Below are 53,857 nucleotides of genomic sequence, written 5' to 3'. Positions count from 1 at the left end.
CATCGCTGCGCAGATGGCCGTAATCGATGATCAGCGCCGCGCCGTCCTGGTCGCGCACGCGGCTGGCGAGCTTCATAATCTCGGCATCGGGCCGCCACTCGAACACGGCCCCGACGGGCGCGGCGCGCACCAGAGGCGGCAGCAGCACCTCGAAGCGTGGGGTCGGCTCGGCCGCCGCGCCGAATTGAAGTTTTCCGTTGGCGTCCACCTCGATCACGCGCTCGTGCCAGCCGTTCTCGTGACGGACCATCTGGTGGATCGGCAGCACGTCGAAATATTCGTTGGCGAGGATGATGCTCGGTCCGTCCGGCACGTCGTCGATGCTGTCGTGCCAGGCAATGTTGCGCACGCCCGACAGCGTCGCACTCTGCCGCTCGCGCAGGACCGGATTGACCTCGACCATGTGGATGTGGAGCGCCTGGTAGAGCGGCGGCAGCACGCGGAGCGCACGCAGCGCATCGGCCATCATGGTGCCGCGGCCAGGACCGAGCTCGATCAGCCGCAGGAATTGCGGCGAGCCCATCTGCTTCCACACCGAGGCGGTCCATAGGCCCAACAGCTCGCCGAACATCTGGCTGACCTCGGGCGCGGTGGTGAAGTCGCCTTCTCGTCCCAACGGATCGCGCGAGACGTAATAGCCATAGCGCGGATGCATCAGGCACAGTTCCATGTACCGCCAGACCGGCATGGGGCCTGAGGATTTGATCAGCGCCTTGATCTCGTCGAGTAACGGCTGGTCGGTCACGGCCTATCTTCTCAAAAGGAATTAACGAATAGCCCCTGCGGGCTCGGGCGCACCGCGCCTCACTGCCAATACAATAAGTATGCCGCCCACAATAAGCATCGGAATCGACAACAGCATGCCCATGGTTAATCCGCCCCAGAGGAAGCCGAGCTGGACGTCCGGTTCACGGAAATGCTCGCCGGCGATCCGGCTCAGACCATAGATCAGGATGAACGCGCCGAGGATCATGCCCGGCCGCTTCAGGGCGCCGAAGCGGATCATGATCGCGAGCACCGTGAACAGCAAAATGCCCTCCATGCCGGCCTCGTAGAGCTGGCTCGGATGACGCGGCAGTTGGGTGGGATCGTTGGGGAAGATCATCGCCCAGGGCAGCTCCGGCCCGGCGGTGCGGCCCCACAATTCGCCATTGATGAAATTGGCGATGCGGCCGAGCAGCAGCCCGACCGGGGCGACGGCGGTGGTGATGTCGCCGAGCGACAGGATCGAGATGCGGTTGCGATAGGCGAACCACATCACCGCGACGACGCAGCCGAGGAAGCCGCCGTGGAAGGACATGCCGCCTTCCCACAGCCTGAAGATCGCGGCGGGATGGTCGATGAAGAAGGGCAGATTGTAGAACAGCACATAGCCGGTGCGGCCGCCGAGGATGATGCCGAGCGTGACCCACAGAATGAAGTCGTCGATCTGCACCAACGACATCGGCGCCGGGCCGCCCCACAGCCGCTCTTTCTTCAGGAGCGAGCGCGCATAGAGCCAACCGAACACGATGCCGCAGATATAAGCCAGCGCATACCAGCGGATCGCGAACGGACCGATCTCGATCGCGATCGGCTTGAAGGCGGGAAAGTCGATGAGCAGAAAGGGCATCGCGCCTTCTATGTCTAGACGAGATTGCGGCGATAGAGCGCCAGCAGACGCTCCCAATGCCGCTCGGCGGCGTCGCGGTGATAGACCGGACGCTTGGGGAAGGCGAAGCCGTGATGGGTGTCGGGATAGATCTCGACTTCGGCTTTGGCGCCGCTCATGCCCTGCTTCACCTGCTCGATGATCTCGGCCGGTGCGTAGATGTCGGTCTCGGCGCAGGCGAAGTAGAGTTCGGCCTTGGTCTTGGCGGCCGCGAGATGCGGGCTGTCGTCCTGGTCGGTTGCGAGTTGCGTGCCGTAGACCGAGGCAGCGGCTTTGACGCGATCGGGAAAATGCGTGGCGGCGTTGATCGCGTAGCGGCCGCTCATGCAGTAACCGACAGTGCCGATCAGTTTGGTGTTCGCGGCCGCCTGGCCCTCGGCATAGGTGAGCAGCGCCCGCGTGTCGTCCATGATCATGGGGATCGTGAGCGATCCCATCAGCGCAAACATGCGCTTGCGTTCCGGAGCGTTCGGATCGGCCGGCAGCGCGCCGAGCTCCATCACGCCGGAACGGTAATAGAGGTTCGGCAGCATCACGTAATAACCCGATGTCGCGAGCCGGCGTGCCATGTCGCGCAGCTCCTCGCGGATCGCCGGCGCGTCCATGTAGAACAGGACGACCGGAAACGGCCCGCCGCGTTCGGGATGGCTGATGAAGGTTGCGGTGTGACCGTCCTTGGTGGGGATCGCGATCTGCTGGTCGATCATCTCGAGCGCCTTTTGTGATTCTTCTTATGCAGGGACGTTGAATACGATTGCAAGGAAACCGGGGCATGACAAGGATACCGCCATCGGCCCTTGAACCGGCCCAATCGGATTGCCATTGTCTCCCCGCGCGTTCGCGCAGAGTTCATCGAAAGCCGCCAGGAGACCGACATGACCCAGACCAACAACCGGTTTTTCGACGAGATCGGCCGCCTGATGAACGATGCCGCCGGTGCCGCGCAGGGCGTCAAGCGCGAGTTCGACACGGTGATGCGCACCCAGGCCGAAAAATTCCTGCGCGACATGGACCTCGTCAAGCGCGAGGAGTTTGAGGCGGTCAAGGACATGGCGCGCCTGGCGCGTGAGGAGAACGAGGCTCTGAAGGCGCGCATCGCGGCGCTGGAGGCCAAGCTCGGCGGCTAACTCCGCCGGCTCCATCCGGGCGATCCGGTTCCGCCCACCAGCCCATTCTCCTTGTCATTTCCGCGTCTTCCGGGTAAAAGCCCGCCACGTCCGCAGCCCCCGCACCCCTGGAGGCTTGCTGCGGCGTATGCCATGGGCCGCGTTGCGGCCCATTAACTTTTGCAAAAACAAGGACTTAACGTTATGGCGACCGTCAAGGAATTGAAGGCGACCGCACGTCCGAAGAGCGGCAAGGGGGCCGCCCGGGCTGAGCGTCGCGCCGGGAGAGTGCCCGGAGTGATCTATGGCAACAACCAGCCCCCGCTGACCATCTCGGTTGACGATCGCGAACTGCGCTCGCGCATCCTCGCCGGCCGGTTCCTGACCACGCTGGTCGACATCGACCTCGAAGGCAACAAGCACCGCGTGATTCCGCGCGACTACCACCTCGATCCGGTCAAGGACTTCCCGATCCACGTCGACTTCATGCGGCTCGGCGAAGGCGCCACCATCCGCATCAGCGTTCCCTTGCACGTGGTGAAGGCTGAAGGTTCGCCCGGCGTGAAGCGCGGCGGCGCCGTGAACATCGTTGCGCACGCGATCGAGCTCGAGTGCGGCGTGGAGAACATCCCGCAGTTCATCGAGGCCGACGTCGGTTCGCTCGAGATCGGCCACTCGCTGCATCTCTCCGACATCAAGCTGCCGGCCGGCGTGAAGGCGCTGACCTCCGAGGACGCGACCCTCGTCACCATCGTGCCGCCGTCCGGCTACGCCGAAGAGCAGAAGGCTGCGGCTGCTGCTCCGGCTGCGGGTGCTGCTGCTCCGGCGGCTGGTGCTGCTCCGGCTGCGGGTGCTGCTGCTCCGGCAGCGGCTGCCAAGGCCCCGGCTGCCAAGGCCCCCGCCGGCGGCGACAAGAAGAAGTAATCTCTCAAAGCTGGCGCGCGGTCCCTGACCGCGCGCCGAGCGAGGGGCGCGCCGCGTCATGCGACTGTTTGTTGGGCTCGGCAATCCCGGCCCGAAATTCGCACGTAACCGGCACAATGTCGGCTTCATGGCCGTCGACGAGATCGCGCGGCGTCATGGGTTCGCACCCTGGCGCCGCAGGTTTCAGGGCGAGACCTCGGAAGGCACGCTCGGCACCGAGCGCGTGATCCTGCTCAAGCCGATGACCTACATGAACGAGTCCGGCCGCAGCGTTCAAGAAGCGGCAAGCTTCTTCAAGATCGCGCCGGGCGACGTCACCGTATTCCATGACGAACTCGAACTGCCGCCGGGCAAGGTGCGGGTGAAGATCGGCGGCGGCATCGCCGGCCACAATGGCCTGCGCTCGATCTCCGCCCATATCGGCAACGACTACCGCCGGGTGCGGCTCGGCATCGGTCATCCCGGCGTGAAGGAATTGGTGCACGGCCACGTGCTGTCGGACTTCGCCAAAGCGGACAACGACTGGGTGGCGACGCTCTGCGACGCGGTGGCCGAGCACGCGGCACTGGTTGCCAAGGGCACGGACGCGACTTTCGCCAACAGGGTGCACCTCGCCATGCAGGCGAAGGGATTTTTGACCAAGGACGACAACGGCAAGGATTAACGCTCGTGGGATTTAAATGCGGGATCGTCGGATTGCCCAATGTCGGCAAATCGACCTTGTTCAACGCGCTGACCGAGACGGCCGCGGCGCAGGCGGCGAACTATCCGTTCTGCACGATCGAGCCGAATGTCGGCGAGGTCGCTGTGCCGGATCCGCGGCTCGATAAGCTCGCAGCGATCGCCAAGTCGGGCCAGATCATCCCGACCCGGCTGACCTTCGTGGACATCGCCGGCCTCGTGCGCGGCGCGTCCAAGGGTGAAGGCCTCGGCAACCAGTTCCTCGCCAACATCCGCGAGGTCGACGCCATCGCGCATGTCGTGCGCTGCTTCGAGGATTCCGACATCACCCATGTCGAGGGCAAGATCGCCCCGCTCGCCGACATCGAGACCATCGAGACCGAACTGATGCTCGCCGATCTCGACAGCCTCGAAAAGCGCGTCGACAATTTGGCCAAGAAGGCCAAGGGCAACGACAAAGACGCCAAGGAGCAGCTCGACCTCGTCAATCGCACCCTGGTGCTGCTGCGCGAGGGCAAGCCCGCGCGTCTCGTCGAGCGCAAGGCCGAGGAGGAGCGCGCCTTCGGCATGCTGGGCCTGCTGTCGTCCAAGCCCGTGCTCTACGTCTGCAACGTCGAGGAAGGCTCGGCCGCATCAGGCAATTCGTTCTCGAAGGCGGTGCAGGACCAAGCCGCCAAGGAAGGCGCCATCGCCGTCGTCATCTCGGCAAAAATCGAATCCGAGATCGCCACCATCTCACGTGACGAACGCGCCGACTTCCTGGAGACGCTGGGTCTCGAAGAGGCCGGCCTCGATCGCCTGATCCGCGCCGGCTACACGCTGCTCGACCTCATCACCTATTTCACGGTGGGCCCGAAGGAAGCGCGCGCCTGGACCATCTATCGCGGCACCAAGGCGCCGGGCGCGGCCGGTGTGATCCACACCGACTTCGAGAAGGGGTTTATCCGCGCCGAGACCATTGCGTATGAAGACTACGTCGCGCTCGGCGGCGAAGCCGGCGCCCGCGATGCCGGCAAGCTCCGCCTCGAAGGCAAGGAATACGTCGTCGCCGACGGCGACGTGATGCATTTCAGGTTCAATACGTAAGATCTGGATAGGTTCGTAGGGTGCGTTAGCGCAGCGTACCCCACCATGCTTCCTCGTTTGCGGAACGAAGTTGGTGGGTTATGCCTTCGGCTAACCCACCCTACGGCACCTGCGCTTGCCTCACCGCACCCCGCCGCCCTGATCCCTGATCGCGCCGAGGTGCTCGTTGATGCGGAAGATGATCAGGATCAGCTCCGCGATGATGCGCGAGAACACGATCCCGACGACAACGCTCGCGATCGACGACAGCAGCATCAGGAAGCCGCCGAACGGGCTGATCGCCATCATCGCGAGGCCGGAGAAGATGCCGGAGAGGCCGAACAGGCAGATCAGCGCGATCACCAGCCAGTAGAAGGTCTTGATGATCGTCGGCGTGATAAAGCGGTCCCATTGAAACAGATCGCTGAATGAAAACATTGCTCTCCCCAGGGCAATTCGGGTGTTGTCGGGCCTTGCAAATGGATCGTGGCCCCTGATCGATCCGACTCAAGACCGACGCCGGCGCGCCGAATGTAGCACGAGCCATGCGGGCCGGCGGGTTGAGATTGCCGCAAAGTGCGGCCACAATCTGTCATTTCCTCAAACCTTTCCCAAGATGACCCTGACCTTCGAAGATTTCCCGCCCGGCCGGTTCGGAACATTCGGCCCGCGCCATGTCACGCGCGACGAGATCGTGGCCTTTGCCGCCGAGTTCGATCCGCAGCCGATGCACCTCGACGAGGAGGCCGCCAGCAAGAGCATGCTGCGGGGCCTGTCCGGCTCGGGCTGGCATCTCTGTTCGCTGATGATGCGGATGATGGCCGACGGTTTCATTACCCGCGCCGCTTCGCTGGGATCTCCCGGCGTCGACGAAGTGCGGTGGTTGTCGCCCTTGAGGCCTGGCGACGACCTCATGCTCGATGTCGACGTCGTGGAGGCCCGCATCTCGAAGAGCCGCCCGGAGCTCGGCATCGTCAAGTTCAAATGCACCGTGCGTAACGCCAGGGGTGATGCGCTGTGCGAGATGACGTCGCCGATCCTGATCAAGCGGCGCGAGGGGGCGGTCTGATGCCGTTTTTCGAGGAGATCGAGATTGGGCATCGCCGCGAGATCGGCGCCTATACGTTCACGGCGGAGTCGATCAAGGCATTCGCCGCAAAGTTCGATCCGCAGCGTTTTCACCTCGACGAGGAGGAGGGCAAGAACTCGCTGTTTGGCGGGCTCGCGGCCTCGGGCTGGCATGTCGGCTCGGCCTGCATGAGCCTGCTTGTCGCCGACGGCCAGCGTCTGGCGCGGGAAGCCGCTTCGCGCGGCGAGGAGGTCGCGGTGTGGGGCCCGTCGCCGGGCTTTCGCGACCTGCGCTGGATCAGGCCGGTGCTCGCCGGCGACATCGTCACCTACGTCAACGTCGTCATCGACAAACGCAGCTCCGCCTCGCGACCCGGCTGGGGCATCCTGACCGCGCGCACCACCGGCACCAACCAGCGAGGCGAGGACGTCTACGCCATCACCGCAACGGCCTTCGTGCCGATGCGTGCGAACGGCGGTTAGATTCGTTCCAGGATGAACGGCGAAAACAGCGTGCGAGTGTTGCTTCCGCGCTATGGACGCGATTCCGGGGGGCTGCCATAAGCCTGCGCAACATGGTTTTCCCGCGAAGCAGTGTGCGGAACCATCGAGTTGCTAACCAATTATGAACCTGTCGCTGTCTATTTGAACGAACTGGGCAGAGTACAGGGGACGAGGACCATGGCAGACCGCGGCGCACTCAAGCTGGTCGGATTCATCTTTGCTACCGCCACGCTGGCCGTGATGCTGGTCGCCGGCATGGTGGTGAAGGGCTATGCCGATGGTGCCTACACCCTGGAAGCTTCGACCGTGGAAGCCGCCCGGTAAGACTTCGTTAACTCTGCGGGGCCGCAACGCGGCCTCCGCCCTCAGCGGCTATAGACGAACGCCAATATCGCGATCGCAATCGCCAGCAATCCGACAAAACGCAGCATGATCGTGCCGAACTGGTTCGGCGCGGGCCGCAGCGGTATCGGGTCGGTGGTGTCGGGCCGAATGCTTTCCATGACATGTCCCCGGGCCCGCCGCGATGGCAGGAGCGCTTGGCGTTAGTCGTCGGGTGGCGGTGGGGCGTTCAAAACCCTCCGCTGTCATGCCCCGCGAAAGCGGGGGCATCCAGTACGCCGCGGCGTCTCGGTAGCACATCACCGCCTCTGGAATACTGGATCATCCGCCTTCGCGGATGATGACGTTACATTGAGGGTGCCCCCCAGAATCAAAACCGCCGCGCCCCTTTCGGAACGCGGCGGCCGGTGATGCGTGATGTCAGCGATCAGCTGTTGCGCAGGCCGTCGGCGGCGCGCTTCCACTGCGAGACGTTGTCGGCGATCATGCGGGTCGACTTCATCGCGGCCTGGCTGAGCTGGGCGTAGCCGGAGATCTCGCGCTGGACGCGCTGGCCTTCGGCGTGGAGCAGGTCGCGCAGGCTCTCAAGCTCGGAGATCAGATTCTCGATCTCGGCGAGCGAGGTGCCGGCGACGCGCTGGATCAGCGAGTTGACGTTGGTGACGGTGGCCTCCGCGCTCGGATCGAGCGGCGGCGCGTCCGTGGCGGTCGCTGCCGGACGGCGCAGATAGGCGATGTCGTTGCGGACGAAGTCACGGATGCCGGCTTCGACTTCCGTCACGGCGGCGAGGTTGGTGTCGATGGTCTCGGTCTCGGTGGTTTCGGTCTTTTCCGGACGCATGGCGTTCATCGTTATTCCCCTGTTCGCGTTGAGCGCAGCGCGAGTGTCCCCCGCACGACGACGTCAGCCTGGGACTAGGGCGTCGGATTTTGGCCGCAACTTGGCCGAGGTGCGGCAAGGGCGGTCCATTCGGGGGCTTTGCCGTGGCGTATGGTTACGGAAGTCTGAACGCGGCCGCACCGGCGAACTTTGTAGCTCCTCATGGTGAGGAGCGCGAAGCGCGTCTCGAACCATGCAGGCCCAACTGTAGCAGCGGGGGCCTCGATCCTTCGAGACGCGCGCAAGAGCGCGCTCCTCAGGATGAGGAGAAAGATTAGCGCCCAACTACCAGCTCTTCTTGAACCCCGCCGTCAGGCTCTTGTTGATCGCCCCTTGCGAGGTTTCGCCGACCGAGCCGGAGACGGTGACGTTGTCGAACAGCTTTTGCTCGGCGCCGACCTTGCGCAGCCATTTGTCGTCGGTGGTCGACAGCGACTGGCCCGCGGTGATGCTGGTGCCGGTGTCGGTGAGAGTGACCTTGGCCGACTGCTCGGTCTCGTAATTCCGCGTGATGTGACCGCCGACTCCGGGGAGCGCCGTGGTGCCCTGCTGGTTGACGCTGTAGCCGTTCTGGAGCGTCAGCGACGTGTCGCCCGATAGCGGCACCGATTTGATCAGCGCCGCCCCGAGTTTGCTCTGTTCGGCGCCGGGATCGACGCGGGCCTCCACCGCGGTCTTGTCCCAGATCGCGCCCGCGCCCGGCGCGGTTGCGGCCGCCCAGGCGCTGCCGGACGATTGAGGCACGCTACCGCCATTGGTGGCTTTCTGCGCCAGGAGCTCGGACATCGTCCGCGGCTCGCTCGTCACCGTCATGTCGGCGCCGATGCGGGCGTCCCAGAATGAGGATACCGACTGCTTCACGGTCACCGCCGAGGTGCCGTTGGCGTTGGCGTTCGACGCCCAGTTCAGCCCGTCCTTGGCGGCGGCCTGCGCGCGTTTCTTGGCGGCGATGATGTCGTTGAGCGTCCCGGCGTCGATCGCGAGCTGGCCCCAGTCGAGCTTGTCGACGTCGATGCCGCGGAGCACGTCGGGATCGTTGACATCAGGGGCCTCCGCCGTCTCGGCCTCGTCGTCGGGCGCTGCGGCCGGGCCGGGGGAGAAGGGCGGAATGATCTGCGCCGACACCGTCAGCACCGATCCCAAGATGAAAGCGGCCGCCAGCATCGGCAGCCTGGTCAAGCCAAACCCTGTCGAGAATTCCATCGTCCTGCCCGTCAGCCCAGTTCTCGCCGAGGATGCGGAACCATCGTCGCGAAATTGTGGCGGCTCCATCAAGCGCGAACCAACGGGCCGCGCGAAAGGCGCGCGCCCGATGACGAGCTTCTCCACGATTGCATCCGGCGGGGCTGGAGGCCAGGACGCGTCGCGGGGAGCATCAGCCATCGGTCCCGAAGTGCGGGGCCCGTTGGTGTTCCGTTCAGCCGACGCCGGTCATCTTCGGCAGATGAATGGCGCGGCCGAGTGCCTGCTCGACCAGATCGAATGTATCGATCAGCACGCGCATGCTGGTGAGTTTGCCCGCCTTGAACTGGGCGAACTGCGCCACCCGCAAGCTGATCGGCTTGTTGGAATCCAGCGCGGTCAGCGAATAGCGCAGCATCGAGGCGGCGGAATCGACGCCGAGCATGATGCTCTCGCGGTCGAAGCGGCGGACCTGGAAATTGTCGGCGAGTTGGTGGATGACATCGAGCACGGCGTCCTTGCCCTGGCGCGCGCCGAGGAACGGAAACATGTCGATCGGGCCGTACAGCGCCCACTCGACGTCCTCGTCGATCAGGGCCTCGATGTCCTCGAAATGCCGGTCGTTGATCGCGCGGTGCAATGCGCGCGAGAAACGCCAGAGGCTGTGCTCTGTCATTTTGGGCAGTCCTGAAGCTGGCTTGCAAAAACAAAAATCAACCCCAGCGCACAGAAATGGTGCCGCGGGGTCGCTCAACTCATTTGTATACGAACAAAATACGCCAATTCGGCCAAAACGCAATTCACGTTTTCGCAATGCACAATTGATCCCGGCGTGTGAGATTTACAATAGGAGCCCGTATTTTCCCGGTCCGGGCCGGTTTGGAGAGAGCTAGCCCCCGTCCACCCGCTCGCCCACGATCAGCGGGCCGATCTCACGTTCCAGCACCTGCTGCACCAGGTCGTAGGAATCGATGATCTCGCGGATCTGCGCCACCTGGCCGTTGCGGAAAGTGTAGAATATGGCCATGTCGACCTGAATGATGCGGTCGTGGCTGCGCTTCCTGAAGAACACGCGCAGATAGGCCGCGACCGTGTCGCCTTCGGCGACGATCTGCGGCACCTCGTAGCGGATTTCGGCGTATCGCTCCTGCACGGTGCGCCAGAATTCGCCGAGCTCCTTCTTGCCGTGGCAGGGGCCCATGTGCGGCAGCACGTCGATCGGCGCGTGGGTGAGAAAATCGACGTCGTCGGTGCAGCACGACAGCGCGGCCTCGAGATCGCTGCGCCCGATGGCGTCGAGCAGGTGCAGCACGCGCTGGCGATTGAGCTTCTCGACCGTCATTCCGCCCGTCCTCATTGGCCGTGTGGAGTTTGCGCAAAGCTAACGCGCGGCTTCGGACACCGGCAATCCGCAAAACCACAGGGGATGTCGCAGACGATTTGACGCGCAAACGCAATGCCAGGTTCATGACTGCAACTGCCGGTTGAGTTACCGCGCGCCTGCACGAATTCGCGTGGCTTTCGGCTGCATGGGCTCGCGCTGCCCAACGCGCGGCAGCGAACACGGGAACCGGGACGGGTCCGTGCCCGTTGAGATTGCGACACCGCATTCGGAGACATCGATCCATGAAATCCCTTGCCGCCATCGCCGCCGCACTTCTCATGCTTGGCGCGACCTCCGCCGCCAACGCCAAGGGCTGCATCAAGGGCGCCGTCGTCGGCGGCGTCGCCGGCCACTACGCCGGCCATCACGGCGTCCTCGGCGCCGCCGCCGGCTGCCTCTACGGCCGCCACCATGCCAAGGAGCAGCAAGAGCAGGAGAGGCAGCGACAACAGCAGAGCCAGGTCAACGGCCAGGGCAAGCTGTAACGGCACGGAAAACTGTGCTCCCGCCGTCTTCTATCCGGCATGCTTCGATGGTAAATTCCATTCGCGAACGCTGGGATTGAACCAGGCGAGGGAACGATGGACGTCGGGAAGTCCTTGTGGGGTTTAGTCCTCGCAATCCTGTTCCTGTATTTCGTCGTCGCTTTCGTGGGGAAGGCTTCCCGTTCTGCGGGCGTCAAGTACAATTGGGTCGGCGTTCTGCTGTCATTCTCGACGATCGGCCTCGCCATCTATCTCGTTTTCTTTCGCCAGCTTTGAGCCGGTCCCGGCTGCCTCACGTCCCGGGCTCTCGGACGGGCGTGAGCCAGCTCACATCGCGCGCCTTCCCCTGTGGCTATCGTCCTCCCCATGTCATCAGGGAGACGCGCCATGGCCGCCATCGCCACAGTCAGAAAGTCCAGCCTGCACAACGCGCTTGAAGGCCTCGCGCTGACTGCGACGCTGCAGAGCTTCCCGACCTTCGCCGCCGCGGCTTTCCTGCTCAAGCTGGTCGGCAATCACGACCTGGTCGGCGATCCCGGCGTCGCCATCTTCGTCGCCATCGCCTCACTCGCCCACGCGCTGCTTGCGGTGACCTTGGGGCCGAACTTCCCGCATTTGTTCAAGACCGTCTACGAGCCGAAGTTCTTCGAGGCCCATCTGTCGCTCACTGAGAAGATCACGGCATGGCGCACCCAGCCGGTCGCCTCGCTCCAGCTCATGACCATCGTGCTGCTGCTGTCGGTGATGGCGGTGGTGACGGCCAGCGTGGGGTGATCGCATCATGCCCTTCATCACCGCGTCGAAATCCGGTCCGCTCAACTGGCTCGAAGGCTTTGCCCTCACCACGATCCTTCAGGGCTTCCCGATCTTCGCCGCGGCGTCGCTGATGGTGAAGCTCCTGGGACATGACCGCGGTGGCAGTCACGTCCTCACCATCGCGATGGCGTCGATCTTCTACAGCTGTCTCGCCATCTGGGCGGGATCGACATTCCCGGGATTTGCAAAGAACGCCTACGAACCGCTGTTCTTCGACGCCAGCCTGTCCTTCTCCGAGAAGATCGCCCGCTGGCGCGCCAAGCCGGCGACGTCGATGCAGCTGGTGGCCTCAGTGCTGCTGCTGTCGCTGCTCGCGGCGAGCGTGGGGTGAGTGCGCGTTCTCATCATTCTCGGATGCCGCCATCAATAACCATGGGCGGCGCCGGCGCTCCGCGCCCCCTATCTCTTCTTCCAACCACCTCTATGCCCCGGCGCCCCTCCGCTCGACCGCGGCGATGGCCCAAACTCCGGGCCTGACTGCCGCGAATCCGTCGGCTGGATGATGCGGCTTTCGCCGCCGAACGGTTTTGAGGGCAGCGCGCGGTCGCCCCGATACGGCAACGACTCCGGGCCGTGCATCTCGTCGAGATGCGGCTTGTGGATTCGCGAGCCCTTGCTGCCGCTCGCCTTGAGTGCCGTGGCAGCGCTCTTGTTCTTCAGCGCGCTGACCGGCAGGTTAGCGGCGTCGCCGTATTTCTTCGCGCCCGCATAGGCGCCGGCTTTACCCTGCACCGTGCGCTGCTTGACGGTGGGATCGTCGACCACCGCGAGTTCGGTGGCGCGCAGGCGCTTGACCTCGTCGCGCAGCCGGGCGGCTTCCTCGAAGTTCAGATCGGCGGCGGCCTCGCGCATCCTTGTTTCGAGATCGCCGAGCACGGCCTCGAAATTGTGGCCGATCGAGATGACGTCGTCGGTCATGTCATGGCCGCCGATCTCGACCAGCACATGATCGCGCTCGTAGACGCTGTTCATGATGTCGCCGATCGACTTCTTGATGCTCTCCGGCGTGATGCCATGCGCCGTGTTGTACTCGACCTGCTTCTCGCGGCGGCGGTCGGTTTCGGCGATGGCGCGCTCCATCGAGCCCGTCATCTGGTCGGCATAGAGGATCACCTTGCCGTCGACGTTGCGCGCGGCGCGGCCGATGGTCTGGATCAGCGAGGTCTCACTGCGCAAAAAACCTTCCTTGTCGGCGTCGAGGATCGCAACCAGCGCGCATTCGGGAATGTCGAGGCCTTCGCGCAGCAAATTGATGCCGACCAGCGCGTCGAACGCGCCGAGGCGCAGATCGCGGATGATCTCGATGCGCTCGATGGTGTCGATATCGCTGTGCATGTAGCGGACGCGAATGCCCTGCTCATGCAGATATTCGGTGAGGTCCTCCGCCATGCGCTTGGTCAGCACCGTGATCAGCGAGCGATAGCCGGCCTGCGCGGTGGCGCGGACCTCGCCGACGAGGTCGTCGACCTGGGTGCGGGCCGGGCGGATGTTGACGGGAGGATCAATCAGACCGGTGGGGCGGATCACCTGCTCGACGAACACGCCGCCGCTCTCGTTGATCTCCCAGGCGCTGGGCGTGGCCGAGACCGCGATCGTCTGCGGCCGCATCATGTCCCATTCCTCGAAGCGCAGCGGGCGGTTGTCCATGCAGGAGGGCAGCCGGAAACCATATTCGGCGAGCGTCGCCTTGCGGCGGAAGTCGCCGCGGAACATGCCGCCGATCTGGGGCACGGTGACGTGGCTCTCGTCGGCGAACACCAGCGCGTTGTCGGGCACGTATTCGAACAGCGTCGGAGGCGGCTCGCCGGGCAGGCGCCCGGTGAGATAGCGCGAATAGTTCTCGATGCCGGCGCAGCTTCCGGTCGCCTCCATCATCTCGAGGTCGAAGGTGGTGCGCTGCTCCAGCCGCTGCGCTTCCAGCAGGCGACCCTGGTCGTGGAGCTGGTCGAGCCGCATCTTCAATTCGGATTTGATCGACTTGATCGCCTGCACCAGCGTCGGGCGCGGCGTCACATAGTGGGAGTTGGCGTAGATCTTGATGAATTCGAGCTCGTCCTGCTTATGCCCGGTGAGCGGGTCGAACTCCTCGATGGTCTCGACGGTGTCGCCGAACAGGTTCACCCGCCAGGCGCGGTCTTCATAGTGCGCCGGGAAGATGTCGATGACGTCGCCGCGCACGCGAAATGCGCCGCGGGTAAAATCGGCCTGGGTGCGCTTGTATTGCAGGGCGACGAGGTCGGCGATCAGCTGGCGCTGGTCGATCCGCTCGCCCTTCTTCAGGGCAAAGGTCATCGCGGTGTAGGTTTCGACTGAGCCGATACCGTAGATGCACGACACCGAGGCAACGATGATGACGTCGTCGCGTTCGAGCAGCGCGCGCGTCGCCGAGTGGCGCATGCGGTCGATCTGCTCGTTGATCGAGGAATCCTTTTCGATGTACGTGTCCGTGCGAGGGACATACGCTTCCGGTTGGTAATAGTCGTAATAGCTGACGAAATACTCGACCGCGTTGTCGGGGAAGAAGCTCTTGAACTCGCCATAGAGCTGGGCGGCGAGCGTCTTGTTCGGCGCCAGGATGATGGCGGGGCGCTGTGTCGCCTCGATCACCTTGGCCATGGTGTAGGTCTTGCCGGAGCCGGTGACGCCGAGCAGCACCTGCGAGCGGTCGTTGCGATTGATGCCCTCGACCAGCTCGGCGATCGCGGTCGGCTGGTCGCCGCGCGGCTCGTAATGCGACTTGATCTCGAAGCGCACGCCGCCTTCGGACTTTTCCGGGCGCGGCGGCCGATGCGGGGTCCACACCCTGGTGGAGCCGTCGTCCTTACGGAACTCCGGCCGGCCCTCGCGGATCAGCGATTCCAGCGCGTCGGCGGTCGCCTTGACGCCGAGCGCCTCCATCTTGCTGCGCGGCGGGCGCGCCAGGGCTTCGGCATCGTCCTCTTCGGTGGGAAGGCCGAGTTGACGCGCCAGTTCAGGATCGAGCGTCGGGATCGTGGCCGCGGTTCCGTAATTGGCCTGCGGCGCCTCGCCAAGGCCTTCGGCCTCTCTGCTCCCTCCCCCCTTGTGGGGAAGGGTCGGGGAGAGGGGTAAGCCGCGAGTCGCGCTGCCCGTTGCGGTGTCCTGCGGAAACTCCTTCGGCGTCGAAGCGCGCGCGCGATGCGCGGCAGCCTCGCCCCCGGAGCGGCGGTCGCGCGAATTGTCCGGCGGCGGCTGCAGGCCGGTGCCCGATCCGAGCCCGGCATCGCCGCGATTGATCGCGGGATTGAGCAACTCGGCCAGCGCCGGCCCGATCGGCTGCACGTCCGGGCGTGACGCCTTGGAGTTTGGCGCCTTCGCGTTCGGAGCCTTGGCCTTGGGGGATTTGCCGGATTTTTCGGGGGATGCAGGTTTCTTCGCCATGCTCCGAATATGGGGCGAGTCCGCCTCGCAATAAAGGGCGAATGCCCTTCCCGGATCAGACTGCTGACAGCAGGTTGGCAGCAGGCCTTGGGATCACGGCAGGCCTTGAGATCCCGGATCTCGCGATTAGGCCGCCGGCGACGGTCCCTCATCGTCCCCGGCTGCCTGATGCGGCTCGAGGATGTCGAGATGGATGCCGCCGCAATCGGTGCAGCGCATGGCCCAATACTCGCTTCCGGCACGGCCGCCGATCACGCGGAGCACGGCGAGATCGCCGTCGCATTCCGGGCAGCTGGACAACACATTGCGGGTGTAAATCCTCGGCCGCGGCGTGTCTTCGAATTCGATGACTGACATGATCGATTGCCCCCTTTGACCCTGCGCCGTTCCTTGGTCGCCTGCAGTCCCGCTCGCTTATTCGTCGTCGCTGTCGTCGGCCCGCCGGCGGAAGCGATCGATGTGATGCTTGGCATGGGCAATCGCGGCATCGGGATCGGGCCAGGCGAAGCCGACTTCCATGGCCGGAAACAGCACGCCGTCGATGGCAACCGGGCTGAAATCGGCACGCCTGATACGGGCGTGCCACAGCCCCTGGCCAGCTTCGAAGGATTCGATGTCAAAGCCGTCGTAGAGGGTCGTCATTGCAGTCCCCAAAATGTTTTGTTCGAGCGCCTTGTTGGAGGGTCAGGGGACCACGTTTGCGGATTTCAGAATGTGAAGCCGTTCACAAGCGGCGGGCTTTTTTGTCTGCGGACCAATGAATTCGGTTCCGCAAACCCGGTGCGCTCCCTCTCCCGCTTGCGGGCGAGGGTTGGGCGGGGGTGTTTCCACAGAGAGATTCCCCAACGTGGAGGGAACCCTCACCCGGCGTTTCGCGCCGACCTCCCCCGCAAGCAAGCGGAGAGGTGCACCGCATTCCGGGCGCGCGGCTTCAGCAAACCTGTTCGTGTGGATGATCAGTTCCGCGGGCTGGTGCGGCCGGTCCGCCGGATGGGACGGGCGGCCGGTTCCGACGCCGCGCGCATGATCCAGCGGCGGAACGCGGCAAAGTCGCGCTGCTCGGTCTGGAAGCTGCGATAGAGCAAATACCAGCGCATGCCCTTGGGCACCGAGAGATCGAATGGCGCGACCAGCCGGCCGGCGGCGAGATCGTCATCGATATAGGGCCGGATGCCCATGGCGATGCCGAGCCCGTCGGCGGCAGCCTGAAGCGCCTGGCCGTAGAACTGGAACTCCGGACCCCGCGCGTTGATGCGCGCGAGGTTCGCGGCCTTGAGCCAGATCGGCCAGTCCTCGGGCGAATGCGTAACGCGGATCAGGCTCGGTCCCCTGAGATCAGCCGGGCGCTTCAGCGAGGAAGCGAGGCGGGGAACGCAGACCGGTGTGAGGTCGCCGGCGAACAGCGGCTCGGCGACCAGCCCGGGCCAGTCGCCGGTCCCGAGCTGGATGCCGCAGCTCCAGTCTTCGCCGAACGGCACCGACGCGCCGCCGGTGGTGAAGCGCACCTCGATGTCGGGCTCTTCGTTGCGAAACTCCGACAGGCGCGGGATCAGCCAGCGCATCGCAAAGGTATGGCCGATGCCGATGGTGAGCACCCGGACGCTCGAGGGCGCCGTCACCTGGGCGGTGAGGCTTGCGAGCGCGTCGAAGATCGGCGTCAGCCCGCTCTGATAGGCGCGGCCGGCCTGCGTGAGCAGCAGCTTGTTGGCCTTGCGCTCGAACAGCGCGACGCCGAGCCGCTCTTCCAGGATGTGCACCATGCGGCTGACTGCGGCCGCCGATACGCTCAGCTCGAGGCCGGCCGCGGCAAAGCTGCCGGCCCGCGCCGCGGCTTCGAATGCCTTGATGCCGTTGAGAAACAGCAAGCGCCGCAAATGACCAACCCTCAGGAAAGCTGATGCCAGGCCAAGATAACTCAGTTTGCGTAGACGGGGCAAGCGGGGCACGTTTCCCTTCCCTTCGCTTCGCGCCGCGAGCGGGGAGAAGGCCAATCGGAGATTTTTGCGTGACGCCCATCATGATCGCTGCCCTTGGATTGCTGATGGTCGGCACGGCGTTCCTGTCGGGGCTGTTCGGGATGGCGGGAGGGCTGATCCTGATCGGCGTGCTGCTGGCTCTGATGCCGCTGCCGACAGCGATGGTGTTGCATGCGATCACGCAGATGGCCTCGAACGGCTGGCGCGCCTTTCTCTGGCGCGCGCATATCCGCTGGCGGCCGGTCGCGAACTATATGGTCGGCGCGGCCGTCGCGCTTGCGGCGTGGTCGCTCACGCGCTACGTGCCGGACAAGCCGGTCGCGCTGCTGCTGCTCGGAATCACGCCGTTCATGGCGCGGCTGCTGCCGTCGAACATCAAGCCGGATCCGGACCGTCTCTGGCAGGGCACCGTCTACGGCACGATCTGCATGGGCCTCATGCTGATGACCGGCGTGTCGGGGCCGCTGCTCGACACCTTCTTCCTCGGCGGCGATTTCGGCCGGCGCGAGAAGGTGGCGACCAAGGCGATGTGCCAGCTCGTCAGCCATTTCACCAAGCTGATTTATTTCGGCAGCATCATCGACCAGGCGGCGACGCTCGACCCCGTGCTCGCCGGGGTCGCGATCGCGGCATCCATGCTCGGTACCACGCTGGCGCGGCGCATCCTCGAAGCCATGACCGACCAGCAATTCGTGGCTTGGTCGATGAAGCTGATCACCACCATCGCCTGCTACTACATCGCCTATGGCGGTTGGCTGCTGGTCCGCACGCCCGTGCTGGCCGCCTTCGACAAGGGAGGTTTGCAATGAGCGAGACTGCCGACCCGCTGGTGCTAGACTTCGTCGAATGGGTTGCGCGCGAGCCGCGCGCCTATGCCGAGGTGATCGCGACCTGGAAGACCTCGTGCCCGCGCCTCACCATATGGGAAGACGCCGCCGACCGCGGCTATGTCGCGCGCGAGATGCTGCCCGGAATGGGGCTGGTGATCGCGGTGACGGAGGACGGCGAGAGGCTGCTGCGCACGAACGGGCGCTAGCTCTCTCTACATCCGTCATTGCGAGCGCAAGCGAAGCAATCCAGAATGTTTCCGCGGCGGCGGTCCTGGATTGCTTCGCTTCGATCGCAATGACGGAATACCGGGAGACCACTTTCATGTCGTTCAAACTGTTCGAACTTGTCGGCACCGATCCCTCGCGACCGTTCAGCCCGTTCTGCTGGCGCACGCGGATGGCGCTGGCGCACAAGGGCCTTTCGGCGGAAACGCTGCCCTGGCGCTTCACCGAGAAGAGCGCGATCGCGCCGCACGGCTCGGAGAAGGTTCCCGTGCTGCTGCATCACGACCAGCCGGTGGTCGATTCCTGGGCGATCGCGAATTATCTTGAGGATCATTTTCCGGACCGTCCGTCGCTGTTCGGCGGCGAGGGCGGCCGCGCCATGGCGCGCATGCTCAATGCCTGGGGCGACATCGCCATCGTCGGCGGCATCTTTCCATTGATCATCGCCGACATTCCGAAGAATCTGGACGCGGTGGACGCCGCCTATTTCCGCCAGTCGCGCGAGGCGCGTTTCGGCAAGAGTCTGGAAGAGGTGATGTCGGGCCGCGATGCCGGCGTGGTCGCCTTCCGCAAATCGCTCGAGCCGATGCGGCAGGCCCTGAAGAAGCAGCCCTTCATCGGCGGCGCCGCACCGAACTATGCCGACTACATCGTGTTCGGTGGTTTTCAGTGGGCGCGCGTGACCAGCCCGTTCAAGCTGCTGGAAGCGGACGACCCGGTCTACGCCTGGCGCGAAAAGCTGCTGGATGGGTTTGATGGAATGGCTCGGAGATCGCCGGGGCACGCGGTGTAGTTGTCGCGAGCTGTCTCTCCTCAGCGTCGTCCTGGCGAAAGCCACGACCCATACCGCGGAATCTGTCGACGGCGTTCGGTAGACGTCCCGAACGACGAATCTTCGCCAAACAACTCCGTGGTGTAATGGGTCCTGGCTTTCGCCAGGACGACGCGGAGGATTACGTTGCCTCCGCCGCCTCGCGCAAGCACGCCCGGCACAAACAATCCTCGCCCTTGACCGGCATCGGCAGCCGCGCCGTTTCTTCCGCGCACCAACAGGTGCCCGACAGGTCGCAGCCGAATTCGGCGCCGCAGCGGGAGCAGGCGAGGCGGCGCGGTTCCTGCACTGGAATGTCTTGCGGATTTGTCATGATTTGCGCAAAAGCCGTGCTGTCATTTTCATGTCGGGTTCATCTCCCCCTGCGGTATATTACGCCTCGCGCACGTATCAGGAAAGCGGTTGGCAACGCGCGAAGGACACATCGATGGCCCGCGATTCCCAAGCCGCGCTCGTCGCGCTCAACCGTTTCGGCTTCGGCGCTCGCGGTGGCGCATCCGGCGATCTCATCAACGCCGCCTCCGATCCTCGCGGTTTTGTGAAGGCGGAACTGGCTCGTCCTATCGCTGTGCTGCTGGAGGCGCCGGGCCTGCAATCCACGCCGCAGCTCGGGCAGGCGGTGTTTGCCTATCAGGATCAGGTCAAGCAGGCGCGCGAGGCCGCCGCCAAAGCCGGCGCGCCGACCGAAGCGCCGCCGCAAGCGCCGGCAGATCAGAAACCCGGACTGCGCCGCAACCTCTCGCTGAACGCTGCGGCAACCGAGATCGCCGGCCAGATGGCCGAGGCCAAGCCTACTGACAACAAACCGACCGACAATAAGCCGGCGGACAATATGGCGAAGCCGGACACCATGCAGCCCAACGCGGCCGCGCCGGCTGCCGCAAAACCCGCCCCGCAGCCGCTCAACGTCATCCAAAAGACCTTTCGCGCCGAGGCGTTGGCGCGGTTGCAGCGCGCGACCCTGGTCGAGTGCGGCTTCACGGAACGTCTGGTCGTGTTCTGGTCCAACCATTTCTGCATCTCCGCCAGCAAGGGCGAGCTGGCGCGAATATGGGCCGGCGCGTTCGAGCGCGAGGCGATCAGGCCGCATGTGCTCGGGCGTTTCGCCGACATGCTGAAAGCGGTGGAGCAGCATCCGGCGATGCTGTTCTTCCTCGACAACCAGCAATCGCTCGGACCGGACTCGCGCGCGGGCCAGAACCGCAAGCGCGGGCTCAACGAAAATCTCGCGCGCGAGATCATGGAGCTGCATACGCTCGGCGTCGGCGGCGGCTACACGCAGGACGACGTCACCTCGCTCGCGCGCATCATCACCGGCTGGACCTTCGCCGGCCGGCAGGGACAGCTGGGAGCGCCCGGTTCGTTCGTGTTCAACGTCAATGCGCACCAGCCCGGGTCGCAAATGCTGCTCGGCAAGAGCTACGAGCCAACCGGCCTTGCGCAAGGCGAAGCCGCACTCGCGGACATCGCACGCCATCCCTCGACCGCGAACTTCATCGCCACCAAAATCGTCCGCCACTTCGTCGCTGACGATCCGCCGCCGGCGCTGGTGGCGCGATTGCGTGATGTCTTCATCAAGACCGACGGGGATCTCAAGGCGCTCGCAACGGCACTGGTTGATTCCGACGAGGCGTGGAAGGCTCCGCTGACGAAGATGCGCAGCCCCTATGATTTCCTGATCGCGAGCGGCCGGTTGCTCGCGCGCGTGCCGGAGGATCCCGGCGCCTACCTCAACAACCTCAATCTGCTGGGCCAGCCGCTGTGGTCGCCGGCCGGCCCGAATGGTTTCGCCGACACCAGCGCCGCGTGGGCTGCGCCGGAAGGCATCAAGCTCCGCCTCGACATCGCCGCGCAAATGGGCGCGCGGCTCGGGCCCAACATCGATCCGCTCGATTTGTTGGAATTTGCCGCCGCAGATGCGGCCTCGATCGAAACGCGGCGCACCATCGAACGGGCGGAGTCGCGGCAGCAGGCGCTGGCGCTGCTGTTGATGTCGCCGGAAATGCAGAGGAGATGATGATGATCGACTGCGTCGAGAACCGGCTCCTCACCTCGCGCCGCGGCCTCCTGCTCGGCGGCGCCTCGTTCGCGGCCTGGGCGTACTTGCCGAAATTCGCACGCGCGGCTGACGGCCGCGATCCCAGGCTGATCGTGGTGATCCTGCGCGGCGCGCTCGATGGTCTCTCGACCGTCGCGCCGGTCGGCGATCCCGATTATGCCGGCCTGCACGGGGCGATCGCGCTCACGGCGGACGGCGCCCATCCCGCCATCATGCTCGATGCTTTCTTCGCGCTGCATCCGTCGATGCCTGAGTTCGCACGCATGTATCGCGACAAGCATGCCGCGGTGATCCACGCGGTGGCGACGCCCTATCGCGACCGTTCGCATTTCGACGGCCAGGACGTGCTCGAAAGCGGCTATGCCGGCCCGGGTCGCGTGCAATCCGGCTGGCTCAACCGCGCGCTGGAGGCGCTGCCGCGCGGCGAGCGGGTGTCGAGTGCTCTTGCCGTCGGCCCGACCACGCCGCTGGTGCTGCGCGGCAATGCGCCGACCGTCGGCTGGGCGCCGGTGGCGCTGCCGCAAGCAGACGACGACACCGCGATGCGTCTGGTCGAGCTCTATCGTCACCGCGATCCCGCGCTGGCGGCCGTGCTGTCGCAGGGCCTTCAGCTGGAAAAGGCCGCGAGCGGCGACGACATGAAGCCGAAGCCGGGCAATGCGGTCGCGCAGATGCGCCAGGTCGCGCGTGGCGCCGCAAAACTGATGGCGTCGGACGACGGCCCGCGCATCGCGGCGCTCGCGTTCGATGGCTGGGATACGCACGCCAATGAAGGCGGGCCGATCGGTCGCCTTGCGTTCCTGCTCGGCGGGCTCGACGGCGCGCTCGCCGAATTCGAAAGCGGCTTAGGGGAACGCTGGCGCGACACCGTCGTGGTGGTCGCGACCGAGTTCGGCCGCACCGCGCGCATCAACGGCACCGACGGCACCGATCACGGCACGGGAACGATCGCGCTGCTCGCCGGCGGCGCGGTGAAGGGCGGTCGTGTCGTCGCCGACTGGCCAGGTCTCAAGCCCGCCAATCTCTTCGAGGCCCGCGATCTCAAGCCCACCACCGACCTGCGCTCCGTGATCAAAGGCGTGCTGCAGGGCCAGTTTGGCCTGTCCGATCGCGTGCTGGCCGAGACGGTGTTTCCGGACAGTGCGGGAGCACGGCCGATGAAGGGGCTGGTTGCTTAAACTGCGATTCCGGGCCCGCGCCTTGCGGCGCGTCCCGGAATGACGACATGATGAGCGAACATCAGGAGACCATCATCCATGTACATCGCCATGAACCGCTTCCGCGTCGCCAAGGGCTCCGAGGCCGCTTTCGAGCAGGTCTGGCTTTCGCGCGATACCCATTTGGACAAGGTGCCGGGTTTCGTCGAGTTTCATCTGCTGCGTGGCCCCGAGCTCGAGGACCACACGCTGTACGCCTCGCACACGGTGTGGGCGAACCATGCGGCGTTCGAGGCCTGGACCAAATCGGATGCTTTTCGTGCCGCGCATGCGCGGGCCGGCGATACCAAGCCGACCTATCTCGGCCATCCCCAGTTCGAGGGCTTCGAGGTGATGCAGACGGTGGGGCGCGGCGCCAAGTAGCGCGCCACGCCGTAACGATCAGCCCAGCGTGATCTTGTCGATCTCCGCCATCTCCTCCGGACTGAGCTTCCAGGCAATCGCCTTCACGTTCTCCTCGACCTGCTCGACGCGGGTGGCGCCGGCAATCACGCTCGACACTTGCGGGCGCGCGGCGAGCCAGGAGAAGGCGAGCTCGAGCATGCTGTGCCCGCGCGCTTTCGCGAATGCCGTGAGCTTCTCGACGATGTCCTCATTGCGCGGCGTGACATAGCGGTCGCGTAACGCCGGGACCTTGCCGAATCGCGTATCGGTCGGGGCGGCCGCGCCGCGCTGGTACTTGCCGGTGAGGAGGCCGCTTGCGAGCGGGAAGAACGGCAGGAGACCGAGCTTGTACTCTTGTGCGGCCGGCAGCAGGTCCTTCTCGATGTCGCGCACCAGCAAGCTGTATTCGTCCTGGCAGGAGACGAAGCGGCTGACATTCATCGCGCGCGCGGTGAATTCGGCCTCCGCCATGCGCCAGGCCGGAAAGTTGGAATTGCCGATGTAGCGCACCTTGCCCTGACGGACGAGATCGTCGAGCGCGCGCAGCGTCTCCTCCATCGGCGTCAGCGGGTCGTAATCGTGCTGCTGATAGAGATCGATGTAGTCGGTCTTGAGCCGCGTCAGGCTCGCCTCGACTGCGTTCATGATGTAGCGGCGCGAAGCGCCCTGCTTGGTTCCGTCGGTCGCCATCGGCTTGGAAAATTTGGTGGCGAGCACGATCTCCTTGCGGCGGTCGCCAAGCACGGTGCCGAGCACCGTTTCCGAACCGCCCATGCCGGCATAGATGTCGGCGGTGTCGAACAGCGTGATGCCGAGATCGAGCGCGCGATGGATCACCTTGCGCGAGGTCTCCAAATCCGTGCGCTGGCCGAAATTGTTGCAGCCGAGCCCGACCGCAGACACGCGCAGGCCGGAGGCGCCGAGATTACGAATTTCCATGGGAGATCCCTGTCGGAGATGGGCAGGGGCTTATTGTGACTGCGGTACGCCGCCGCAGCAAGCCGCGCGCCGCGTTGCTGCCATGCTGACAAGGAACTGCGGACAACGACTGCCGACAAAAAAATGCGGCCCCTGTCAGACGCGGCGACTGACGGGGACCGCTTTGGGGCGCTTGATCGGTGACGGGGGGCTGACCAGACGCAGCTGCAGCCTAGTCCCGCTATGTTACGCGCGGGTGACAGGCAGAGTTATCCACAGGCGTCGCGATCGCGAGGATCAGAAGATCTTGCGATAGACGATGAACCCGGAACGCTCGGCGACCTTGTCGTACAGGCGCTGCGCCGTGACGTTGGTCTCGTGCGTTTGCCAGTACACGCGCGGCGATCCCACGAGCTTTGCGCGCTCGTAGACGCCATGGATCAGCGCCGAGCCGACACCCTTGCCGCGTGCGGCCTCGGTCGTGAACAGGTCCTGCAAATAGCAGGACGGCTCGATCGCGGTGGTGCTGCGGTGAAACAGGTAATTCGTCATCCCGAGCAGGCGGCCGTCGCTCTCGGCGACCAATCCGTGCACCGGCTCATAGGCATCGAAAAAGCGCTGCCATGTCGCGCGCGTGATGTCGGGCGAGAGCGCGGTCGGACCGGAGCGGCCGTAGAAGGCGTTGTAGCCGTCCCACAACGGCAGCCATTGTTCGTAGTCCTGCCTCGTGACGGAGCGAATGGTGAGCGACATATGGATTCCCGCGATCGATGAGGTGTCCTTCATACGTGATGAGGGACGTGCTGATCAATCGCGCATCACTCCGCGACGCGCAGATACCGGATCAGCTTGCGGCCTGTGGGATCGCGCAGTGAGCGGTAGTAGTCGGCGCGAGACGGCGCATCGGTGTGGCGCACGAGGTCGGTCACGGGCGTGTAGCTCAGCATGCGCCCGCCATCGGGCAGCGCAGCACAGACGAAGCGCAACACCGCGCCATTGCGCAAGGCGATGTCGATCGGCGTGGCATCGCCGATCCGCACCATCTCCATGCGCTGTGCGATGAAAGTGCCGAGCTCGTCCTCGGGCAATTCGAACGCGCCGGTGTCGCGGCCATGATACATCAGCGCGATGAACGGCGGCTTATCGTCGGCGATGTCGTCCGGCACCGCAAAATAATCGCGGAACGCGCGGTTGATGAATTCGGCGCGCGTCTCGGCATCGAGCAGCACGATGCCGATATCGACCTGGTCGAGCGCGGCCGACAGCCGCGCGGCGGTGGCGTGGCTCCGACGTTCGGCGGCAAACGTGCCGAGCAGCCGCTGGCGCATCAGGCCGGTGATGGCTGCGGTGCCCGCGGCCGTCGCGGCCAGGACGCCGAGCCGGATCATATCCGCGGTGGTAAGACCTGCAACGCCGTGTCGGCTGAGGAGCAGCAGTGCCGCGCCGATGACGGCGATGGCTGCGCTGGCGACGGCGGAAGCGGGACCCGAGAGCGCGCCGGCGAGCGCCACGATGCAGACGAGCAGCGGCGCGGGCGAGGGAGTGCGGACGAAGCGATCGAAAAACATCGCCAGCAGCAAAGTCGCTGCCGTCAGCGCCGGACCGGAGATCGCACGCCATCCCAACCGCATGGGCCTGTCTCGCTCCTCCCTGAACGCGGTAAGGCGGCAACACTGACTGATTATCGCGCCAGTGCGATGCGGTTTCGCGCGGTGTGCTTAAGGTGCGCTTTGATTCATGCGCAAAGCTTTCGGATGATTTTAGACCAAGTGCGCGTGCTTGAGACGTTGTTGCAGCGCGGGCGCATTCAGCGTCGACGTCCCCTGGCCCTTGCGCGTGCCGACGAAGATCAACAGCGACGCCGCGACCAGGATGGCCGCGGTCAGGGTGATTGCAACGATGACCACAGGTGATTTCATCGAAATCCTGTCGCGATGCCGGTCGGCGCGGGCGACGCTTCGCCTTGAAGGCGTGTCCAGGATGAAGCGGGAATCAGACCGGCAGGCCCATCGCCATGGTCGCCTTGGTCGACAGCACCGTCAGGGTGACGATCAGGCACAGCGAGAGCGCGGCGACGGCGAGCGAGGCCGCGACCGCGTTGGTCAGCCGGGAAGACGAAACGGTTGCGGGTTGGCCTTGAAAGCCCGCCGTGCCGGACGCCCGAATCATGGTCTAAATCCTTCAACGCGCGATCGAATCACCCGCGACATCGAACAATTTCACTGTTGCAATCGGCAATATTGCGGCGGCCAATCGGGTGAAAATGGCGAGATTGCGGCAATGGTGACCCTTATGCCCGCTATTCGCCAGAGCGCGATCGCCCCTCAGGCGCCGGCGGCGATGCTGGCGGGGTCCTCGATGTCGGCCGGCCGCCAGTCCATTGCGACGAAGCCGGGGGCCGCTTCCACGCGCTTCAGCCAGTCCCGGATCGCCGGGAAGGTCGAGAGGTCGAAGTCGCAGCGGTCGGCGAGGTGGGTATAGCCGTACAGCGCGATGTCGGCGACCGTGAGCTGGCGGGCGGCGAAATAGGCGTTGGTCTTGAGGTGATTCTCCATCACCTGGAGCGCGCCATAGCCGCGCTCCATCCAGTCCTCCAGCGAATGAGTCTGGAGGTCGCGGCCGCCCCTCACCAGCGACAGCCAGAAATAGGCCGCGCCGATGTTCGGCTCCAGCGCGTGCTGCTCGAAGAACATCCATTGCAGCGCGTCGGCGCGATCGATGCGGTTCTCCGGCGCGAGCGGCGTGCCGACGGCGACATACCAGAGAATGGCGTTGGACTCGGCGAGATAGCGATCGTCGCCGACCTCGAGCAGCGGCACCTGACCGGATGGGTTCTTGGCCAGGAAGTCCGGGGTGCGGCTCTCGCCGCGCAGAATGTCCACCTCGACCGCTTCGTAAGGCAAGTTCAGCAGCGCCAGCGCAAGGCGGACCTTGTAGCTGTTGCCCGAGCGCTGCATCGAATAGAGCTTGTACATTCTAGGGATGATTCCGGAAGACGGGAGGGCGCGGCGCTTGTTGCCCCGCAACGCGGCTAAACAATGATGCCGATGCGAATCCGCCGCAAGACCCGGCCAATAGAAAAACTCGAAAACCCTACCGCATTGCAATGCGGCGGAAGATCATTTCCGTGCGACCATCCAACTCAGTTCACGCTTGCGTCAATGCGGCCGCATTGGTCGGCGCATTTGTGTGAGAGGGTTGAAGGTCGTGATCGCCTCGGCCGCTGGTCTCTCAAGCGCCGGACTGCCGTCAGCTTCATGGGCGTCTTGAAAGCGCGCAAAATTGCTCCGAGGACACGCCTTGTCGGATATGTGGGATTTGCCCGGCAAAGTTGCGGAAAATTGCGGAAAGTCACGCCTTGATGCGCGCCAGACACGTAAACTTTTGCGGGATCGGACCGAAGTTTCTTGCGGCGCAACGGCACTCGTTTTAGGGTGGCTCATTCCCACAATCGGAGTCGTGAAGCCAAAGGGTTCACGACGCTTGTCAGGAGATGACGATGTCCTTCCTTGCCGCTGCGCTCGACCGTGTGAAGCCGTCCGCGACCATCGCGGTCACGGATAAAGCACGTGCGCTGAAAGCGGCGGGCCGCAACGTCATCGGCTTAGGTGCCGGCGAGCCCGACTTCGACACGCCCGCGAACATCAAGCTGGCCGCGATCCACGCCATCGAAGCCGGCAAGACCAAGTACACCGCGGTCGACGGCATTCCCGAGTTGAAGGAAGCCATCATCGCCAAGTTTCAGCGCGAGAACGGCGTCGTCTACAAGGCGAACCAGATCATCGTCGGCACCGGCGGCAAGCAGGTGCTCTACAACGCGCTGATGGCAACCATCAATCCGGGCGACGAGGTGATCATCCCCGCACCGTACTGGGTCAGCTATCCCGAGATGGTGGCGCTCGCCGGCGGCGAGCCGGTGCCGGTGGTCTGCACCGCCGCGACCGGCTTCAAGCTCCAGGCCGAGGCGCTCGAGCGCGCGATCACGCCGAAGACCAAATGGGTGATCCTGTGCTCGCCGTCGAATCCGACGGGAGCTGCCTACACCAGGACCGAGCTGAAGGCGCTCACCGACGTGCTGGTGAAGCATCCTCACGTCTGGGTCATGACCGACGACATGTACGAGCATCTCGTCTATGACGATTTCCAGTTTACCACGGTCGCGCAGGTCGAGCCGAAACTCTACGATCGCACGCTCACCGTGAACGGCGTGTCGAAGGCCTATTGCATGACCGGCTGGCGCATCGGCTATGCCGGCGGTCCGGCGCAGCTGATCAAGGCGATGTCGACGATCCAGTCGCAGTCGACCTCGAACCCGTCGTCCATTGCGCAATGGGCCGCGGTCGAGGCGCTGAACGGTCCGCAGGACTTCATCCCGGCCAACAACAAGGTGTTCAAGGAGCGTCGCGACCTCGTCGTCTCCATGCTCAACCAGGCCAAGGGCATCGAATGCCCGCGGCCCGAGGGCGCCTTCTACGTCTATCCGTCCTGCGCCGGCACCATCGGCAAGACCGCGCCGTCGGGCAAGGTGATCGACAATGACGAGACGTTCGTGACCGAACTGCTGGAGACCGAAGGTGTCGCCGTGGTGCAGGGCTCGGCGTTCGGCCTCGGCCCCGCGTTCCGTATCTCCTACGCGACCAAGACCTCCGACCTCGAAGACGCCTGCAAGCGCATCCAGCGCTTCTGCGGCAATCTGCGGTAAGGCTGTCGCGACAGTGCAAATTGGAAAGGCCCGCTTCGCGCGGGCCTTTTTTATGGGTGCTTCGATGAGTGAAGTTGGATGGACTATTGCTTGGGCCGATGCTGTGCCCTGCCCCTCACCCGGATCGCTTGGCGCGCACTTGCGCGCCAAAGCGATCCGACCTCCCCCCGCAAAGAGCAGGGAGAGGTTAAGGGCGCTCGCGGCGTCCCGTTGAAGTTCGATGGGCCCATGAAGTGAGGGACACACTGCTCGTGCACTCCCTCGCCCCGTTCTTACGGGGAGAGGGTGGGGTGAGGGGCTCTCTCCGCGAACTCGCTTTTAGACGCGTTCGATCTGGCACACGCAAAACTATTGTGGCATAGACCATCGCGCATCACGGGTGGGGCGCTCTCTCTGCTCGCATCACATTCATCGCCGGAGATATTCATGCGCCGTTCACTCCTCCTCGCCGGGCTTGCCGTTGCGAGCTTCGTTGCCTCCGTTGTGGGCGCCAGCGCGCAGTCCCGGATGGTGCAGGTGGGCGTGCTCGAATGCCGCGGCGGCGCCAGCGTAGGCTTCATCGTGGGATCGGTAACCAATCTCGGCTGCGTGCTGCGCGTCGATGGTTTGCCGGACGACCGTTACGTCGCGACGATCCGCAAGGTGGGCCTCGACCTCGGCATCACCCAGGAAACGGCACTCGCCTGGGGCGTGTTCGCGCCGGTGAACCGGCTCGGCCCGGGCGACCTCGCCGGCACCTACGCCGGTGCGCAGGGCAGCGCATCGGTCGGCGTCGGCCTCGGCGGCAACGTGCTGGTCGGCGGCTCCAATAATTCGATCGCGCTCCAGCCACTCAGCGTGCAGGGCCAGGTCGGCCTCAACGTCGCCGCCGGCCTCGAGAGCCTGGAACTCCACCCGGGCCGTTGACAACTCCCGTGTGCGAATCGCGTCGCTCCGACGCGATTCCGGCAACGACGCACCGCAGCGACGTTTGATGCTTGCCAAATCTCGGGGACGGGCAGAGCATCGGCGTTTGCCGACCCAATCATGGGCCGAGCTCCACACCAAGGAGGCGGCGAATGGGACAAGACGTCAGAAGTCCCCGAGGTCCACGGTGCATCGCGCTGGTGGGCCCTTTCCAAAGCGGTAAAACCACACTTCTCGAAGCCATCCTGGCGCGAACCGGCGCAATCCCGCGCGCCGGCAGCGTCGACGCCGGAACCTCCGTCGGCGACGCCGCGCCAGAGGCCCGTCATCACAAGATGACCGTCGGGCTGACTGCCGTCACCACGAGTTTCATGGGCGACAGCTACACCTTCCTCGATTGTCCCGGTTCCGTCGAATTTGCCCACGACATGCGCGCCGCGCTGCCCGCGGTCGATGCCGCAATCGTGGTCTGCGAAGCCGACGAGAAGAAGCTGCCGCAGCTTCAGATCATTCTGCGCGAGCTGGAAGAACTGAAGATCCCGCGTTTCCTGTTCCTCAACAAGATCGACCGCGCCAACAAGCGCATCCGCGAGACGCTCGAGATACTCCAGCCCGCCTCGCGCGTGCCGCTGGTGCTGCGCCAGATCCCGATCTGGAAGGACGAGCTGATCGAGGGCTTCGTCGATCTCGCGCTGGAGCGTGCGTTCATTTACCGCGAGCACAAGGCCTCCGAAGTCGTCGCGCTCCAAGGCGGCGATCTCGATCGCGAGAAGGAGGCCCGCTTCTCGATGCTGGAGAAGCTCGCCGATCATGACGATGCGCTGATGGAGCAGCTGCTCGAGGACATCCAGCCGCCGCGCGACGCCGTGTTCGACGATCTCGCGCGCGAATTGCGCGACGGGCTGATCTGCCCCGTGCTGCTGGGCGCCGCCGCACGCGAAAACGGCGTGCTGCGTTTGATGAAAGCGCTGCGCCACGAGGCGCCCGGTATCGCGGAGACCGCAAAGCGTCTCGGCGTTCCCGAGACCAGAGACGTCCTCGGCTTCGTCTTCAAGACTCTGCATTCGCAGCACGGCGGCAAGCTCTCGCTGACGCGGATGCTCGCGGGCCATCTCGACGACGGTGCTACGCTGCAATCCTCCTCCGGCGGGGTCAGCCGCATCTCCGGCATCCTCGCCGTCACCGGGGCCTACGACACCAAGCGTGCCGCGGCGGAAGCCGGCGACACGGTGGCGCTCGCTAAGCTCGACCCGATCAAGACCGGCGACACGGTTTCGAACGGCAAGACCCCGCCGGCAGCGCTTGCCGCCAGCGAGCCCACTCCGCCGGTGCTCGCGATCTCGGTTGCGGCCACCGACCGCAAGGACGACGTCAAGCTCGGTCAGGCGCTGATGCGGCTGCACGAGGAGGATCCCTCGCTCGTCTTCGTGATGAACGCCCAGACCCACGACACCGTGCTGTGGGGTCAGGGCGAGATGCACTTGCGCGTCGCGAGCGAGCGGCTGCGCGATCGTTTCGGCGTCAAGGTCGCCTCGCATCCGCCTGCGATCGGCTATCAGGAAACCATCCGCAAGCCGATCGTCCAGCGCGGCCGCCACAAGAAACAGTCCGGCGGGCATGGCCAGTTCGGTGACGTCGTGCTCGACATCAGGCCGCTGCCGCGCGGCGAGGGCTTCAAGTTCGCCGAGAAGGTGGTCGGCGGCGCGGTGCCGCGCAACTACATCGGCGCGGTGGAAGAGGGCGTCGTCGACGGGCTCGCCCGCGGCCCGCTCGGTTTCCCGGTCACCGATTTGCAGGTGACGCTGACCGACGGCTCCTATCACAGCGTCGATTCCTCCGACCTCGCCTTCCGCACGGCGGCGCGGGTCGGGCTCACCGAGGGCCTGCCGCAATGCCAGTCGGTGCTGCTGGAGCCGATCCACGTGGTCGAGATCGTCTGCCCGACCGACGCCACCGCCAAGATCAACGCGATCCTATCGGCACGGCGCGGCCAGATCCTCGGCTTCGACACCCGCGACGGCTGGAGCGGATGGGACTGCGTCCGCGCCATGATGCCGGAAGCCGAGATCGGCGAGTTGATCGTCGAACTGCGCTCGGCCACGGCAGGCGCCGGCAGCTTCACCCGCCAGTTCGACCACATGGCCGAAGTCACGGGGCGCGCCGCCGACCAGATCATCGCCGCGCATCAACACGCGGCGTGAGTCTGTCTCTCGCGCAGTAAGGGGAGCACGCTCTCTCACCCCCTCTCCCCGTTCTTTACGGGGAGAGGGTGGGGTGAGGGGCTGCCTCGCCACCCCGTCATTGCGAGCGCAGCGAAGCAATCCAGAATCCCTCCGCGGGGACAGCCTGGATTGCTTCGCTGCGCTCGCAATGACGGTGGAGACAGACGGGAGCGATAAAGTGCTTGCGCACGGCCTTGAATGATGTATTTTACATCATTGTACATGCTTCAGATATTACTTATAAAGGCTGAAACGTGAGGCCAAGGTGATCACGTCGTTCCAGATGCGGGCAGCGCGCGCGCTGCTCGGCATTGACCAGAGGGCCTTGGCGGAGCTCGCAGGCGTTTCGCTGCCGACCATTCAGCGGATGGAGGCGAGCACCGGCAACGTCCGCGGCGTGGTCGAGACCTTGATGAAGGTGGTCGAAGCCTTTGATCGGGCCGGCGTCGAGCTGATCGGCGAACAGGTGCGCAGCGAAGGCGGCGGACGCGGCGTTCGGCTCAAGGAGCCGGGGCCGCCGCGTCGGGTGGGAGCATGATCCCGCAATGATCATGCTCGGAAGCAGTCTTGACTAACGCACCGTCGCGCCCCGATACGCGGCCGCACGATGCATCGGAGCGTTGTGGGCAGCGGAGCATCTTGCTGAAATGAGCATCACAGGCGAACACGCAGGCAAGCTGCACCAGCTTCGTCGGCCGACCTTTACCGAACTCTATTTGCCAAAGCTCGTCACCGTATGGCGCGAGGGCTACGGCCTAGCGGATTTCCGCGCTGATGTGTTCGCGGGCCTCACGGTCGCGATCGTCGCGCTGCCGCTGTCGATGGCCATCGCGATCGCCTCGGGCGTGACGCCGGACCGCGGACTCTACACCGCTGTCGTCGGCGGCTTCATTGCCTCACTGCTCGGCGGCAGCCGATTCCAGATCGGCGGTCCCGCCGGCGCCTTCATCGTGCTGGTTGCGGCGACCGCCGACCGTCACGGGGTTGATGGCGTGATCCTGGCCACGCTGATGGCGGGCCTGTTCCTGATCGCTGCGGGCTTCCTGCGGGTCGGCACTTATATCAAGTTCATTCCGTATCCTGTGACGGTCGGCTTCACGGCCGGCATCGCCGTCATCATCTTCGCCAGCCAGCTGCGCGATCTCGGCGGGATCACGCTCCTCGCGAAGGAGCCGAGCGAGTTCGTTCCGAAACTGGTCGCGCTCGCCGGGGGCCTGCACACCGTCAATCCGTCGGCCGTCGCGGTCGCGATCGCCAGCATTGCCATTATCGCGGGCCTGCGACGCTGGCTGCCGTCCTGGCCGGGTATCCTGATCGCGGTCGTGCTCGCGGCGCTCGCATGTGCCGTGCTGTCGCTGCCGGTCGAGACCGTCGGCTCGCGCTTCGGCGGCATTCCGCGCGAACTGCCCTCGCCGGCCTTGCCTGCGTTCTCGCTCGCGAAGGCGACCGCCGTGCTGCCGGATGCGATCTCCTTCGCGCTGCTCGCCGCCATCGAATCGCTGCTGTCGGCGGTGGTGGCCGACGGCATGACCGGGCGCCGTCACCGCTCCAATTGCGAGCTGGTGGCGCAAGGCGCCGCCAATGTCGGCGCGGCGCTGTTCGGCGGCATCTGCGTCACCGGGCTGATCGCGCGCACCGCGACCAACATCCGCGCCGGCGCGCGGGGGCCGCTGGCGGGCATGCTGCATTCGGTCTTCCTGCTGCTGTTCATGCTGATCGCAGCGCCGCTCGCGAGCTACATCCCGCTGGCCGCGCTCGCCGCCGTGCTCGTCGTGGTGGCCTGGACCATGGCAGAGAAGCACGAATTCGCGACGCTGCTGCGCTCGTCATGGGGCGATGCCGTCGTGCTGCTCGCAACCTTCCTGCTCACCATCTTCCGCGATCTGACCGAAGGCATTTTGGTCGGCTTCGCGCTTGGCGCGGTCCTGTTCATCCATCGCATGGCGGAAATGACCGGCATCGAGGAACGTTCGCCGCTGGTGGCCGCCGATCGTCCCGACGACGATAATGGCGGGCGCGTGCCCTACGACCCCGCCCTCGCGGTCGATCGCGACGTGCTGGTCTATCGCATCACCGGCGCATTCTTTTTCGGTGCAGCCTCGGCGATCGGCGGCGTGCTCGACGGCATCGCCGACAAGCGCAAGGGATTCGTGGTCGATTTCGCCGCGGTGCCGTTCCTGGATTCGACCGCGGCCAACGTGCTCGGCCGCGTCGCCGCCAAGGCCCACCGCCAGGGCATCCGGCTGTTCATCACGGGGGCATCGCCAACGGTTCGCCGCGCGCTGCTCACCCATGGCGTCACGCCGCCACGCGCCCGCTATCGCGAGACCATCGCGCGTGCGGTCGCCGACATCAAGGGCGGTGCGGCGCATCCCGCGGCCGGTCAGGCGGGCACGACCTGACGTCGAGCCTCTCCCGAGACGCCCGCGCGCTTGACAGGGCCTGCGGGACGCGAAATGGATCGCCTCCGAAACGACCCTAGGGGAGGACGACCGTGACCAAGGCTCCCGCAGCCTGTCTGATCGGATGGCCGGCTGCGCATTCGCGCTCGCCGCTGATCCATCGTTACTGGCTGCGCACGCTCGGGATCGAGGGTGGCTATGTCATCGAGGCGGTTCCACCCGACAATTTGCGCGACTTCGTGCTGCGGCTGTCGCTGCGCGGCTTCGTCGGCGCCAACGTCACCATCCCGCACAAGGAGGGCGTGCTCGAGCTCTCGACGCCCGATGCCCGCGCGCGGGCGGTCGGTGCGGCCAACACGCTGTGGTTTGCGGACGGCGAGCTGCGCTCGACCAACACCGACGTCGAGGGCTTTATCGGCAATCTCGATGCCAGCGCGCCCGGCTGGGACGCAGCCGAAGAGGCGCTGGTGCTGGGCGCCGGCGGCTCCTCGCGCGCCATCGTGTTCGGGTTGCTCGAACGCGGCATCAGCTGCGTGCATCTCGCCAATCGCACCATCGCCCGGGCCGAGATGCTTGCACGCGAGTTCGGGCCGAAGGTGCATCCTGTTGCCTGGGACGGGATCGACGACATCCTGTCGCGTGCAAGACTTCTCGTGAACACGACCTCGCTCGGCATGCACGGCCAGCCTTCACTCGACCTTGACGTGGCGCGCCTGCCGGATGGCGCCGTGGTCGCCGATCTCGTCTATGTCCCGCTGGCGACGCCGCTGCTCGCGGCCGCAAAGGCGCGCGGGCTGAAGACCGCCGACGGGCTCGGCATGCTGCTGCATCAGGCGGTCCGCGGCTTCGAGCTGTGGTTCGGCCAGCGGCCGCAGGTCACGGCCGAGCTGCGTGCGCTGGTCGAGGCCGATCTCACAAAGACTTGAGAGAATAGCGCGTAACCTCCGGAGTTCTATGTCCGTAAGGGGACAATAGGGACAATCGGAGACCATCATGTCTGTTCAACGTGCAACTTTCACACGTCCGCTCATTGCCGTCGCGATGGTGGCCGTCTCGACCCTCTCGGCACTTGCGCAAAGGGCGCCGGTGCCGACGCGCGTCCGCGGCACGATCGAAAGCGTCAATGGCGACACGATGCAGGTCAAGGCGCGCAGCGGCGAGGATGTCAAGCTGCACATCGCCTCCGACGTGAACGTGTCGGGCATTACCAGGATTTCACTTGCCGACATCAAGCCCGGCTCCTTCGTCGGCGCCACCACCGTGCCGGGACCGGACGGTGGCGCGAACGCGGTCGAGGTCCACGTGTTTCCGGAGAGCATGCGCGGCACCGGCGAGGGCTCGCGACCTTATGACCTCAAGCCCAACTCCAGCATGACCAATGCAACCGTGTCGGAGAGCGTCGTCGGCAATGACGGCCATACGCTGCTGGTCAAGTACAAGGACGGCGAGAAGAAGGTGTTCGTCGCCGACAATACGCCGGTGGTGACCTTCGTGCCCGGCGACAAATCCGATCTGAAGGCCGGCGCCAAGGTGATCGCCTTCATGAAGCAGCTGCCGGACGGCTCGTTCGAAACCAACCGCGTCAGCGTCGGCCGCGACGGCCTGACGCCGCCAATGTAAATGGAGACTAACAACATGTCGAAGAGAAGCTGGATATCACGCATTGGCATGGCCGCATTCGCGGCCTGCATCGTCACGTCATCCGCCCTGGCGCAGCAGACGCCGACGGTGCGCATCCGCGGCACCATCGAGAGCGTCGACGGCAACACGCTCGGCATCAAGACCCGCGAAGGCAGCGACGTGAAGGTGCGCATGACCGACAACGTCGCCGTCTTCGCGGTGGTGAAGACGTCGTTGTCGGAGATCAAGGACGGCTCCTATATCGGCGTCACCGGCCTGCCGGAGCCCGACGGCACTCAGAAGGCGATCGCGGTGCACATCTTCCCCGAAAACCAGCGCGGCGCGGCCGAAGGCTTTCGTCCCTGGGACGTGCGCGCCAACTCGACCATGACCAACGCCACCGTGGCGCAGACGGTGAAGGGCACCGACGGCCAGAACATCACGGTCAAGTACAAGGACGGCGAGAAGAAAGTCGTGGTGCCTCCGGACACGCCGATCGTCACCTTCGTCGCCAGCGACAAATCCGAGCTCAAGCCCGGCGCCAAGCTGATCATTTTCGGCGCGGTGAAGAAGGACGATGGTTCGCTGGAAGCCAACCGCGTCAACGTCGGCCGCGATGGGGTGACGCCGCCGATGTGAGGAGCGCGCCAAGCGGAGATTTGTAGGGTGGGTTAGGCGAAGCCGTAACCCACCATGCTTCCGCAAATGCGGACCGAAGTTGGTGGGTTACGCTCAGCGACCGCGCTTCGCGCAGCCGCAGAGCTAACCCACCCTACAGCACTGCCGCTGCGGTTCACATCGCAATGATATGTTCGTCGATCTCGTCAATCCTGTTGACGCCGCACAGGCCCATGGTGGTGAGCAGCTCCTTCTGGATGATGTCGATCGCCTTGGCGACGCCGGCCTGGCCGCCGGCGCCCAGGCCATAGGCGTAAGCGCGGCCGATCATGCAGGACTTTGCGCCGAGCGCGAGCGCGCGCATCACGTCTTGACCGGAGCGGATGCCGCCGTCGAACATGATCTCCATCCTGTCACCGACCGCCTCGGCGATCTCGGGCAGCACCTCGATCGATGACGGCGCGCCGTCGAGCTGACGGCCGCCGTGGTTCGATACGACGAGAGCCTGCGCGCCGGTCTTGGCGGCTTCCTCCGCGTCCTCGACGTCCAGAATGCCCTTGATGATCAGCTTGCCCGGCCAGATGCTGCGGACCCACTCGACGTCCTTCCAGTTCAACGACGTGTCGAACTGCGACGCCGTCCACTCGGCGAGGCGATTGAGATCCCCGGTGTTCTTCACATGTCCGGCGATGTTACCGAAGGTGCGGCGCTTGCCCCGGAGCACGCCCGACACCCAGGTCGGCTTGGTGGCAAAGTCGATCAGCTTCGAGAGCGACCATTCCGGCGGAACCGTCATGCCGTTCTTGATGTCGGCGTGGCGCTGGCCGATGACCTGGAGATCGACTGTCAGCACCAGCGCGGAGCATTTCGCCGCGATCGCGCGCTGGATCAGTTCCTTGATGAAGCCGCGGTCCTTCATCACGTAGAGCTGGAACCAGAACGGCTTCTCGACACTGGCCGCGATGTCTTCGATCGAGCAGATCGACATCGTCGACTGCGTGAACGGGATACCGGCGGCTTGCGCGGCGCGGCAGGCATGGATCTCGCCATCGCCATGCTGCATGCCGAGCAGGCCTACCGGCGCGAGTATCAGCGGCATGGTCGAGGGCTCGCCGAGGATCGTGGTCGCGGTGTCGCGTTTGGAGACGTCGACCAGGATGCGCTGGCGGAACTTGATGGCCTGCATGTCATCGCGGTTGGCGCGCAGCGTTTCCTCGGCGTAGGAGCCGCGGTCGCAATAATCGAAAAACGCCTTCGGCACGCGGCGCTGATGCAGTGTGCGAAGATCGTCGATACAGGTGATGTGCTTCATGAACGTTTCCCCGGCCCGTCTTCTATCAAGAGTCTTGTACTGGAAGACTCTTGCATCGGAAGATCGAGGGGTCATCTAGCATGGTTGGATGCACAGCCAAATCGTTTGAAAATCTTTTGGAGGAGGGCGCCATGACCAGGCCGCACACCGGACCGACGCCGGAGGAGATCAAGGAGAAGCATGATCTCGAGGAGGCGCTGGAAGAAGGTCTGGAAGAGACCTTTCCGGGCTCCGATCCCGTCAATGTCACCCAGCCGGCGCCGAGCCGCGGGGACGGCCATGTGAAGCGCTCGGACTAGGCGCGGTTCCGCCCTGTTCCGGCGTCCTCACCGGAAATATAACGTTAACAAGGCGTTATCGGGGCCGGGGTACGTCCGGTTCCGTAATGATTCATCATATTTTTTGAAGCCAAGTTAGCCGCGATGGCTTTATAAGACCTCAGCAAATCAGGGATGCGGGTCCCGCCAGGGCACCCGCAGGTTGTCTTGGGATCCCTGGTTGTCGCGTGGGGGACGATATGAGCCGCAAATATTTCGGGACGGACGGGATCCGGGGCCGCGCCAACGGGCTGATCACGCCGGAGCTCGCGCTCAAGGTCGGCCAAGCCGCAGGCCTGGCGTTTCAGCGCGGTGACCACCGCCACAGGGTCGTGATCGGCAAGGACACCCGCTTGTCCGGCTACATGATCGAATACGCCATGGTTGCGGGCTTCACCTCGGTCGGCATGGATGTGCTGCTGGTCGGCCCGATGCCGACACCGGCGGTCGCGATGCTGACCAAGTCGATGCGCGCCGATCTCGGCGTGATGATCTCCGCGTCGCACAACCTGTTCGAGGACAACGGCATCAAGCTGTTCGGCCCGCAGGGCTTCAAGCTCTCCGACGACGTCGAGAAGCAGATCGAGCAGCTGCTCGACGAGCCCATCGACAAGCGTCTTGCCCAGAGCGCCAGCCTCGGCCGCGCCCGCCGCATCGATGGCGTGCATGATCGCTACATCGAATTCGCCAAGCGCACGCTGCCGCGCGATCTGTCGCTCGACGGCCTGCGCGTCGTGGTCGATTGCGCCAACGGCGCCGCCTACAAGGTGGTACCGGAAGCGCTGTGGGAGCTGGGCGCCGACGTGATTGCGATCGGAGTCGAGCCCGACGGCTTCAACATCAACAAGGAATGCGGCTCCACCTCGCCGGAAGCGCTGTCGAAGAAGGTGCGCGAGATGCGCGCCGACATCGGCATCGCGCTCGACGGTGACGCCGATCGCGTCATCCTGGTCGACGAGCGCGGCCACATCGTCGATGGCGACCAGCTGCTCGCGGTGATCGCGCAGAGCTGGAAGGAAGACGGCCGGCTGTCGCGATCGGGCATCGTCGCCACCGTGATGTCGAACCTCGGGCTCGAGCGCTTCCTCAATGCGCAGGGGCTCGATCTCGTGCGCACGCCGGTCGGCGATCGCTACGTGCTCGAGCAGATGCTGAACGGCGGCTACAATCTCGGGGGCGAGCAGTCCGGCCACATCATCCTGTCCGACTACGCCACCACCGGCGACGGCTTCGTGGCCGCATTGCAGGTGCTTGCCGTGGTGCAGAAGCTGCGCCGGCCGGTGTCGGAAGTCTGCCACCGCTTCGATCCGCTGCCGCAGATTCTGAAGAACGTCCGTCACAAGGGCGGCAAGCCGCTCGACAATTCCGACGTCAAATCGGCGATCTCCGACGGCGAGCAGCGGCTCAACGGCCACGGCCGCCTGCTGATCCGCTCCTCCGGCACCGAGCCGGTGATCCGCGTCATGGGCGAGGGCGAGGATCGCATCCTGGTCGAGGACGTCGTCGACACCATCGTTTCCGCACTCGGGCAGGCCGCGGCCTGAGGCGCATCGCGAAGCACGATCGTAGCCCGGATGGAGCGCAGCGAAATCCGGGATTCGTGCAACGGGCGAACGGCCCCGGATTGCGCTGCGCTCCATCCGGGCTACGAACTCCCTCAGGCGGGAAGAGCGAAGCGCATCCCAGCCATCGACGATTGGCGGTGGATCGCTCGCCGCGCGCAGCGTAACTAGCTTGTCGCGGCAATCTGCCGCGCCGGCCGGGATGCTCCATTGAACAAGCCAGTCGTCGTCTCAGAGGAAACGCTGACCGAGCCCGTCATCGTCAGCGACGTGGCATCCGCCGCCAAGGCCGCAGGGCCGGCCTATGTCGTGCTTGCCGGCATCAGCTTCTCGCACTTTCTCAACGACACCATGCAGTCGCTGATCGCTTCCGTGTATCCGATCCTGAAGGACACCTACGCACTCGACTTCGCGCAGATCGGCATGATCACGCTGGCCTTCCAGTTCACGGCCTCGCTGCTCCAGCCGGTGGTCGGCCACTACACCGACAAGAAGGCGCAGCCCTATTCGCTGTCGATCGGCATGGCCTCGACCTTCTTCGGTCTGCTGCTGCTCAGTGCCGCCCACCAATATCTGGTCATCCTCGTCGCCGCCGCGCTGGTCGGCCTCGGCTCGGCGGTGTTTCACCCGGAATCGGCGCGCATCGCGCGGCTCGCCTCCGGCGGCCGCTACGGTTTTGCGCAATCGGTGTTCCAGCTCGGCGGCAGTTTTGGCACCTCGATGGGACCGGTGCTCGCCGCGCTCATCGTCGTGCCGTTCGGGCAGGGCAGCATCGCCTGGTTCTCCTCGATCGCCTTCCTCGCGATCCTCATCCTCTGGCGCATCGGCCGCTGGTACGAACCGCAGATCAAGGCGAAGAAGACCGCGGTCGCTCAAGCCCATCCCGACGCGCCGAGCTCGCGTCGCGTCGTCGTTGCGCTCCTCGTGCTGGTCGCGCTGCTGTTCTCGAAACAGCTCTACGTCTCGAGCCTGTCGAGCTACTACATCTTTTATCTGATCGACCGCTTCGGCGTGTCGACGCAAGCCGCGCAGATGTATCTCTTCATTTTCCTCGCCGCGAACGCGGTCGGCGCTTTTCTCGGTGGTCCCCTGGGCGATCGCTTCGGCCGCAAGATCGTGATCTGGATCTCGATCCTGGGGGCGCTGCCGTTCACGCTGGCGCTGCCCTATGCCGGGCTCTATGCGAGCGCGGTGCTATCAGTGATCATCGGCCTGATCATCTCCTCGACGACGTCATCGATCATCGTGTTCGCGCAGGAGCTGGTGCCGCATCGCTTCGGCATGATCTCCGGCGTGTTCTTCGGTGTCGCCTTCGGCATCGGCGGCTTGGGCGCCGCCGTGCTCGGCAAGCTCGCCGACCACACCTCGATCGCGTTCGTCTACCAGGTCTGCGCTTACCTCCCGGCGATCGGCCTGCTTGCGGTGTTCCTGCCCAAGCTGCCGCGGCACGCGCGTTAACATATCCTGTCTTGCTGCAACGCGGCTTCATACATCGTTAGGAAATGCGGCGACGGCGTCGTATTTGCGCTGCATTTTTGCAACGCTCGCGCCGCACGCGCGTGTGCAGTTAGAAAAAATCAACCTTAAAAATTAGGGTTAAGTGGCGCTTAAACATTTGCTGGCATCGTCCGGGCCGTGAGTTTCCAGAACGTGAGGCGCCGTATTTGCCTCACCGGCCAAAAGGACGAAGCCAATGCGTAGCGTTAAGTCTCTCCTTGCCGCGGGTGCGGCAACCCTGATCTCATCGATGGCGTTCGCCGCCGACATGCCGATCGCGGCGCCCCCTCCGATGTACGCGCCCCCGGCTCCGCCCGCCGATTTCGGTGGCTGGTATCTGCGCGGCGACGTCGGCTTCAGCAATCAGAAGACAAGCGATCTCCACTACGGTCGCGAGTCCGCCTATTCGCAGCTCACCTCGTTCAATCAGCAGGCGTCGTTCGACACGGCCGGCATCTTTGGGCTCGGCGCGGGTTACCGGTTCAACAATTGGTTCCGCGCGGACGTGACCGGGCAGTATCGCGGCAATTCGAATTTCAAGGGAACGGATCGTTTCACCGGAACCGCGGGCGGCGTGCCCTACAGCGGGATCGACAATTACAGTGCATCCAAGTCCGAATGGCTGGTGTTGGCGAACGCGTATGTCGACCTGGGCACCTGGTGGTGCATCACGCCGTTCATCGGCGCGGGCGTTGGCGGCGCACGCGTCTCCATCTCGAACTTCACCGACACCGGCATCAACGATCTTGCGTTCTCGACCGCGAGCTTCTCGAGCGCACCGACCGGTTCGAAGTGGAACTTGGCGTGGGCTGCCCACGCGGGTCTCGCATACAAGGTCAATCCCAACCTCGTCCTCGAACTTGCCTATAGCTATGTCGATATGGGTGAGGGGCAAACCGGTGTTTTGTCGACCTACACCGGGGGAACCACGGGCAACGTCTTCAAGTTCAAGGACATCACCTCGCACGACCTGAAGCTCGGCGTGCGCTGGAATCTCGACAGCCCGCCGGCCTACATGCCGCCGCTCGTCACCAAGGGCTGATCGTCAGCCTGATCGGTTAGGACTTCTTAACGGCGCGGGATCATCCCGCGCCGTTTTGCTTTGCGTATTTTTCATGGCGGGCGGCGACGAAAGGCTCCGACGCAACCATTGGTTAAGGTTAACGAGCCATGATCACGAGCGAAAGTTCGAGTTCGATGGAGCGTTCGATGCGTAGGCTTTTGTTGGCGGCGGCGATGTTGGGGACGATCTCTGCGGCGCACGCGGCTGATCTCTCTGACCTGCCGATCCTGCGCGGCGGCTTCACAGACGGCTTGAGCAACTCCAACGTCAACTGGCAAGGAAGCTATATCGGCGCCCAGGGAAGCTACGGGACATCCGATATGAATTTCACCGGTTCTACTAGAACTGTTGCGGCTGCCTTGCTTGCCAATACTTCGATCGAAGCCGGCGGACAGGTATCGAGCTGGCCAGTGGGCGGCGGCAAGGTGTCATCACATGGTCATGGCTATGGCGCCTTCGCCGGTTACAACGGGCAATGGGACGATGTCGTGCTCGGCGTCGAGGTCAATTACATACATGGCAAGTTCGGCGGCTCGGCGACCGGCACCATGGGGCGCTCCTTTGTCGATCCTCTGAGTTTTCTGGACGACATCACGTACAAAAGCACGAGCTCGATAGCGATCTCCGATATGGGAACGCTCCGCATTCGCGGCGGCTACGCCGTCGGCTCTTTCTTGCCTTATCTGTTCGGAGGCATTGCACTTGGGCAAGCCAACATCACCAAGACTGCCGAGATCACCGGGACTCAGTTCAACCAGTCGGCGCCCTTTCAAACAATCAATGTCAATCTGTCCGCCACAGATGGTCTCTATAGTCACCTGATCTATGGCTACTCCACCGGTATTGGTGTCGATGCGATGCTGTGTGCAGGCCTGTTTCTGCGGGCGGAGTGGGAATACGTTCGCTTTACGTCATCAGTCGACACCAGCATCAATACCGTCCGCGCCGGTCTCGGCTACAAGTTCTGACGCGCGTGCGCGCCGCGATTGACAGGCCGCCTCCGTCCTGATGCTCTGTCGCCGAACGCGGGGGCAGCGATGCGGATCTACGGCGATACCAATTCCGGCAATTGTCTGAAGGTGAAGTGGGTCTGCGATAAGCTCGCGCTGCCCTATCAGTGGATCGAGATCGACACTCGCAAGGGCGAAAGCCGCACGCCGCAATTCCTGAGGATGAACGGCGCCGGCCAGGTGCCGACGGTGGCCTTCGACGAAGGTCGCACGCTGGCGCAATCCAATGCCATCATCCGCTATCTCGCGCGCGACAGTGCGCTCATTCCGCGCGATGCCTTCACTGCCGCGAAGATGGACGAATGGCTGTTCTGGGAACAATACAGCCACGAGCCCTATATCGCGGTGTGCCGCTTCCAGCTCGTCTATCTCGGCAGGGACGCCTCCGAGCTCGACCCTGAAAAGGTCAAGCGCGGCTATGCGGCGCTCGATCGCATGGAGCAGCATCTGGCGGCAAGCCGCTTCTTCGCCGGCGATGCAGTTTCGCTCGCCGACGTCTCGCTGCTTGCCTATACGCGCGTCGCGCATGAAGGCGGCTTCGATCTCGGTCGTTATGCCGCCATCCGCCGCTGGATCGGCGAAGCCGAGACCTTTCTCGGGCTTCCCAAGGTGCGTTAGGCGCGCTGAGGCAGGAGTAACTCAATGAACACCGAATCCGTTTCCATTCGTCCCGCGCGCCGTGAGGATGTTGCTGCGATCGTGGCGATGCTCGCCGACGATCATCTCGGGAGCGCACGCGAGCGCGTGGAAGATCCGTTGCCTGCGTCCTATTACGAGGCATTCGCGCGGGTCGAGCGCGATCAAAATATCCAGCTCGTGGTTGCCGAGAGCGAGGGCAGGGTGGTCGGCTGCCTGCAGCTCGCGATCCTGCCGGGTCTCAGCTCGCAAGGCGGCTTGCGCGGTTTGCTCGAAGACGTCCGCGTTGCTTCCGATTGGCGCAGCCGCGGCATCGGCGAGCAATTGGTGCAATGGGCGGTGACGGAAGCGAAAGCGCGCGGCTGCAATTTGGTCGAACTGCTGACGCATCAGACGCGAACAGATGCGCAGCGCTTCTACAAGCGGCTTGGGTTCACGGCGAGTCACGTCGGCATGACTGTCCGCTTTTGACGCAGCACGCCAATGAGCGTTGCGCGATCAGTGAAATCGGATCGCGCATACGTTCATGTTAAGAGCTGATAAACTACCCGTTCGACGTTCACGTGGAACCAGGAACGAACGGTGCTACGCGAGCGTCTGAAACCGGGCTCGGTCGGTTCGGGGATTTCGATGACAAGCTATTCGATGATCAAGGTCGGCAACGACTACGCCGTGCAGGCCAATGACAAATGCATTTTGAAAGTCGGCAGCCGGCGCCGCGCCGCGCAATTGATCAACGATGCCACGGACTTGTTGAACGCGCTGGCCGTGGTCGAATCCCCTAAAATCGCACCGGAGGCGCCATCATTCGCGCGTGAGGTCCCGGAACTTCCTTGACTGGTCTTCCCGATTCCCGTATCAGCCGCGGCGGGACACCTCCCCCCAACGGGAGGCTTACTATCTGGAAGGGTAGACGATGACTGTAGCGAAGCCCGCTTCGCGGCCGAACGTGCCGCATTTTTCCTCCGGCCCCTGCGCCAAGCGCCCCGGATGGAATGCCCAAAACCTCAAGGACGCAGCGCTCGGCCGTTCGCATCGCGCGAAGGTCGGCAAGACCAAGCTCAAGCTCGCGATCGATTTGACGCGCGAGGTGCTCGAAGTGCCCGCCGATTATCGCATCGGCATCGTGCCGGCGTCCGATACCGGCGCGGTCGAGATGGCACTGTGGTCGATGCTGGGTGCGCGGCCCGTCACCACGCTCGCTTGGGAATCCTTCGGCGAGGGCTGGGTCAGCGACATCGTCAAGGAATTGAAGCTCAAGGACGTCACCAAGCTCAACGCGGCTTACGGTGAACTCCCGGATCTCTCCAAGGTCGATCCGAAGTCCGACGTCGTCTTCACCTGGAACGGCACCACCTCGGGCGTGCGCGTGCCGAACGCCGACTGGATCAGCGCGAGCCGCGAAGGCCTGACCATTTGCGACGCCACCTCGGCCGCGTTCGCACAACCCCTCGACTGGGCCAAGCTCGACGTCGTCACCTTCTCCTGGCAGAAGGCGCTCGGCGGCGAAGCCGCGCACGGCATGCTGATCCTGTCGCCCCGCGCGGTGGAGCGGCTCGAAACCTACAAGCCGGCCTGGCCGTTGCCGAAGATTTTCCGCATGACCAAGGGCGGCAAGATCAACGAAGGCATTTTCGTCGGCGAGACCATCAACACGCCGTCGATGCTCTGCGTCGAGGATTATCTCGACGCGCTGACCTGGGCCAAGTCGATCGGCGGCCTGAAGGCGCTGATCGCGCGCGCCGACGCCAACACCAAGGTACTCGCCGACTGGAAGGCGAAGACGCCCTGGATCGACTTCCTCGCCAAGGACGCCGCGATCCGCTCCAACACTTCGGTGTGCCTGAAGTTCACCGATCCCGCGATCACCTCGCTCTCCGAGGACGCGCAGGCCGACTTCTCCAAGAAGCTGGTGGCGCTGGTCGAGAAGGAGGGCGCGGGCTACGACTTCGCCTACTACCGCGATGCGCCCGCCGGCCTGCGGATCTGGTGCGGCGCCACCGTCGAGGCCAGCGATGTCGCGCTGCTGACACAGTGGATCGACTGGGCCTTCGCCGAGACCAAGGCCACGCTCGCCAAGGCGGCGTAAGTTTCTTTCTTCGCCTCTCCCCGTTCTTGCGGGGAGAGGGAGAAAAGTGCTCCGAGACATTCATCCAATCCGGTCTAAGGCCCTTCCCTTGAGGAAGGCAGAGGACACATTCCCATGACCAAACCCAAAGTTCTCATTTCCGACGCGCTCTCTCCCGCCGCCGTACAGATCTTCAAAGACCGCGGTGTCGAGGTCGACTTCCAGCCCAACCTCGGCAAGGACAAGGACAAGCTCGCCGAGATCATCGGCAATTACGACGGCCTCGCGATCCGCTCGGCGACCAAGGCGACCGCGAAGATCCTCGAGAAGGCGACCAACCTCAAGGTGATCGGCCGCGCCGGCATCGGCGTCGACAACGTCGAGATTCCCGCCGCCACGGCCAAGGGCATCATCGTGATGAACACGCCGTTCGGCAATTCGATCACGACCGCCGAGCACGCCATCACCCTGATGCTGGCGCTGGCGCGCGAGATTCCGCAGGCGGACGCTTCGACCCAGGCCGGCAAATGGGAAAAGAACCGCTTCATGGGCGTCGAGATCACCGGCAAGATGCTCGGCGTCGTCGGCTGCGGCAACATCGGCTCGATCGTCGCCGACCGCGCGCTCGGCCTGCGCATGAAGGTGATCGCGTTCGATCCGTTCCTGTCGCCGGAACGCGCCAGGGACATCGGCGTTGAGAAGGTCGAGCTCGACGATCTCTTGAAGCGTGCCGACTTCATCACGCTGCACACCCCGCTGACCGAGAAGACCAAGAACATCATCGACGCATCCGCGATCGCCAAGATGAAGAAGGGCGTGCGCCTGATCAACTGCGCCCGCGGCGGCCTCGTCGACGAGCAGGCCGTGGTCGACGCTTTGAATTCCAAGCACATCGCAGGTGCCGCCTTCGACGTCTTTGTCGAGGAGCCCGCCACCGCGAACGTGCTGTTCGGTCATCCCAACGTGATCTGCACGCCGCATCTCGGCGCGTCCACCACCGAGGCGCAGGAGAACGTCGCACTTCAGGTCGCCGAGCAGATGTCGGATTACCTGCTCACCGGCGCGATCTCGAATGCCGTCAACTTCCCCTCGATCACGGCGGAAGAGGCCCCGAAGCTGAAGCCGTTCATCGCGCTCGCCGAAAAGCTCGGCTCGTTCGCCGGACAGCTGACCGAGAGCGGCATCCTCAAGGTGGAGATCACCTATGAGGGCCACGTCGCCGAGATGAAGATCAAGGCGATCACCTCCGCCGTGCTGTCCGGCCTGCTGCGGCCGATGCTGGGCGAGGTCAACGTCGTCTCCGCGCCCGTCGTCGCCAAGGAGCGCGGCATGGTGGTGGACGAGATCGTCCGCGCCGCCCAGAGCGACTATGAAAGCCTGATCACCGTCACGGTCACCACCGAGCGGCAGGAGCGGTCGGTCTCGGGCACGGTCTATGCCGACGGCAAGCCGCGCCTGGTCGACATCAAGGGCATCCGCGTCGACGCTGAATTTGGCAAGTCGATGATCTACGTGACCAACGAGGACAAGCCGGGCTTCATCGGCAAGTTCGCAAGCCTCTTGGGCGATGCCAAGATCAACATCGCGACCTTCCATCTCGGCCGAGTTGCGCCGGGCTCCGATGCCATCGCACTGATCGAGGTCGACGGTGCCGTGCCGGCGGATCTGCTCGCCAAGGTGCAGGCCCTGCCGCAGGTCAAGCAGGTCAAGGCGCTGACGTTCTGATACGCCGACATATTCCGACCCGCGGAACAACGCCGCCCTCTCGCGAGGGCGGCGTTTTTATTTCTCCCGCGACCGCTGGACATTGTGTACCAATGGCGCCGAGAAGACGTCGACCGACGCTCCGTTCAAAATCGTTCGAAAAGGGAGAAAACAATGCGTGAAGCCGTCATCGTTTCCTATGCACGCACGGGCCTCGCGAAATCCGGCCGCGGCGGGTTCAACATCACCCCGCCGATGTCGCTCGCGGCCCACGCCATCCACCACGCGGTCGATCGCGCCGGCGTCGAGAAGGACTATGTCGAGGATTGCTATCTCGGCAATTGCGCCCATGGCGCGCCGAACATCGGCCGCCAGGCCGCGCTGCTGGCAGGAATGCCGAAATCGACCGGGGGCGTCTCGGTGAACCGGTTCTGCTCGTCCGGTCTCCAGACCATCGCGATGGCCGCCAACTCGATCCGTTCGGACGGTTCCGACTGCATCGTCGCAGGCGGCGTCGAGAGCATCTCGATGCCGGGCGGCGGGACTCCGAAAGAATCGATCGATCCCGAGCTGCTCAAGACGGCGCCGGCGATCTTCATGGCGATGATCGACACCGCCGACATCGTCGCCGAGCGCTACAATCTCAGCCGTGAATATCAGGACGAGTATTCGCTGGAATCGCAGCGCCGCATGGCCGCCGCGCAGCAGGCGGGCAAGTTCAAGGACGAGATCGTTCCGATGAAGACCAAGATGAAAGTGGTCGACAAGGCGACCAAAGCGGAGTCGATCGTCGATTACGTCGTCGACCGCGACGAGTGCAATCGGCCCGAGACCACGCTGGAAGGTCTCGCCAAGCTCGAGCCGGTCAGGGGCCCCGGCAAGTTCGTCACGGCGGGCAACGCCAGCCAGCTGTCGGACGGTGCCGCGGCCGTGGTGCTGATGGAAGCCAAGGACGCGGAGAAGCGCGGCCTCAATCCCATGGGCCGCTTCGTCGCCTGGGCGGCGGCGGGTTGCGAGCCGGACGAGATGGGCATCGGCCCGATCTTTGCCGTGCCGAAGCTGTTGAAGCGTCATGGCCTGAAGATCGACGACATCGATCTGTGGGAGCTCAACGAAGCCTTCGCCAGCCAGTGTCTCTATTCGCGCGACAAGCTCGGCATCGATCCCGCCAAGTACAACGTCAACGGCGGCTCGATCGCGATCGGCCATCCCTTCGGCATGACCGGCGCACGTCTCACCGGCCACATCCTCCAGGAAGGCAAGCGCCGCAAGGCCAAATGGGGCGTCGTGACGATGTGCATCGGCGGCGGCCAGGGCGGCGCGGGCTTGTTCGAGATTTATAGCTGAGGCGAAGACTCATTGAATGCGATGGGCACGGCGCCGCAAACGCCGTGCCCTTTTGTTTGGGCGATTTGTGCTTGTGGGCTCTCTCAACGCGGGTCGTCCCCGGCCTTCGCCGGGACGACGATGTGGCGAAGGCTAAGCCTGCGCCAGCGCCGGTGCGAACACCACCTCGATCAGCGAGCCGGAGTTCGCCGCGCTCTTGATGTTGAACCGGGCGCGGTTGGCTTCGACCAGGGCCTTGGTCAGCGACAGGCTCAGCGCCGAATTGTCTTCGGCGTCGCCGGGCGGTGGCGTCCGGAACGGCTCCATCGCGGCGGCGACTTCGCGCTCGGTAAGGCCATGGCCGGTGTCGCGGATCCGAAGTGCGACCTCGCCGCGGTCGGTGAGGGCGGTCGAGACGATGACCTGGCCGCCGGCGCTGGCGAGCCGGATCGAGTTGGAGATCAGGTTCATGGTGATCTGCCGCATCGCGCGCGCATCCGCGCTCACCTGCGGCAGCGCATGGCCGAGCGAGGTGCGGATGATGATGCGCTCGCGATTGGCCTGCGGCTGCATCACGACCACGCAGGCCTCGACCAGATCGTTGAGGTTGAGGTTGGCGAAGTTGAGGTCGAGCTTGCCGGTCTCGATCCGCGACAGCTCGAGCAGGTCGTCGATGATGGCGATGACGCGCTCGCCGGAGGCGCGGATGTCCTTCATGTACTCGCCGTAGCGCTCGTTGCCGAGCGTGCCGAAGCGTTCCGAAATCATCACCTCCGAGAAGCCGATGATGGCGTTGAGCGGCGTGCGGATCTCGTGGCTGATCCGCGCCAGCATGTCGGCCTTGGCATTGGCCGCGCCGTCGACCAGGCGTCGCGCCTGCGTCAGCTCGCTCTCGCCCTGCTTGCTGTGCGAGAGGTCGCGGAACACGGCGAAGAAGTTCGGGCCGTCGGGCCTGGTGCGGCCCATAATCATGGCGAGCGGAATGACGCCGCCCTTCTTCTCGCGCCCCAGCACCTCGCGGCCGTGGTCGAGCAGGCTCGCGATGTCCTGGCTCTTGAGGTTTTCGAGATAGTCGATCACGACATGCTGGCTCTCCGGCGCGAACAGCGTCACCAGATTCTGCTGCATCAGCGTCTCGCCGTCATAGCCGAACAGCGCCTCGGCGCTGCGGTTGCAGGCGTGGATGTTGCCTTCGGCATCGAACATCACGATGCCCTCGGCCGTGGTGTCGAGGATCGCGGCGAGATCTTCCGCGTCCGCCTCGCCGACGTCGGGCTCGGGCGGGAAGGTCTCGGGGACAATGGTCTCTGCGATCACGGTCTCCGCAACGACGGGCGCAGCGGGTGCTGCTTGCGGCAGCGCGCAGATCAGCGCGTGCGCGCTCTCGCCGTCCCAGTCGATCGCGTGCAGATGCGCTTCGGTGGTCGGCAGCGGCGCTTCGCCATTGGCGAGCGTCGCGCTGATCGTGACAGGCGTGCCTGCTTGCGATGTGCTGCTGGCCGCGGACACGCCCGGCTCGACATAGAGCGCATCCAGCCCGCCGGCGTTCTCCAGGGCGCTCAGGCTGGCATAGCCCATGCGCGCGAGAAACGCGGGGTTGGCGTAGAGCAGGCGGTCGAGCCGGTAGATCAGGATGCCTGATGGCAGCAGGTCGAGCAGCGCGCGGTCGCGCGGGCTGTGGCCGTGCGCCGGCGGCGCGGGCGCGCTCAGCCATTCGGCTGGCGTGTGCGGCGTCTCAGACTTGGGCTCGGGCTCCGGCGTCGGCGCTTCGGGCGTGATCTCGGCATCCGGCGGTTCGGCCGATGCCGCGATGGTTTCCTTGTCGCGCTCGAGGCGCTCGGACAATTGCCGGGCGAGCTCGTTGAATGCGCTGTTCTCGACCGGCGTCAGCGTCGGCGATCGCGTGTCGCCGGGCGCGCGGAACGGCAGGACATTGGGAGGCGTTTCCACTGGCGTTTCCGGATCGGTTGGATGTGAATTGGCGTCGGTTGGGGGGGCGGGCAGTTTAGCTTCAGGCTCAGGCTCAGGCTCAGGTGCGGGCGGTTCGATCGGCGGAGGCGGCGCCTCTGGCTCGGGTTCGACCATATCGGCGGACAGGCTTTGCGGCGCCTGCGGTTCGGCCAGCAGCTCAAAACGCCTGAGCGCATCGAGCCGGTTGAGGCCATCGAGATCGCGGCAGACGCCAAATCCCCTGAAGCCCGCGAAATTGCGGTCGCCGTCATAAACCGGAAGTCCGGCAAGCTCGACCGGCAGATGCTCGCCGCCGTCGACCGGCCAGTTCACGGTGATCCCGGCCCAGGTGTCCTTGCTCGCAAGCGCCTGCGCCACGCGGCTTTCAGGGTCGAGCGCGAATACGTCGGCGATCTCGTGCCAGGGGCGGTCGAAGCCGGCGGCCGTGCGCGGGCCGATCAGGCGGATGAATTCGTCGGACAGAAGCACAAAGCGGCCCTCTGCATCCACCTTCCAGAGGAAGCGCAGCGGATGCTGACGCGGTGCGGGCGGCTCTTCGTGGCCCGACGGCGGCTCGACCATGCCGGTCACGGTCGGCGCGGCCTGCGGCGACACCATGGCTTCGGCCGAGTTTTCAACCGGAGTTTCTGGCGCGGCCTCGGCCGCTTGCTCGACGGCTTGCTGGATCGAGACGATCTCAGTGGCCGGCTCGCGCGCGGGCGGTTCGTGCGCGATCGTTGCGTCCGGCGCGCCGACCGGCTCGGCAAAGGCGTCGAACAGCGCGATTTCGGATGGCGCATCGTGCGACGGCGCAGCTTGAACATGCTCCGGCACGGCGGCGGGAGCAGGAGGCGGCGCAGCCTCACGCTGGACAATGTCTTCGCGCGCGACCTCTTCAGCGGCCTCGGCTTTAACGTCATCAGTCGCAGCCGCCGCCTGCTGCACGGCAGGCTCGATCAGCGCGACCAGCCCGACATCGGCCCCGCTGCCGACCCGCTGCAGCACCATCTGGCCGATGCCGATCGGCGTCTCGGCGCGGCCCTGGCGAAGCGCATCGCTGCGCGCCCGGTCGAGGCCTGCTTCGCCGAGATCGCGGAAGCCGAGCAGGGTGCGGGCCGTTTCGCTGGCGCCGACGAACAGGCCATCGGGCGCGAACGCCGCCATCGGCGTCTTGGCGCCGTCGACGAGACGAAGCAGGCGCTCGACCAGCGGCATGGTGCGCAAGCCCGGGTCCATCGCGGTAACGAGCACAGCGCGGCCGCCATCGGCGAAGTCCAGCCGGGCGCAGGCGCAAGTCATCAGCGTGCCGAGCCGCGCGCCGAAGCCGCGCATCCGTTCGAGCCGGATCGCCCCGTTCGGAGGCAGCCGGCCGGCAAGCCGGATGATCTGGCGGCGATGGCTGTCGGTGGGGCCGAAAACCCTGTCCGCCAGCGCCGTGGCATTGGCCGCGCCGAACAGTCTTGCCCCGACCGGATTGGCCCAGAGCACGCGCGTGCCGTCGATCGACCAGAGCCAGGCGGGCAGCGGCGAAGTCGCGTGCACGGCCAGCCGGGGATCGCCCACGCCTCGCAACTGGAAATCCGAACTCGTCATCCGACTGGCTTCGCGTCTCGCTTGTGCGCATCAGGCTGCCGGGAATGGCAGCCTTAAGAAAGGGTTAGTATCGCCCGCAGCCGCGGGCAGGTCCACGTCCCAAGCCTAGGCGGCAAGGCCTAAAGCCGCGATAACCTTAATGTCCCCAGGCCCGCAAGGCGTGCCGGCGCTGCATCCGCAGGATTCGCGCGTGCGGATGGTCGATCGCATCAAGCCGAGCTAGCGCCCCACCCCAACTGCGTTCCCTCCCCCCTTGTGGGGGAGGGCTAGGGAGAGGGGTAAGCCCAGCAAAAGGTCTCAGTCGTTGCCCCGAGGCCCAGAGCGCGACGGACAGAATCCCCGTGTGGCACCCCCCTCCCTGACCCTCCCCCACAAGGGGGGAGGGAACGGAGAGAGCGCTGCTGGCCGTCGCAAACCCCCTCAACCACCGGTTCCCCTGCCCGGGAACCTCATCCTCCCCGAGATTAAATTTTGCAACGCACCCTCCAAACCCATTGCGTTGCACAATGTTGACATTTTAGGCAGCCATGGTCCCCCGCGCTGGGCGAGCCATCATTCGTTTCGTGTTTCCAGTCTTCGCACCCGTCACCCAGTTGGCCGGCGGGCGCGCCTGAAGGCTCACTCCGTTTTTTCATTAGTGTGAGGGACAAACCATGACAGGTGCGACTGATCCGTTTTCTGCCTCGATCATTCCGTTCGAGGTCCCCGAGCAGATGCGTGCGTTCGCCGAAAAGGGCGTGTCGCAGGCCCGCGAGAACTACGCCAAGTTCAAGGACGCCGCCGAGACCCACAACGGCACCGTCGAGGCCGTGTTCTCGTCCGCCCACAAGGGCGTGAGCGAATACACCGCCAAGCTGATGGAGTTCGCGAAGGCCAACACCAAGGCTCATCTCGACTTCACCCAGGAGCTGTTCAGCGTGAAGGCGCCGCAGGATGCGTTCGCGCTGTGGACCAACCATTCCAAGGCGCAGCTCGAGACCTTCCAGGCCCAGGCCAGGGAGCTCGCCGAGATCGCCCAGCGCGCTGCCACTGCCGCCGCCGAGCCGATCAAGGCCTCTGCCGCGAAGCTCTACCCCGCCGCCTGATCTGGCCGGGACGTCTGAATTAAGAAACCCGGGCCTAAAGCCCGGGTTTTTTCTTCACCTCTCCCGCTTGCGGGAGAGGCCGGGAGAGGGCTCTTTCCTCAGGGGGACTGTCGCGACCAAGCGGGCGAGGGGAGCGCAACCTCGCTACGGTGCGGATTCCGGGGATTGCGGCCAGGGATTCCGATTGAACGCGACCATGCATTCCGATCGAAGGCGGCCACCTGTTCCGACGAAGGCGGCCGGAGTGTCGTTGCCGGCATGAGGAGTTGGGTCAGGTTTTCTTGGCTGCGTCAAGATTGGCGCGCTGCGCAGTGATCTTTCGCATGCTGTCTCCCT

59 protein-coding genes (1 of these 59 only partly in view) are annotated in these 53,857 nt (G+C 64.8%); 37 read left to right on the top strand and 22 right to left on the bottom strand.

Annotation, left to right across the window (positions count from 1 at the left end):
- The 3 genes in view from BRA1253DRAFT_RS18550 to BRA1253DRAFT_RS18540 are tightly spaced (at most 21 nt apart) and all read right to left on the bottom strand, a layout consistent with a single transcriptional unit that may run on beyond the window.
- Positions 1-745, bottom strand: the 5' portion of a protein-coding gene (locus tag BRA1253DRAFT_RS18550) for a class I SAM-dependent methyltransferase (protein ID WP_007596817.1). 374 nt of this gene lie to the left of the window's left edge; the window shows 745 of its 1,119 coding nt (coding positions 1-745); the start codon lies at positions 743-745; its stop codon lies off the left edge, out of view.
- Between the two features lie 21 nt (positions 746-766).
- Positions 767-1,612 (bottom strand): prolipoprotein diacylglyceryl transferase, encoded by an 846-nt coding sequence (gene lgt, locus BRA1253DRAFT_RS18545; RefSeq protein ID WP_007596816.1) that lies wholly within the window; start codon positions 1,610-1,612, stop codon positions 767-769.
- 14 nt (positions 1,613-1,626) lie between these two features.
- On the bottom strand, positions 1,627-2,358 hold the full coding sequence (locus tag BRA1253DRAFT_RS18540) for a dienelactone hydrolase family protein (RefSeq protein ID WP_007596814.1): 732 nt from the start codon (positions 2,356-2,358) through the stop codon (positions 1,627-1,629).
- A 168-nt stretch (positions 2,359-2,526) separates the two neighbouring features.
- Between BRA1253DRAFT_RS18540 and BRA1253DRAFT_RS18535 the strand changes: the two genes are divergently transcribed.
- From BRA1253DRAFT_RS18535 to ychF, 4 genes are all read left to right on the top strand, one after another.
- A complete protein-coding gene (locus BRA1253DRAFT_RS18535; RefSeq protein WP_007596812.1) occupies positions 2,527-2,778 on the top strand; it encodes an accessory factor UbiK family protein in 252 nt (83 codons plus the stop codon).
- 183 nt (positions 2,779-2,961) lie between these two features.
- Positions 2,962-3,681 carry a 50S ribosomal protein L25/general stress protein Ctc gene (locus tag BRA1253DRAFT_RS18530; protein ID WP_007596810.1) on the top strand — a complete coding sequence of 240 codons (720 nt, stop codon included), beginning with the start codon at positions 2,962-2,964 and terminating at the stop codon, positions 3,679-3,681.
- A 58-nt stretch (positions 3,682-3,739) separates the two neighbouring features.
- Positions 3,740-4,345: an aminoacyl-tRNA hydrolase gene (gene pth, locus BRA1253DRAFT_RS18525; RefSeq protein WP_007596809.1), complete on the top strand. Its 606-nt coding sequence runs from the start codon at positions 3,740-3,742 to the stop codon at positions 4,343-4,345.
- Positions 4,346-4,350: 5 nt separating this feature from the next.
- Positions 4,351-5,448 carry a redox-regulated ATPase YchF gene (ychF, locus tag BRA1253DRAFT_RS18520; protein ID WP_007596807.1) on the top strand — a complete coding sequence of 366 codons (1,098 nt, stop codon included), beginning with the start codon at positions 4,351-4,353 and terminating at the stop codon, positions 5,446-5,448.
- A gap of 120 nt (positions 5,449-5,568) precedes the next feature.
- Here the strand turns inward: ychF and BRA1253DRAFT_RS18515 are convergent, their stop codons facing one another.
- A complete protein-coding gene (locus BRA1253DRAFT_RS18515; protein WP_007596805.1) occupies positions 5,569-5,865 on the bottom strand; it encodes a DUF4282 domain-containing protein in 297 nt (98 codons plus the stop codon).
- Positions 5,866-6,043: 178 nt separating this feature from the next.
- Between BRA1253DRAFT_RS18515 and BRA1253DRAFT_RS18510 the strand changes: the two genes are divergently transcribed.
- From BRA1253DRAFT_RS18510 to BRA1253DRAFT_RS44520, 3 genes are all read left to right on the top strand, one after another.
- Entirely contained in the window at positions 6,044-6,496 is a 453-nt protein-coding gene (locus tag BRA1253DRAFT_RS18510; protein WP_007596801.1) for a MaoC family dehydratase, read from the top strand.
- Positions 6,496-6,978, top strand: a complete 483-nt coding sequence (locus BRA1253DRAFT_RS18505; RefSeq protein WP_007596799.1) for a MaoC family dehydratase — start codon at positions 6,496-6,498, stop codon at positions 6,976-6,978. Before BRA1253DRAFT_RS18510 ends, BRA1253DRAFT_RS18505 begins: the two co-directional genes overlap by 1 nt.
- 198 nt (positions 6,979-7,176) lie before the next feature.
- Positions 7,177-7,323 (top strand): hypothetical protein, encoded by a 147-nt coding sequence (locus BRA1253DRAFT_RS44520; protein ID WP_007596790.1) that lies wholly within the window; start codon positions 7,177-7,179, stop codon positions 7,321-7,323.
- Between the two features lie 41 nt (positions 7,324-7,364).
- Here BRA1253DRAFT_RS44520 and BRA1253DRAFT_RS44515 read toward each other — a convergent pair whose 3' ends face one another.
- The 5 genes from BRA1253DRAFT_RS44515 to BRA1253DRAFT_RS18480 form a co-directional block, all read right to left on the bottom strand.
- On the bottom strand, positions 7,365-7,502 hold the full coding sequence (locus BRA1253DRAFT_RS44515; protein WP_007596789.1) for a hypothetical protein: 138 nt from the start codon (positions 7,500-7,502) through the stop codon (positions 7,365-7,367).
- Between the two features lie 266 nt (positions 7,503-7,768).
- Complete coding sequence (locus BRA1253DRAFT_RS18495; RefSeq protein WP_007596788.1) at positions 7,769-8,191, bottom strand: hypothetical protein; 423 nt, start codon at positions 8,189-8,191, stop codon at positions 7,769-7,771.
- A 315-nt stretch (positions 8,192-8,506) separates the two neighbouring features.
- Positions 8,507-9,424, bottom strand: coding sequence for a hypothetical protein (locus BRA1253DRAFT_RS18490; RefSeq protein WP_198288255.1), 918 nt, complete (start codon positions 9,422-9,424; stop codon positions 8,507-8,509).
- Positions 9,425-9,638: 214 nt separating this feature from the next.
- A complete protein-coding gene (locus tag BRA1253DRAFT_RS18485; protein ID WP_007596786.1) occupies positions 9,639-10,079 on the bottom strand; it encodes a nuclear transport factor 2 family protein in 441 nt (146 codons plus the stop codon).
- Positions 10,080-10,292: 213 nt separating this feature from the next.
- The gene (locus BRA1253DRAFT_RS18480) at positions 10,293-10,745 is read right to left on the bottom strand and encodes a nuclear transport factor 2 family protein (RefSeq protein WP_007596785.1); all 453 of its coding nucleotides are present in this window, start codon (positions 10,743-10,745) and stop codon (positions 10,293-10,295) included.
- A gap of 284 nt (positions 10,746-11,029) precedes the next feature.
- On the opposite strand from BRA1253DRAFT_RS18480, the gene BRA1253DRAFT_RS18475 reads away from it, so the two are divergent.
- The 4 genes from BRA1253DRAFT_RS18475 to BRA1253DRAFT_RS18460 all read left to right on the top strand — a co-directional run bounded on the left by BRA1253DRAFT_RS18475 (position 11,030) and on the right by BRA1253DRAFT_RS18460 (position 12,419).
- Positions 11,030-11,272, top strand: coding sequence for a hypothetical protein (locus tag BRA1253DRAFT_RS18475; RefSeq protein WP_007596784.1), 243 nt, complete (start codon positions 11,030-11,032; stop codon positions 11,270-11,272).
- A gap of 96 nt (positions 11,273-11,368) precedes the next feature.
- Positions 11,369-11,548: a hypothetical protein gene (locus tag BRA1253DRAFT_RS18470; RefSeq protein WP_007596783.1), complete on the top strand. Its 180-nt coding sequence runs from the start codon at positions 11,369-11,371 to the stop codon at positions 11,546-11,548.
- Positions 11,549-11,659: 111 nt separating this feature from the next.
- The gene (locus BRA1253DRAFT_RS18465; protein ID WP_007596782.1) at positions 11,660-12,046 is read left to right on the top strand and encodes a hypothetical protein; all 387 of its coding nucleotides are present in this window, start codon (positions 11,660-11,662) and stop codon (positions 12,044-12,046) included.
- Between the two features lie 7 nt (positions 12,047-12,053).
- The gene (locus BRA1253DRAFT_RS18460) at positions 12,054-12,419 is read left to right on the top strand and encodes a hypothetical protein (RefSeq protein ID WP_007596781.1); all 366 of its coding nucleotides are present in this window, start codon (positions 12,054-12,056) and stop codon (positions 12,417-12,419) included.
- A 68-nt stretch (positions 12,420-12,487) separates the two neighbouring features.
- Here BRA1253DRAFT_RS18460 and uvrB read toward each other — a convergent pair whose 3' ends face one another.
- The 4 genes from uvrB to BRA1253DRAFT_RS18440 all read right to left on the bottom strand — a co-directional run bounded on the left by uvrB (position 12,488) and on the right by BRA1253DRAFT_RS18440 (position 17,361).
- Positions 12,488-15,487 (bottom strand): excinuclease ABC subunit UvrB, encoded by a 3,000-nt coding sequence (gene uvrB / locus BRA1253DRAFT_RS18455; protein WP_007596780.1) that lies wholly within the window; start codon positions 15,485-15,487, stop codon positions 12,488-12,490.
- A 126-nt stretch (positions 15,488-15,613) separates the two neighbouring features.
- Entirely contained in the window at positions 15,614-15,844 is a 231-nt protein-coding gene (locus BRA1253DRAFT_RS18450) for a hypothetical protein (RefSeq protein WP_007596779.1), read from the bottom strand.
- Between the two features lie 57 nt (positions 15,845-15,901).
- Positions 15,902-16,129: a hypothetical protein gene (locus BRA1253DRAFT_RS18445; RefSeq protein ID WP_007596778.1), complete on the bottom strand. Its 228-nt coding sequence runs from the start codon at positions 16,127-16,129 to the stop codon at positions 15,902-15,904.
- Positions 16,130-16,443: 314 nt separating this feature from the next.
- Positions 16,444-17,361, bottom strand: a complete 918-nt coding sequence (locus tag BRA1253DRAFT_RS18440) for a LysR substrate-binding domain-containing protein (protein WP_007596774.1) — start codon at positions 17,359-17,361, stop codon at positions 16,444-16,446.
- Positions 17,362-17,492: 131 nt separating this feature from the next.
- Between BRA1253DRAFT_RS18440 and BRA1253DRAFT_RS18435 the strand changes: the two genes are divergently transcribed.
- The 3 genes from BRA1253DRAFT_RS18435 (at position 17,493) to BRA1253DRAFT_RS18425 (ending at position 19,311) form a co-directional block, all read left to right on the top strand.
- The gene (locus BRA1253DRAFT_RS18435; protein WP_007596772.1) at positions 17,493-18,272 is read left to right on the top strand and encodes a sulfite exporter TauE/SafE family protein; all 780 of its coding nucleotides are present in this window, start codon (positions 17,493-17,495) and stop codon (positions 18,270-18,272) included.
- Positions 18,269-18,499, top strand: coding sequence for a hypothetical protein (locus BRA1253DRAFT_RS18430; protein WP_007596770.1), 231 nt, complete (start codon positions 18,269-18,271; stop codon positions 18,497-18,499). Before BRA1253DRAFT_RS18435 ends, BRA1253DRAFT_RS18430 begins: the two co-directional genes overlap by 4 nt.
- Before the next feature lie 116 nt (positions 18,500-18,615).
- Positions 18,616-19,311 carry a glutathione S-transferase family protein gene (locus tag BRA1253DRAFT_RS18425; RefSeq protein ID WP_007596768.1) on the top strand — a complete coding sequence of 232 codons (696 nt, stop codon included), beginning with the start codon at positions 18,616-18,618 and terminating at the stop codon, positions 19,309-19,311.
- Between the two features lie 160 nt (positions 19,312-19,471).
- Here BRA1253DRAFT_RS18425 and BRA1253DRAFT_RS45290 read toward each other — a convergent pair whose 3' ends face one another.
- Positions 19,472-19,663: a cysteine-rich CWC family protein gene (locus tag BRA1253DRAFT_RS45290; RefSeq protein ID WP_007596767.1), complete on the bottom strand. Its 192-nt coding sequence runs from the start codon at positions 19,661-19,663 to the stop codon at positions 19,472-19,474.
- A 114-nt stretch (positions 19,664-19,777) separates the two neighbouring features.
- Here BRA1253DRAFT_RS45290 and BRA1253DRAFT_RS18415 point away from each other — a divergent pair, with 114 nt between their 5' ends.
- The 3 genes from BRA1253DRAFT_RS18415 to BRA1253DRAFT_RS18405 all read left to right on the top strand — a co-directional run bounded on the left by BRA1253DRAFT_RS18415 (position 19,778) and on the right by BRA1253DRAFT_RS18405 (position 22,989).
- Positions 19,778-21,367: a DUF1800 family protein gene (locus BRA1253DRAFT_RS18415; RefSeq protein ID WP_007596766.1), complete on the top strand. Its 1,590-nt coding sequence runs from the start codon at positions 19,778-19,780 to the stop codon at positions 21,365-21,367.
- 2 nt (positions 21,368-21,369) lie between these two features.
- The gene (locus BRA1253DRAFT_RS18410; protein WP_007596765.1) at positions 21,370-22,587 is read left to right on the top strand and encodes a DUF1501 domain-containing protein; all 1,218 of its coding nucleotides are present in this window, start codon (positions 21,370-21,372) and stop codon (positions 22,585-22,587) included.
- Between the two features lie 78 nt (positions 22,588-22,665).
- Positions 22,666-22,989 (top strand): antibiotic biosynthesis monooxygenase, encoded by a 324-nt coding sequence (locus tag BRA1253DRAFT_RS18405; RefSeq protein ID WP_007596764.1) that lies wholly within the window; start codon positions 22,666-22,668, stop codon positions 22,987-22,989.
- A gap of 18 nt (positions 22,990-23,007) precedes the next feature.
- Here BRA1253DRAFT_RS18405 and BRA1253DRAFT_RS18400 read toward each other — a convergent pair whose 3' ends face one another.
- The 6 genes from BRA1253DRAFT_RS18400 to BRA1253DRAFT_RS18385 form a co-directional block, all read right to left on the bottom strand.
- Positions 23,008-23,949, bottom strand: a complete 942-nt coding sequence (locus BRA1253DRAFT_RS18400) for an aldo/keto reductase (RefSeq protein ID WP_007596763.1) — start codon at positions 23,947-23,949, stop codon at positions 23,008-23,010.
- 276 nt (positions 23,950-24,225) lie between these two features.
- Complete coding sequence (locus BRA1253DRAFT_RS18395) at positions 24,226-24,681, bottom strand: GNAT family N-acetyltransferase (RefSeq protein ID WP_007596758.1); 456 nt, start codon at positions 24,679-24,681, stop codon at positions 24,226-24,228.
- Between the two features lie 65 nt (positions 24,682-24,746).
- Positions 24,747-25,559, bottom strand: a complete 813-nt coding sequence (locus tag BRA1253DRAFT_RS18390; RefSeq protein ID WP_007596749.1) for a PAS-domain containing protein — start codon at positions 25,557-25,559, stop codon at positions 24,747-24,749.
- A gap of 129 nt (positions 25,560-25,688) precedes the next feature.
- Complete coding sequence (locus tag BRA1253DRAFT_RS42860; protein WP_007596748.1) at positions 25,689-25,847, bottom strand: hypothetical protein; 159 nt, start codon at positions 25,845-25,847, stop codon at positions 25,689-25,691.
- A 73-nt stretch (positions 25,848-25,920) separates the two neighbouring features.
- Positions 25,921-26,097 (bottom strand): hypothetical protein, encoded by a 177-nt coding sequence (locus BRA1253DRAFT_RS44510; RefSeq protein WP_007596747.1) that lies wholly within the window; start codon positions 26,095-26,097, stop codon positions 25,921-25,923.
- Between the two features lie 155 nt (positions 26,098-26,252).
- Complete coding sequence (locus BRA1253DRAFT_RS18385) at positions 26,253-26,903, bottom strand: glutathione S-transferase family protein (RefSeq protein WP_007596746.1); 651 nt, start codon at positions 26,901-26,903, stop codon at positions 26,253-26,255.
- A 524-nt stretch (positions 26,904-27,427) separates the two neighbouring features.
- Between BRA1253DRAFT_RS18385 and BRA1253DRAFT_RS18380 the strand changes: the two genes are divergently transcribed.
- The 8 genes from BRA1253DRAFT_RS18380 to BRA1253DRAFT_RS18345 all read left to right on the top strand — a co-directional run bounded on the left by BRA1253DRAFT_RS18380 (position 27,428) and on the right by BRA1253DRAFT_RS18345 (position 36,419).
- Positions 27,428-28,630 (top strand): pyridoxal phosphate-dependent aminotransferase, encoded by a 1,203-nt coding sequence (locus BRA1253DRAFT_RS18380; RefSeq protein ID WP_007596745.1) that lies wholly within the window; start codon positions 27,428-27,430, stop codon positions 28,628-28,630.
- 426 nt (positions 28,631-29,056) lie between these two features.
- Positions 29,057-29,536, top strand: coding sequence for a DUF992 domain-containing protein (locus BRA1253DRAFT_RS18375; RefSeq protein ID WP_007596744.1), 480 nt, complete (start codon positions 29,057-29,059; stop codon positions 29,534-29,536).
- Between the two features lie 152 nt (positions 29,537-29,688).
- Positions 29,689-31,737, top strand: a complete 2,049-nt coding sequence (locus BRA1253DRAFT_RS18370; protein WP_007596743.1) for an elongation factor G — start codon at positions 29,689-29,691, stop codon at positions 31,735-31,737.
- Positions 31,738-32,023: 286 nt separating this feature from the next.
- Positions 32,024-32,296 carry a helix-turn-helix domain-containing protein gene (locus BRA1253DRAFT_RS18365; RefSeq protein ID WP_007596742.1) on the top strand — a complete coding sequence of 91 codons (273 nt, stop codon included), beginning with the start codon at positions 32,024-32,026 and terminating at the stop codon, positions 32,294-32,296.
- 109 nt (positions 32,297-32,405) lie between these two features.
- Positions 32,406-34,160, top strand: a complete 1,755-nt coding sequence (locus tag BRA1253DRAFT_RS18360) for a SulP family inorganic anion transporter (RefSeq protein WP_007596740.1) — start codon at positions 32,406-32,408, stop codon at positions 34,158-34,160.
- A 92-nt stretch (positions 34,161-34,252) separates the two neighbouring features.
- The gene (locus BRA1253DRAFT_RS18355; protein WP_007596732.1) at positions 34,253-35,086 is read left to right on the top strand and encodes a shikimate dehydrogenase; all 834 of its coding nucleotides are present in this window, start codon (positions 34,253-34,255) and stop codon (positions 35,084-35,086) included.
- 67 nt (positions 35,087-35,153) lie between these two features.
- Positions 35,154-35,780 (top strand): hypothetical protein, encoded by a 627-nt coding sequence (locus tag BRA1253DRAFT_RS18350; RefSeq protein ID WP_007596731.1) that lies wholly within the window; start codon positions 35,154-35,156, stop codon positions 35,778-35,780.
- 15 nt (positions 35,781-35,795) lie between these two features.
- Entirely contained in the window at positions 35,796-36,419 is a 624-nt protein-coding gene (locus BRA1253DRAFT_RS18345; RefSeq protein ID WP_007596729.1) for a hypothetical protein, read from the top strand.
- A gap of 154 nt (positions 36,420-36,573) precedes the next feature.
- Here the strand turns inward: BRA1253DRAFT_RS18345 and BRA1253DRAFT_RS18340 are convergent, their stop codons facing one another.
- A complete protein-coding gene (locus BRA1253DRAFT_RS18340) occupies positions 36,574-37,710 on the bottom strand; it encodes an alpha-hydroxy acid oxidase (RefSeq protein ID WP_007596727.1) in 1,137 nt (378 codons plus the stop codon).
- A 131-nt stretch (positions 37,711-37,841) separates the two neighbouring features.
- Here BRA1253DRAFT_RS18340 and BRA1253DRAFT_RS44505 point away from each other — a divergent pair, with 131 nt between their 5' ends.
- The 11 genes from BRA1253DRAFT_RS44505 to BRA1253DRAFT_RS18285 all read left to right on the top strand — a co-directional run bounded on the left by BRA1253DRAFT_RS44505 (position 37,842) and on the right by BRA1253DRAFT_RS18285 (position 48,914).
- Entirely contained in the window at positions 37,842-38,009 is a 168-nt protein-coding gene (locus BRA1253DRAFT_RS44505) for a hypothetical protein (RefSeq protein WP_007596725.1), read from the top strand.
- Positions 38,010-38,227: 218 nt separating this feature from the next.
- Positions 38,228-39,571 (top strand): phosphoglucosamine mutase, encoded by a 1,344-nt coding sequence (gene glmM, locus BRA1253DRAFT_RS18330; RefSeq protein WP_007596723.1) that lies wholly within the window; start codon positions 38,228-38,230, stop codon positions 39,569-39,571.
- A gap of 228 nt (positions 39,572-39,799) precedes the next feature.
- Positions 39,800-41,047 carry an MFS transporter gene (locus tag BRA1253DRAFT_RS18325; RefSeq protein WP_007596721.1) on the top strand — a complete coding sequence of 416 codons (1,248 nt, stop codon included), beginning with the start codon at positions 39,800-39,802 and terminating at the stop codon, positions 41,045-41,047.
- A gap of 235 nt (positions 41,048-41,282) precedes the next feature.
- Complete coding sequence (locus BRA1253DRAFT_RS18320; RefSeq protein ID WP_007596720.1) at positions 41,283-42,128, top strand: outer membrane protein; 846 nt, start codon at positions 41,283-41,285, stop codon at positions 42,126-42,128.
- 167 nt (positions 42,129-42,295) lie between these two features.
- Positions 42,296-43,117, top strand: coding sequence for an outer membrane protein (locus BRA1253DRAFT_RS18315; RefSeq protein ID WP_007596719.1), 822 nt, complete (start codon positions 42,296-42,298; stop codon positions 43,115-43,117).
- A gap of 69 nt (positions 43,118-43,186) precedes the next feature.
- Entirely contained in the window at positions 43,187-43,777 is a 591-nt protein-coding gene (locus BRA1253DRAFT_RS18310; RefSeq protein WP_007596718.1) for a glutathione S-transferase family protein, read from the top strand.
- A gap of 24 nt (positions 43,778-43,801) precedes the next feature.
- Positions 43,802-44,266 carry a GNAT family N-acetyltransferase gene (locus BRA1253DRAFT_RS18305; RefSeq protein ID WP_007596717.1) on the top strand — a complete coding sequence of 155 codons (465 nt, stop codon included), beginning with the start codon at positions 43,802-43,804 and terminating at the stop codon, positions 44,264-44,266.
- Between the two features lie 111 nt (positions 44,267-44,377).
- Complete coding sequence (locus tag BRA1253DRAFT_RS18300) at positions 44,378-44,632, top strand: hypothetical protein (protein WP_007596716.1); 255 nt, start codon at positions 44,378-44,380, stop codon at positions 44,630-44,632.
- 79 nt (positions 44,633-44,711) lie between these two features.
- Positions 44,712-45,884, top strand: coding sequence for a phosphoserine transaminase (locus tag BRA1253DRAFT_RS18295; RefSeq protein ID WP_007596715.1), 1,173 nt, complete (start codon positions 44,712-44,714; stop codon positions 45,882-45,884).
- A 114-nt stretch (positions 45,885-45,998) separates the two neighbouring features.
- Positions 45,999-47,588, top strand: coding sequence for a phosphoglycerate dehydrogenase (gene serA / locus BRA1253DRAFT_RS18290; protein ID WP_007596714.1), 1,590 nt, complete (start codon positions 45,999-46,001; stop codon positions 47,586-47,588).
- 153 nt (positions 47,589-47,741) lie between these two features.
- A complete protein-coding gene (locus tag BRA1253DRAFT_RS18285; RefSeq protein WP_007596708.1) occupies positions 47,742-48,914 on the top strand; it encodes an acetyl-CoA C-acyltransferase in 1,173 nt (390 codons plus the stop codon).
- Positions 48,915-49,046: 132 nt separating this feature from the next.
- Here the strand turns inward: BRA1253DRAFT_RS18285 and BRA1253DRAFT_RS18280 are convergent, their stop codons facing one another.
- Complete coding sequence (locus BRA1253DRAFT_RS18280) at positions 49,047-52,436, bottom strand: PAS domain-containing protein (protein WP_007596706.1); 3,390 nt, start codon at positions 52,434-52,436, stop codon at positions 49,047-49,049.
- 653 nt (positions 52,437-53,089) lie between these two features.
- Here BRA1253DRAFT_RS18280 and BRA1253DRAFT_RS18275 point away from each other — a divergent pair.
- Positions 53,090-53,521: a phasin gene (locus BRA1253DRAFT_RS18275; protein WP_007596705.1), complete on the top strand. Its 432-nt coding sequence runs from the start codon at positions 53,090-53,092 to the stop codon at positions 53,519-53,521.
- The last annotated feature ends 336 nt before the right edge of the window (positions 53,522-53,857 follow it).

Source organism: Bradyrhizobium sp. WSM1253 (genome assembly GCF_000244935.1).
In the GTDB taxonomy this organism is placed as follows: domain Bacteria; phylum Pseudomonadota; class Alphaproteobacteria; order Rhizobiales; family Xanthobacteraceae; genus Bradyrhizobium; species Bradyrhizobium canariense.
Note: the sequence above shows the minus strand (reverse complement) of the source record. Positions and strands in the feature narration are given on the sequence as shown.

Excerpts from the sequence above, each read along its gene's own strand:
- lgt (WP_007596816.1), bottom strand. The coding sequence starts at position 1,612 with ATGCCCTTTCTGCTCATCGACTTTCCCGCCTTCAAGCCGATCGCGATC.
- BRA1253DRAFT_RS18540 (WP_007596814.1), bottom strand. The coding sequence starts at position 2,358 with ATGATCGACCAGCAGATCGCGATCCCCACCAAGGACGGTCACACCGCA.
- BRA1253DRAFT_RS18535 (WP_007596812.1), top strand. The coding sequence starts at position 2,527 with ATGACCCAGACCAACAACCGGTTTTTCGACGAGATCGGCCGCCTGATG.
- BRA1253DRAFT_RS18530 (WP_007596810.1), top strand. The coding sequence starts at position 2,962 with ATGGCGACCGTCAAGGAATTGAAGGCGACCGCACGTCCGAAGAGCGGC.
- pth (WP_007596809.1), top strand. The coding sequence starts at position 3,740 with ATGCGACTGTTTGTTGGGCTCGGCAATCCCGGCCCGAAATTCGCACGT.
- BRA1253DRAFT_RS18515 (WP_007596805.1), bottom strand. The coding sequence starts at position 5,865 with ATGTTTTCATTCAGCGATCTGTTTCAATGGGACCGCTTTATCACGCCG.
- BRA1253DRAFT_RS18510 (WP_007596801.1), top strand. The coding sequence starts at position 6,044 with ATGACCCTGACCTTCGAAGATTTCCCGCCCGGCCGGTTCGGAACATTC.
- BRA1253DRAFT_RS18505 (WP_007596799.1), top strand. The coding sequence starts at position 6,496 with ATGCCGTTTTTCGAGGAGATCGAGATTGGGCATCGCCGCGAGATCGGC.
- BRA1253DRAFT_RS44520 (WP_007596790.1), top strand. The coding sequence starts at position 7,177 with ATGGCAGACCGCGGCGCACTCAAGCTGGTCGGATTCATCTTTGCTACC.
- BRA1253DRAFT_RS44515 (WP_007596789.1), bottom strand. The coding sequence starts at position 7,502 with ATGGAAAGCATTCGGCCCGACACCACCGACCCGATACCGCTGCGGCCC.
- BRA1253DRAFT_RS18495 (WP_007596788.1), bottom strand. The coding sequence starts at position 8,191 with ATGAACGCCATGCGTCCGGAAAAGACCGAAACCACCGAGACCGAGACC.
- BRA1253DRAFT_RS18490 (WP_198288255.1), bottom strand. The coding sequence starts at position 9,424 with ATGGAATTCTCGACAGGGTTTGGCTTGACCAGGCTGCCGATGCTGGCG.
- BRA1253DRAFT_RS18485 (WP_007596786.1), bottom strand. The coding sequence starts at position 10,079 with ATGACAGAGCACAGCCTCTGGCGTTTCTCGCGCGCATTGCACCGCGCG.
- BRA1253DRAFT_RS18480 (WP_007596785.1), bottom strand. The coding sequence starts at position 10,745 with ATGACGGTCGAGAAGCTCAATCGCCAGCGCGTGCTGCACCTGCTCGAC.
- BRA1253DRAFT_RS18475 (WP_007596784.1), top strand. The coding sequence starts at position 11,030 with ATGAAATCCCTTGCCGCCATCGCCGCCGCACTTCTCATGCTTGGCGCG.
- BRA1253DRAFT_RS18470 (WP_007596783.1), top strand. The coding sequence starts at position 11,369 with ATGGACGTCGGGAAGTCCTTGTGGGGTTTAGTCCTCGCAATCCTGTTC.
- BRA1253DRAFT_RS18465 (WP_007596782.1), top strand. The coding sequence starts at position 11,660 with ATGGCCGCCATCGCCACAGTCAGAAAGTCCAGCCTGCACAACGCGCTT.
- BRA1253DRAFT_RS18460 (WP_007596781.1), top strand. The coding sequence starts at position 12,054 with ATGCCCTTCATCACCGCGTCGAAATCCGGTCCGCTCAACTGGCTCGAA.
- uvrB (WP_007596780.1), bottom strand. The coding sequence starts at position 15,487 with ATGGCGAAGAAACCTGCATCCCCCGAAAAATCCGGCAAATCCCCCAAG.
- BRA1253DRAFT_RS18450 (WP_007596779.1), bottom strand. The coding sequence starts at position 15,844 with ATGTCAGTCATCGAATTCGAAGACACGCCGCGGCCGAGGATTTACACC.
- BRA1253DRAFT_RS18445 (WP_007596778.1), bottom strand. The coding sequence starts at position 16,129 with ATGACGACCCTCTACGACGGCTTTGACATCGAATCCTTCGAAGCTGGC.
- BRA1253DRAFT_RS18430 (WP_007596770.1), top strand. The coding sequence starts at position 18,269 with ATGAGCGAGACTGCCGACCCGCTGGTGCTAGACTTCGTCGAATGGGTT.
- BRA1253DRAFT_RS18425 (WP_007596768.1), top strand. The coding sequence starts at position 18,616 with ATGTCGTTCAAACTGTTCGAACTTGTCGGCACCGATCCCTCGCGACCG.
- BRA1253DRAFT_RS45290 (WP_007596767.1), bottom strand. The coding sequence starts at position 19,663 with ATGACAAATCCGCAAGACATTCCAGTGCAGGAACCGCGCCGCCTCGCC.
- BRA1253DRAFT_RS18415 (WP_007596766.1), top strand. The coding sequence starts at position 19,778 with ATGGCCCGCGATTCCCAAGCCGCGCTCGTCGCGCTCAACCGTTTCGGC.
- BRA1253DRAFT_RS18410 (WP_007596765.1), top strand. The coding sequence starts at position 21,370 with ATGATCGACTGCGTCGAGAACCGGCTCCTCACCTCGCGCCGCGGCCTC.
- BRA1253DRAFT_RS18405 (WP_007596764.1), top strand. The coding sequence starts at position 22,666 with ATGTACATCGCCATGAACCGCTTCCGCGTCGCCAAGGGCTCCGAGGCC.
- BRA1253DRAFT_RS18400 (WP_007596763.1), bottom strand. The coding sequence starts at position 23,949 with ATGGAAATTCGTAATCTCGGCGCCTCCGGCCTGCGCGTGTCTGCGGTC.
- BRA1253DRAFT_RS18395 (WP_007596758.1), bottom strand. The coding sequence starts at position 24,681 with ATGTCGCTCACCATTCGCTCCGTCACGAGGCAGGACTACGAACAATGG.
- BRA1253DRAFT_RS18390 (WP_007596749.1), bottom strand. The coding sequence starts at position 25,559 with ATGCGGTTGGGATGGCGTGCGATCTCCGGTCCGGCGCTGACGGCAGCG.
- BRA1253DRAFT_RS42860 (WP_007596748.1), bottom strand. The coding sequence starts at position 25,847 with ATGAAATCACCTGTGGTCATCGTTGCAATCACCCTGACCGCGGCCATC.
- BRA1253DRAFT_RS44510 (WP_007596747.1), bottom strand. The coding sequence starts at position 26,097 with ATGATTCGGGCGTCCGGCACGGCGGGCTTTCAAGGCCAACCCGCAACC.
- BRA1253DRAFT_RS18385 (WP_007596746.1), bottom strand. The coding sequence starts at position 26,903 with ATGTACAAGCTCTATTCGATGCAGCGCTCGGGCAACAGCTACAAGGTC.
- BRA1253DRAFT_RS18380 (WP_007596745.1), top strand. The coding sequence starts at position 27,428 with ATGTCCTTCCTTGCCGCTGCGCTCGACCGTGTGAAGCCGTCCGCGACC.
- BRA1253DRAFT_RS18375 (WP_007596744.1), top strand. The coding sequence starts at position 29,057 with ATGCGCCGTTCACTCCTCCTCGCCGGGCTTGCCGTTGCGAGCTTCGTT.
- BRA1253DRAFT_RS18370 (WP_007596743.1), top strand. The coding sequence starts at position 29,689 with ATGGGACAAGACGTCAGAAGTCCCCGAGGTCCACGGTGCATCGCGCTG.
- BRA1253DRAFT_RS18360 (WP_007596740.1), top strand. The coding sequence starts at position 32,406 with ATGAGCATCACAGGCGAACACGCAGGCAAGCTGCACCAGCTTCGTCGG.
- BRA1253DRAFT_RS18350 (WP_007596731.1), top strand. The coding sequence starts at position 35,154 with ATGTCTGTTCAACGTGCAACTTTCACACGTCCGCTCATTGCCGTCGCG.
- BRA1253DRAFT_RS18345 (WP_007596729.1), top strand. The coding sequence starts at position 35,796 with ATGTCGAAGAGAAGCTGGATATCACGCATTGGCATGGCCGCATTCGCG.
- BRA1253DRAFT_RS18340 (WP_007596727.1), bottom strand. The coding sequence starts at position 37,710 with ATGAAGCACATCACCTGTATCGACGATCTTCGCACACTGCATCAGCGC.
- BRA1253DRAFT_RS44505 (WP_007596725.1), top strand. The coding sequence starts at position 37,842 with ATGACCAGGCCGCACACCGGACCGACGCCGGAGGAGATCAAGGAGAAG.
- glmM (WP_007596723.1), top strand. The coding sequence starts at position 38,228 with ATGAGCCGCAAATATTTCGGGACGGACGGGATCCGGGGCCGCGCCAAC.
- BRA1253DRAFT_RS18320 (WP_007596720.1), top strand. The coding sequence starts at position 41,283 with ATGCGTAGCGTTAAGTCTCTCCTTGCCGCGGGTGCGGCAACCCTGATC.
- BRA1253DRAFT_RS18315 (WP_007596719.1), top strand. The coding sequence starts at position 42,296 with ATGCGTAGGCTTTTGTTGGCGGCGGCGATGTTGGGGACGATCTCTGCG.
- BRA1253DRAFT_RS18310 (WP_007596718.1), top strand. The coding sequence starts at position 43,187 with ATGCGGATCTACGGCGATACCAATTCCGGCAATTGTCTGAAGGTGAAG.
- BRA1253DRAFT_RS18305 (WP_007596717.1), top strand. The coding sequence starts at position 43,802 with ATGAACACCGAATCCGTTTCCATTCGTCCCGCGCGCCGTGAGGATGTT.
- BRA1253DRAFT_RS18295 (WP_007596715.1), top strand. The coding sequence starts at position 44,712 with ATGACTGTAGCGAAGCCCGCTTCGCGGCCGAACGTGCCGCATTTTTCC.
- serA (WP_007596714.1), top strand. The coding sequence starts at position 45,999 with ATGACCAAACCCAAAGTTCTCATTTCCGACGCGCTCTCTCCCGCCGCC.
- BRA1253DRAFT_RS18285 (WP_007596708.1), top strand. The coding sequence starts at position 47,742 with ATGCGTGAAGCCGTCATCGTTTCCTATGCACGCACGGGCCTCGCGAAA.
- BRA1253DRAFT_RS18280 (WP_007596706.1), bottom strand. The coding sequence starts at position 52,436 with ATGACGAGTTCGGATTTCCAGTTGCGAGGCGTGGGCGATCCCCGGCTG.
- BRA1253DRAFT_RS18275 (WP_007596705.1), top strand. The coding sequence starts at position 53,090 with ATGACAGGTGCGACTGATCCGTTTTCTGCCTCGATCATTCCGTTCGAG.